General features: G+C 63.9%; 69 protein-coding genes and 1 pseudogene (2 of these 70 cut by a window edge). 35 read left to right on the forward strand and 35 right to left on the reverse strand.

The genetic code is table 11. The annotated features are described in order from the left end of the window. On the forward strand, positions 1-99 hold the 3' portion of the coding sequence (locus tag AB0O58_RS04805) for a DUF3297 family protein (RefSeq protein ID WP_032367678.1). The gene continues 159 nt to the left of window position 1, outside the view; only the last 99 of its 258 coding nucleotides appear in the window; its start codon lies beyond the left edge, outside the window; its stop codon occupies positions 97-99. Between the two features lie 46 nt (positions 100-145). Here the strand turns inward: AB0O58_RS04805 and AB0O58_RS04810 are convergent, their stop codons facing one another. From AB0O58_RS04810 to AB0O58_RS04835, 6 genes are all read right to left on the reverse strand, one after another. Beyond that, complete coding sequence (locus tag AB0O58_RS04810) at positions 146-2,326, reverse strand: cation-translocating P-type ATPase (RefSeq protein ID WP_366237958.1); 2,181 nt, start codon at positions 2,324-2,326, stop codon at positions 146-148. A gap of 18 nt (positions 2,327-2,344) precedes the next feature. Beyond that, entirely contained in the window at positions 2,345-2,629 is a 285-nt protein-coding gene (locus AB0O58_RS04815; protein WP_027495086.1) for a DUF1490 family protein, read from the reverse strand. Between the two features lie 107 nt (positions 2,630-2,736). Then, positions 2,737-3,210, reverse strand: a complete 474-nt coding sequence (locus tag AB0O58_RS04820; protein WP_366237959.1) for a GNAT family N-acetyltransferase — start codon at positions 3,208-3,210, stop codon at positions 2,737-2,739. A 14-nt stretch (positions 3,211-3,224) separates the two neighbouring features. Then, the gene (locus AB0O58_RS04825; RefSeq protein ID WP_032407926.1) at positions 3,225-3,566 is read right to left on the reverse strand and encodes a hypothetical protein; all 342 of its coding nucleotides are present in this window, start codon (positions 3,564-3,566) and stop codon (positions 3,225-3,227) included. Further along, positions 3,563-3,985, reverse strand: a complete 423-nt coding sequence (locus AB0O58_RS04830) for a VOC family protein (RefSeq protein WP_366237960.1) — start codon at positions 3,983-3,985, stop codon at positions 3,563-3,565. Before AB0O58_RS04830 ends, AB0O58_RS04825 begins: the two co-directional genes overlap by 4 nt. Before the next feature lie 29 nt (positions 3,986-4,014). Then, on the reverse strand, positions 4,015-4,947 hold the full coding sequence (locus AB0O58_RS04835; protein WP_366237961.1) for a YafY family protein: 933 nt from the start codon (positions 4,945-4,947) through the stop codon (positions 4,015-4,017). Positions 4,948-5,050: 103 nt separating this feature from the next. On the opposite strand from AB0O58_RS04835, the gene AB0O58_RS04840 reads away from it, so the two are divergent. From AB0O58_RS04840 to AB0O58_RS04850, 3 genes are read left to right on the forward strand one after another with little or no spacing between them, the layout of a single operon-like run. Further along, on the forward strand, positions 5,051-5,644 hold the full coding sequence (locus tag AB0O58_RS04840; RefSeq protein ID WP_366237962.1) for a TIGR03086 family metal-binding protein: 594 nt from the start codon (positions 5,051-5,053) through the stop codon (positions 5,642-5,644). A gap of 47 nt (positions 5,645-5,691) precedes the next feature. Further along, entirely contained in the window at positions 5,692-6,372 is a 681-nt protein-coding gene (locus AB0O58_RS04845; RefSeq protein ID WP_222097430.1) for a thiamine pyrophosphate-dependent enzyme, read from the forward strand. Then, positions 6,373-7,284 carry a transketolase gene (locus AB0O58_RS04850; RefSeq protein ID WP_363796966.1) on the forward strand — a complete coding sequence of 304 codons (912 nt, stop codon included), beginning with the start codon at positions 6,373-6,375 and terminating at the stop codon, positions 7,282-7,284. Here AB0O58_RS04850 and AB0O58_RS04855 read toward each other — a convergent pair whose 3' ends face one another. Both AB0O58_RS04855 and AB0O58_RS04860 read right to left on the reverse strand, forming a co-directional pair. Next, on the reverse strand, positions 7,285-7,746 hold the full coding sequence (locus AB0O58_RS04855; protein ID WP_222097429.1) for a DUF6194 family protein: 462 nt from the start codon (positions 7,744-7,746) through the stop codon (positions 7,285-7,287). A 39-nt stretch (positions 7,747-7,785) separates the two neighbouring features. Beyond that, on the reverse strand, positions 7,786-8,145 hold the full coding sequence (locus tag AB0O58_RS04860; protein WP_363796968.1) for a PaaI family thioesterase: 360 nt from the start codon (positions 8,143-8,145) through the stop codon (positions 7,786-7,788). A 130-nt stretch (positions 8,146-8,275) separates the two neighbouring features. Here AB0O58_RS04860 and AB0O58_RS04865 point away from each other — a divergent pair, with 130 nt between their 5' ends. Beyond that, positions 8,276-8,896 carry a TetR/AcrR family transcriptional regulator gene (locus tag AB0O58_RS04865; protein WP_363796970.1) on the forward strand — a complete coding sequence of 207 codons (621 nt, stop codon included), beginning with the start codon at positions 8,276-8,278 and terminating at the stop codon, positions 8,894-8,896. 139 nt (positions 8,897-9,035) lie between these two features. Continuing rightward, a complete protein-coding gene (locus AB0O58_RS04870) occupies positions 9,036-9,551 on the forward strand; it encodes an HD domain-containing protein (protein WP_283541979.1) in 516 nt (171 codons plus the stop codon). On the opposite strand, the gene AB0O58_RS04875 is transcribed toward AB0O58_RS04870, so the two are convergent. After that, positions 9,535-10,158, reverse strand: coding sequence for a hypothetical protein (locus AB0O58_RS04875; RefSeq protein WP_363796972.1), 624 nt, complete (start codon positions 10,156-10,158; stop codon positions 9,535-9,537). The two genes, AB0O58_RS04870 and AB0O58_RS04875, sit on opposite strands and share 17 nt — an antisense overlap. Positions 10,159-10,339: 181 nt before the next feature. Between AB0O58_RS04875 and AB0O58_RS04880 the strand changes: the two genes are divergently transcribed. Then, the gene (locus tag AB0O58_RS04880; protein WP_027495096.1) at positions 10,340-10,615 is read left to right on the forward strand and encodes a PLD nuclease N-terminal domain-containing protein; all 276 of its coding nucleotides are present in this window, start codon (positions 10,340-10,342) and stop codon (positions 10,613-10,615) included. Here the strand turns inward: AB0O58_RS04880 and AB0O58_RS04885 are convergent. After that, a complete protein-coding gene (locus tag AB0O58_RS04885) occupies positions 10,608-12,002 on the reverse strand; it encodes a PLP-dependent aminotransferase family protein (protein ID WP_366237963.1) in 1,395 nt (464 codons plus the stop codon). The two genes, AB0O58_RS04880 and AB0O58_RS04885, sit on opposite strands and share 8 nt — an antisense overlap. On the opposite strand from AB0O58_RS04885, the gene AB0O58_RS04890 reads away from it, so the two are divergent. The 6 genes from AB0O58_RS04890 (at position 12,001) to AB0O58_RS04915 (ending at position 17,891) form a co-directional block, all read left to right on the forward strand. Beyond that, positions 12,001-12,942 carry a DMT family transporter gene (locus AB0O58_RS04890; protein WP_366237964.1) on the forward strand — a complete coding sequence of 314 codons (942 nt, stop codon included), beginning with the start codon at positions 12,001-12,003 and terminating at the stop codon, positions 12,940-12,942. The two genes, AB0O58_RS04885 and AB0O58_RS04890, sit on opposite strands and share 2 nt — an antisense overlap. Next, entirely contained in the window at positions 12,939-14,159 is a 1,221-nt protein-coding gene (locus AB0O58_RS04895; protein ID WP_032392587.1) for a pyridoxal phosphate-dependent aminotransferase, read from the forward strand. Before AB0O58_RS04890 ends, AB0O58_RS04895 begins: the two co-directional genes overlap by 4 nt. 177 nt (positions 14,160-14,336) lie before the next feature. Further along, positions 14,337-14,981 carry an ABC transporter permease gene (locus AB0O58_RS04900; RefSeq protein WP_206498475.1) on the forward strand — a complete coding sequence of 215 codons (645 nt, stop codon included), beginning with the start codon at positions 14,337-14,339 and terminating at the stop codon, positions 14,979-14,981. Further along, positions 14,978-16,186 carry an ATP-binding cassette domain-containing protein gene (locus AB0O58_RS04905; RefSeq protein ID WP_206498476.1) on the forward strand — a complete coding sequence of 403 codons (1,209 nt, stop codon included), beginning with the start codon at positions 14,978-14,980 and terminating at the stop codon, positions 16,184-16,186. Before AB0O58_RS04900 ends, AB0O58_RS04905 begins: the two co-directional genes overlap by 4 nt. Beyond that, positions 16,183-16,920, forward strand: coding sequence for an ABC transporter permease (locus AB0O58_RS04910; protein WP_179274294.1), 738 nt, complete (start codon positions 16,183-16,185; stop codon positions 16,918-16,920). The genes AB0O58_RS04905 and AB0O58_RS04910 overlap by 4 nt, the downstream gene beginning before the upstream one ends. Beyond that, positions 16,917-17,891 (forward strand): glycine betaine ABC transporter substrate-binding protein, encoded by a 975-nt coding sequence (locus AB0O58_RS04915; RefSeq protein WP_032373453.1) that lies wholly within the window; start codon positions 16,917-16,919, stop codon positions 17,889-17,891. The genes AB0O58_RS04910 and AB0O58_RS04915 overlap by 4 nt, the downstream gene beginning before the upstream one ends. Positions 17,892-17,898: 7 nt before the next feature. Here AB0O58_RS04915 and AB0O58_RS04920 read toward each other — a convergent pair whose 3' ends face one another. The 3 genes from AB0O58_RS04920 to AB0O58_RS04930 form a co-directional block, all read right to left on the reverse strand. Then, on the reverse strand, positions 17,899-18,096 hold the full coding sequence (locus AB0O58_RS04920; protein WP_032373454.1) for a helix-turn-helix transcriptional regulator: 198 nt from the start codon (positions 18,094-18,096) through the stop codon (positions 17,899-17,901). Further along, complete coding sequence (locus AB0O58_RS04925) at positions 18,093-18,500, reverse strand: hypothetical protein (RefSeq protein WP_230593518.1); 408 nt, start codon at positions 18,498-18,500, stop codon at positions 18,093-18,095. The genes AB0O58_RS04920 and AB0O58_RS04925 overlap by 4 nt, the downstream gene beginning before the upstream one ends. 71 nt (positions 18,501-18,571) lie before the next feature. Continuing rightward, positions 18,572-19,654 carry a Gfo/Idh/MocA family oxidoreductase gene (locus AB0O58_RS04930; RefSeq protein ID WP_196251043.1) on the reverse strand — a complete coding sequence of 361 codons (1,083 nt, stop codon included), beginning with the start codon at positions 19,652-19,654 and terminating at the stop codon, positions 18,572-18,574. Positions 19,655-19,748: 94 nt separating this feature from the next. On the opposite strand from AB0O58_RS04930, the gene AB0O58_RS04935 reads away from it, so the two are divergent. The 3 genes from AB0O58_RS04935 to AB0O58_RS04945 all read left to right on the forward strand — a co-directional run bounded on the left by AB0O58_RS04935 (position 19,749) and on the right by AB0O58_RS04945 (position 21,592). Next, positions 19,749-20,048: a helix-turn-helix transcriptional regulator gene (locus AB0O58_RS04935; RefSeq protein WP_052061623.1), complete on the forward strand. Its 300-nt coding sequence runs from the start codon at positions 19,749-19,751 to the stop codon at positions 20,046-20,048. A gap of 117 nt (positions 20,049-20,165) precedes the next feature. Next, positions 20,166-21,107 (forward strand): DUF808 domain-containing protein, encoded by a 942-nt coding sequence (locus AB0O58_RS04940; protein WP_206498477.1) that lies wholly within the window; start codon positions 20,166-20,168, stop codon positions 21,105-21,107. Beyond that, entirely contained in the window at positions 21,107-21,592 is a 486-nt protein-coding gene (locus tag AB0O58_RS04945) for a GNAT family N-acetyltransferase (RefSeq protein ID WP_206498478.1), read from the forward strand. Before AB0O58_RS04940 ends, AB0O58_RS04945 begins: the two co-directional genes overlap by 1 nt. Positions 21,593-21,602: 10 nt before the next feature. On the opposite strand, the gene AB0O58_RS04950 is transcribed toward AB0O58_RS04945, so the two are convergent. The 4 genes from AB0O58_RS04950 to AB0O58_RS04965 form a co-directional block, all read right to left on the reverse strand. Beyond that, positions 21,603-21,815 (reverse strand): hypothetical protein, encoded by a 213-nt coding sequence (locus AB0O58_RS04950; protein WP_027495104.1) that lies wholly within the window; start codon positions 21,813-21,815, stop codon positions 21,603-21,605. 8 nt (positions 21,816-21,823) lie between these two features. After that, the gene (locus AB0O58_RS04955; RefSeq protein ID WP_241258204.1) at positions 21,824-22,411 is read right to left on the reverse strand and encodes a helix-turn-helix domain-containing protein; all 588 of its coding nucleotides are present in this window, start codon (positions 22,409-22,411) and stop codon (positions 21,824-21,826) included. A gap of 62 nt (positions 22,412-22,473) precedes the next feature. Further along, on the reverse strand, positions 22,474-22,980 hold the full coding sequence (locus tag AB0O58_RS04960) for a DUF1109 domain-containing protein (RefSeq protein ID WP_241258205.1): 507 nt from the start codon (positions 22,978-22,980) through the stop codon (positions 22,474-22,476). Between the two features lie 185 nt (positions 22,981-23,165). After that, positions 23,166-23,537 (reverse strand): VOC family protein, encoded by a 372-nt coding sequence (locus tag AB0O58_RS04965; protein ID WP_032367695.1) that lies wholly within the window; start codon positions 23,535-23,537, stop codon positions 23,166-23,168. Between the two features lie 62 nt (positions 23,538-23,599). Between AB0O58_RS04965 and AB0O58_RS04970 the strand changes: the two genes are divergently transcribed. Then, the gene (locus AB0O58_RS04970) at positions 23,600-24,034 is read left to right on the forward strand and encodes a MarR family transcriptional regulator (RefSeq protein ID WP_366237965.1); all 435 of its coding nucleotides are present in this window, start codon (positions 23,600-23,602) and stop codon (positions 24,032-24,034) included. A gap of 2 nt (positions 24,035-24,036) precedes the next feature. On the opposite strand, the gene AB0O58_RS04975 is transcribed toward AB0O58_RS04970, so the two are convergent. Genes AB0O58_RS04975 through AB0O58_RS04985 form a run of 3 tightly spaced genes read right to left on the reverse strand, consistent with a single transcriptional unit; the run spans position 24,037 to position 26,048 of the window. Continuing rightward, the gene (locus AB0O58_RS04975) at positions 24,037-24,846 is read right to left on the reverse strand and encodes an alpha/beta hydrolase (RefSeq protein WP_032373457.1); all 810 of its coding nucleotides are present in this window, start codon (positions 24,844-24,846) and stop codon (positions 24,037-24,039) included. 30 nt (positions 24,847-24,876) lie between these two features. Next, entirely contained in the window at positions 24,877-25,599 is a 723-nt protein-coding gene (locus AB0O58_RS04980; protein ID WP_032373458.1) for a pirin family protein, read from the reverse strand. After that, positions 25,596-26,048 carry a MarR family transcriptional regulator gene (locus AB0O58_RS04985; protein ID WP_032373459.1) on the reverse strand — a complete coding sequence of 151 codons (453 nt, stop codon included), beginning with the start codon at positions 26,046-26,048 and terminating at the stop codon, positions 25,596-25,598. Before AB0O58_RS04985 ends, AB0O58_RS04980 begins: the two co-directional genes overlap by 4 nt. Before the next feature lie 85 nt (positions 26,049-26,133). Here AB0O58_RS04985 and AB0O58_RS04990 point away from each other — a divergent pair, with 85 nt between their 5' ends. Both AB0O58_RS04990 and AB0O58_RS04995 read left to right on the forward strand, forming a co-directional pair. Continuing rightward, a complete protein-coding gene (locus AB0O58_RS04990; RefSeq protein ID WP_032373460.1) occupies positions 26,134-26,625 on the forward strand; it encodes a VOC family protein in 492 nt (163 codons plus the stop codon). A gap of 34 nt (positions 26,626-26,659) precedes the next feature. Continuing rightward, positions 26,660-27,433, forward strand: a complete 774-nt coding sequence (locus tag AB0O58_RS04995; RefSeq protein WP_032373461.1) for a pirin-like bicupin family protein — start codon at positions 26,660-26,662, stop codon at positions 27,431-27,433. Here AB0O58_RS04995 and AB0O58_RS05000 read toward each other — a convergent pair. Both AB0O58_RS05000 and AB0O58_RS05005 read right to left on the reverse strand, forming a co-directional pair. Continuing rightward, positions 27,430-28,995 (reverse strand): Na+/H+ antiporter, encoded by a 1,566-nt coding sequence (locus AB0O58_RS05000; RefSeq protein WP_052061639.1) that lies wholly within the window; start codon positions 28,993-28,995, stop codon positions 27,430-27,432. The two genes, AB0O58_RS04995 and AB0O58_RS05000, sit on opposite strands and share 4 nt — an antisense overlap. Before the next feature lie 32 nt (positions 28,996-29,027). Then, positions 29,028-29,831, reverse strand: a complete 804-nt coding sequence (locus AB0O58_RS05005; RefSeq protein ID WP_027495114.1) for an SDR family oxidoreductase — start codon at positions 29,829-29,831, stop codon at positions 29,028-29,030. Positions 29,832-29,902: 71 nt separating this feature from the next. On the opposite strand from AB0O58_RS05005, the gene AB0O58_RS05010 reads away from it, so the two are divergent. Genes AB0O58_RS05010 through AB0O58_RS05020 form a run of 3 tightly spaced genes read left to right on the forward strand, consistent with a single transcriptional unit; the run spans position 29,903 to position 32,246 of the window. After that, positions 29,903-30,667, forward strand: coding sequence for an ABC transporter ATP-binding protein (locus AB0O58_RS05010; protein WP_032373463.1), 765 nt, complete (start codon positions 29,903-29,905; stop codon positions 30,665-30,667). Positions 30,668-30,693: 26 nt separating this feature from the next. Beyond that, positions 30,694-30,855 carry a hypothetical protein gene (locus AB0O58_RS05015; protein WP_230593520.1) on the forward strand — a complete coding sequence of 54 codons (162 nt, stop codon included), beginning with the start codon at positions 30,694-30,696 and terminating at the stop codon, positions 30,853-30,855. Between the two features lie 20 nt (positions 30,856-30,875). Then, the gene (locus AB0O58_RS05020; protein ID WP_230593521.1) at positions 30,876-32,246 is read left to right on the forward strand and encodes an ABC transporter permease; all 1,371 of its coding nucleotides are present in this window, start codon (positions 30,876-30,878) and stop codon (positions 32,244-32,246) included. Here AB0O58_RS05020 and AB0O58_RS05025 read toward each other — a convergent pair. Beyond that, complete coding sequence (locus tag AB0O58_RS05025) at positions 32,238-32,798, reverse strand: sugar O-acetyltransferase (protein WP_032373464.1); 561 nt, start codon at positions 32,796-32,798, stop codon at positions 32,238-32,240. The two genes, AB0O58_RS05020 and AB0O58_RS05025, sit on opposite strands and share 9 nt — an antisense overlap. Positions 32,799-32,808: 10 nt before the next feature. Beyond that, positions 32,809-33,315, reverse strand: a complete 507-nt coding sequence (locus AB0O58_RS05030; RefSeq protein WP_032373465.1) for a GNAT family N-acetyltransferase — start codon at positions 33,313-33,315, stop codon at positions 32,809-32,811. A gap of 17 nt (positions 33,316-33,332) precedes the next feature. Between AB0O58_RS05030 and AB0O58_RS05035 the strand changes: the two genes are divergently transcribed. From AB0O58_RS05035 to AB0O58_RS05045, 3 genes and pseudogenes are all read left to right on the forward strand, one after another. Then, positions 33,333-34,298 carry a D-2-hydroxyacid dehydrogenase gene (locus tag AB0O58_RS05035; RefSeq protein WP_206498486.1) on the forward strand — a complete coding sequence of 322 codons (966 nt, stop codon included), beginning with the start codon at positions 33,333-33,335 and terminating at the stop codon, positions 34,296-34,298. 54 nt (positions 34,299-34,352) lie between these two features. Then, positions 34,353-34,790 (forward strand): annotated as a pseudogene (locus AB0O58_RS05040) (SRPBCC family protein); the annotation flags it as partial. A gap of 39 nt (positions 34,791-34,829) precedes the next feature. After that, the gene (locus AB0O58_RS05045) at positions 34,830-35,591 is read left to right on the forward strand and encodes a class I SAM-dependent methyltransferase (protein WP_052061624.1); all 762 of its coding nucleotides are present in this window, start codon (positions 34,830-34,832) and stop codon (positions 35,589-35,591) included. On the opposite strand, the gene AB0O58_RS05050 is transcribed toward AB0O58_RS05045, so the two are convergent. From AB0O58_RS05050 to AB0O58_RS05065, 4 genes are all read right to left on the reverse strand, one after another. Then, positions 35,588-36,187, reverse strand: a complete 600-nt coding sequence (locus AB0O58_RS05050) for a hypothetical protein (protein ID WP_032373468.1) — start codon at positions 36,185-36,187, stop codon at positions 35,588-35,590. The two genes, AB0O58_RS05045 and AB0O58_RS05050, sit on opposite strands and share 4 nt — an antisense overlap. A gap of 106 nt (positions 36,188-36,293) precedes the next feature. Continuing rightward, positions 36,294-37,523 (reverse strand): molybdopterin-dependent oxidoreductase, encoded by a 1,230-nt coding sequence (locus tag AB0O58_RS05055; protein WP_052061640.1) that lies wholly within the window; start codon positions 37,521-37,523, stop codon positions 36,294-36,296. A gap of 311 nt (positions 37,524-37,834) precedes the next feature. After that, positions 37,835-38,674, reverse strand: coding sequence for a DUF692 domain-containing protein (locus AB0O58_RS05060; protein ID WP_230593522.1), 840 nt, complete (start codon positions 38,672-38,674; stop codon positions 37,835-37,837). Continuing rightward, positions 38,671-39,573 (reverse strand): TIGR04222 domain-containing membrane protein, encoded by a 903-nt coding sequence (locus AB0O58_RS05065; RefSeq protein ID WP_366237966.1) that lies wholly within the window; start codon positions 39,571-39,573, stop codon positions 38,671-38,673. Before AB0O58_RS05065 ends, AB0O58_RS05060 begins: the two co-directional genes overlap by 4 nt. Positions 39,574-39,733: 160 nt before the next feature. Here AB0O58_RS05065 and AB0O58_RS05070 point away from each other — a divergent pair, with 160 nt between their 5' ends. The 3 genes from AB0O58_RS05070 to AB0O58_RS05080 are packed head-to-tail and all read left to right on the forward strand — an operon-like array spanning position 39,734 to position 43,347. Then, positions 39,734-40,993 carry an HNH endonuclease signature motif containing protein gene (locus AB0O58_RS05070; RefSeq protein WP_366237967.1) on the forward strand — a complete coding sequence of 420 codons (1,260 nt, stop codon included), beginning with the start codon at positions 39,734-39,736 and terminating at the stop codon, positions 40,991-40,993. A gap of 60 nt (positions 40,994-41,053) precedes the next feature. Continuing rightward, positions 41,054-42,352: a lipase family protein gene (locus AB0O58_RS05075; RefSeq protein ID WP_032389391.1), complete on the forward strand. Its 1,299-nt coding sequence runs from the start codon at positions 41,054-41,056 to the stop codon at positions 42,350-42,352. 14 nt (positions 42,353-42,366) lie between these two features. After that, a complete protein-coding gene (locus AB0O58_RS05080) occupies positions 42,367-43,347 on the forward strand; it encodes an endonuclease/exonuclease/phosphatase family protein (RefSeq protein ID WP_052060811.1) in 981 nt (326 codons plus the stop codon). On the opposite strand, the gene AB0O58_RS05085 is transcribed toward AB0O58_RS05080, so the two are convergent. The 7 genes from AB0O58_RS05085 to AB0O58_RS05115 are packed head-to-tail and all read right to left on the reverse strand — an operon-like array spanning position 43,340 to position 46,211. Then, a complete protein-coding gene (locus tag AB0O58_RS05085) occupies positions 43,340-43,939 on the reverse strand; it encodes a hypothetical protein (RefSeq protein ID WP_052061626.1) in 600 nt (199 codons plus the stop codon). The two genes, AB0O58_RS05080 and AB0O58_RS05085, sit on opposite strands and share 8 nt — an antisense overlap. Positions 43,940-43,952: 13 nt before the next feature. Further along, a complete protein-coding gene (locus AB0O58_RS05090; RefSeq protein WP_045841588.1) occupies positions 43,953-44,495 on the reverse strand; it encodes a DUF6286 domain-containing protein in 543 nt (180 codons plus the stop codon). After that, positions 44,492-44,905, reverse strand: coding sequence for an Asp23/Gls24 family envelope stress response protein (locus tag AB0O58_RS05095; protein ID WP_032370065.1), 414 nt, complete (start codon positions 44,903-44,905; stop codon positions 44,492-44,494). The genes AB0O58_RS05090 and AB0O58_RS05095 overlap by 4 nt, the downstream gene beginning before the upstream one ends. Continuing rightward, positions 44,898-45,077, reverse strand: coding sequence for a hypothetical protein (locus tag AB0O58_RS05100; protein ID WP_027495126.1), 180 nt, complete (start codon positions 45,075-45,077; stop codon positions 44,898-44,900). Before AB0O58_RS05100 ends, AB0O58_RS05095 begins: the two co-directional genes overlap by 8 nt. A 54-nt stretch (positions 45,078-45,131) precedes the next feature. Further along, the gene (locus AB0O58_RS05105) at positions 45,132-45,416 is read right to left on the reverse strand and encodes a hypothetical protein (protein ID WP_162182897.1); all 285 of its coding nucleotides are present in this window, start codon (positions 45,414-45,416) and stop codon (positions 45,132-45,134) included. Positions 45,417-45,435: 19 nt separating this feature from the next. Further along, positions 45,436-45,726 carry an Asp23/Gls24 family envelope stress response protein gene (locus tag AB0O58_RS05110; RefSeq protein WP_366237968.1) on the reverse strand — a complete coding sequence of 97 codons (291 nt, stop codon included), beginning with the start codon at positions 45,724-45,726 and terminating at the stop codon, positions 45,436-45,438. Then, positions 45,723-46,211 carry an Asp23/Gls24 family envelope stress response protein gene (locus AB0O58_RS05115; protein WP_027495128.1) on the reverse strand — a complete coding sequence of 163 codons (489 nt, stop codon included), beginning with the start codon at positions 46,209-46,211 and terminating at the stop codon, positions 45,723-45,725. Before AB0O58_RS05115 ends, AB0O58_RS05110 begins: the two co-directional genes overlap by 4 nt. 120 nt (positions 46,212-46,331) lie before the next feature. Here AB0O58_RS05115 and AB0O58_RS05120 point away from each other — a divergent pair, with 120 nt between their 5' ends. The 7 genes from AB0O58_RS05120 to AB0O58_RS05150 all read left to right on the forward strand — a co-directional run. Next, positions 46,332-46,889 (forward strand): sigma-70 family RNA polymerase sigma factor, encoded by a 558-nt coding sequence (locus tag AB0O58_RS05120; protein ID WP_366237969.1) that lies wholly within the window; start codon positions 46,332-46,334, stop codon positions 46,887-46,889. Continuing rightward, positions 46,874-47,332: a hypothetical protein gene (locus AB0O58_RS05125; RefSeq protein WP_027495130.1), complete on the forward strand. Its 459-nt coding sequence runs from the start codon at positions 46,874-46,876 to the stop codon at positions 47,330-47,332. The genes AB0O58_RS05120 and AB0O58_RS05125 overlap by 16 nt, the downstream gene beginning before the upstream one ends. A gap of 117 nt (positions 47,333-47,449) precedes the next feature. After that, positions 47,450-47,533 (forward strand): potassium-transporting ATPase subunit F, encoded by an 84-nt coding sequence (locus tag AB0O58_RS05130; protein ID WP_072691966.1) that lies wholly within the window; start codon positions 47,450-47,452, stop codon positions 47,531-47,533. A 7-nt stretch (positions 47,534-47,540) separates the two neighbouring features. After that, complete coding sequence (gene kdpA / locus AB0O58_RS05135) at positions 47,541-49,205, forward strand: potassium-transporting ATPase subunit KdpA (RefSeq protein ID WP_032373472.1); 1,665 nt, start codon at positions 47,541-47,543, stop codon at positions 49,203-49,205. Next, positions 49,202-51,214, forward strand: coding sequence for a potassium-transporting ATPase subunit KdpB (kdpB, locus tag AB0O58_RS05140; RefSeq protein ID WP_222075581.1), 2,013 nt, complete (start codon positions 49,202-49,204; stop codon positions 51,212-51,214). Before kdpA ends, kdpB begins: the two co-directional genes overlap by 4 nt. A 2-nt stretch (positions 51,215-51,216) precedes the next feature. Continuing rightward, positions 51,217-51,873 (forward strand): potassium-transporting ATPase subunit C, encoded by a 657-nt coding sequence (locus tag AB0O58_RS05145; RefSeq protein WP_032373474.1) that lies wholly within the window; start codon positions 51,217-51,219, stop codon positions 51,871-51,873. Beyond that, a protein-coding gene (locus AB0O58_RS05150; RefSeq protein ID WP_283541985.1) for a sensor histidine kinase KdpD crosses the window boundary here: on the forward strand, positions 51,857-52,897 show its 5' portion. The gene runs 1,413 nt beyond the window's last position; the window shows 1,041 of its 2,454 coding nt (coding positions 1-1,041); its start codon is at positions 51,857-51,859; the stop codon falls past the right edge of the window. Before AB0O58_RS05145 ends, AB0O58_RS05150 begins: the two co-directional genes overlap by 17 nt.

Raw genomic sequence — 52,897 nt, forward strand, 5'->3', positions numbered from 1 at the left:
GTGCGTGTCGAGGTCCCGACCGCGAAGGATCGCTACGGAAACCCCATGCTCGTCAAGCTCAAGGGCACGGTCGAACCGTACTTCCGCGACGCAAAATAGCGAAGTAGGTACCGGACACCTCGCCCTGGCGTTCGGTACCTACTGATCAGAGTCGGTATCGGATCAATCGCGAACTGTTGCCGACCACCGCGACCGACGAGGCGTTGTGCAAGATTGCCGCCAGCACTGGGGACAGCGCACCACCGGCGCTGACCGCCAAGCCGAGAGCGTTGACGGCGATGGACATTCCGTAGTTCTGACGGATGACCGACACCGAGTGCCGGCCGAGGTCACGTACGTCGAGCAGACGCGACAAGTCGTCGCTTGCCAGTGCCACGTCCGCGGTCTCGACGGCAACGTCGGTGCCCGCCAATCCCATTGCGATTCCGATATCGGCGACGGCCAAAGCAGGGGCATCGTTGGTGCCGTCACCGACCATCGCCACGACGTAGCCTGCGTCCTGCAGTTCTCGGACGGCTTCGAGCTTTTCGTCGGGCATCACTTCGGCACGCCACTCGGTGATGCCGAGTTCCGCGGCGACCGCCGCCGCTGTCTTCGGGTGGTCGCCGGTGAGCATGATGATGCGTTCGACACCGTCGGCTCGAAGCGCGTTCAGAACGGCGGATGCGTTGGTACGGACTTCGTCGCGGAGACTGATCAAGCCGACGAGTACGCCGTCGACGGCGAGCAGCAGCGGAGTCTCGGCCTCGTCCTGCAGCCGCGAAACCCATTGCTGCGCATCCTCGGACACCGCGACGTTCTCGCTGCGCAGGAGGGATGGACTGCCCAGGAGCAGCGTCCGTCCGTCTGCGACCGTCCGCATGCCGAGTCCGACGATCACCTCGCATTCCTCGTGCGGCGGGATGACGATGTGCCGTTCCTCGGTACTCCGAATGACAGCCTCTGCCAGAGGATGTCGCGAGTGGATCTCGGAGCTCGCCGCGTAGGCCAGCACCTGCTCCGGTTCCCAATCGTCCTGGAACGAGACGACATTGGTCACTACGGGGCGTCCCACCGTGAGGGTTCCGGTCTTGTCGAACACGAAGGCGTCGACCCTGCCGGCCTGTTCGAGGTGCGATCCTCCCTTGATGAGAATGCCTCTGCGAGCACCGTTTCCGATGGCTGCGCTGATGGCGGTCGGCGTGGACAACCCCACCGCGCACGGGCACGCCACGAGCAGCATCGTCATGGCACGTCGAACATCCCGGGTGACGACGAGAGTCAGCGCCGACAGGATGAAGGACGCAGGGACGAAGCGTCGTGAAAAGTTCTCTCCCACAGTCTGAATCGGTGCACGATCTTCCTGCGCCTCCTCGACGCGAGAGATGATGCGGCCGATCGTGGTGTCGCGGCCGACGGCGGAGGCACGCACGACGAGGCGGCCACGGACGACGACGGATCCCGCATGAATACGGTCTCCGGCGACGATCGATACCGGCAAGGTCTCGCCGGTGATCGCGGACTGATCCACCACTGCGTCACCGTCGACCACGGTGCCGTCGACGGGAACGCCCACGTGGTCGTGGACGACGACCTCGTCGCCGATCTCGAGTCGATCGACGTCGACGGAGATCTCGGAGCCGTTGGGCAGCCTGATCCAGGCGGTGTCCTGTGTGCCGGTCAACAGATCGGAGATCGCGCGTCGAGTTCGCTTCAGGGTCAACTCCTGCAGGTACTCGCCGATGTTCAGGAGCCACAGCACGGTGAGGGCGACGACGTTCTCGCGAAGCACGAGGCTGGCCACGGTTGCGGCGCTGACGAGTGCGTCGGTTCCTGCCGTCCTGTTGCCGGCCAGCGAGCGCACGGCTCCCTTGAGGAACGGGTAGCCGGTGAAGATCGTTGCGCCGGTGGCAACGAGACGGCTGGTGGGGCCGAGGATGGGCGGCCGACGGAACGCGTAGCGGCGAAGACCGAGAAGGACCAGTGCCGCGCCGCCGATGGTCATCCGCAGCACGTCGCCGCTGGTGACGTCAGCTGAGCGCGGACTACGGACCGGTACCAGGGCCCAATTCGTCGAGCGCCCGGCATTCACCGCGTCGAAGAGTTCGGCCCTGTCGATTCGTGTGCGGGAGTACCAGATGACGACCGACGCCGTCCGCGGGTACGCATGAACGGCGCGCACTCCGCGGATCTTGTCCACATGGTCCTCGACCGCAACTGCACGGCCCGGGCTTGAGCGGAGCCAGTCGACGCGCAGTCGCATACGTCCGGCAGCGTCGGAGAGGATCTCGATGCCGTCTGCCTGCGTCGCGTCGATGTCGAGGGGGCGTTGGGCGAGGGTCGTCATAATCGGAAGCAGTCCCGGTCAGTGCGCGTGGCCGTGGCCTGCATCGGAGGCCGTGGGCGGCTGAACCTCTTCACCGATCCGGTCCCGGGCCTCGGCGACGACGTCGGACACGGCCAGTCGGGCCGATTCCGCGTGAACCTCGGCCTTGCGCGCTGCGCGCAGACCGAGTTCGGTGGCCGATACCGCAGCCTTGCGGACGGGGGCCTTCTCGTACAGCTTCTTGGCACCGTTGTATGCGGCGACGCCGACTGCACCCGTCACGACCGTCGATACTGCCTTCGCGACGATGATCGGAAACGCCATGATTGAACTCCTCGGGATCGATCCGGACCGCTGTTATTGGCAATCGTATTCGTTTTCTCGGGCTGTGGCGATTCCTGGACGTTTCGGACTTCTTCTACGACAACCGATCATTCGAGTTCGAGTTCGTAGTACAGGGCCTTGGGGCCGCTTCCGCGTCCCTCGTGGCAGTCGAATCCGCGTTTCTCGTACACGTGTCGAGCTGCCTCGTCGTCCTCCGAGGTGTTCAGATCGAGGTAGGTCGCGCCACGGCTGCGGACGTGCTCGATGACGTCGTCGAGAAACGTCGTGCCGTAGCCCTTTCCGCGCTGGCTGGGCTGAACGTAGAACTCGGCCAGGTAAGCCTCGATGTTCGAGCTCCACGTTCCGATGCGAAATCGAAGGACCGCCACCCCGATCGCGGGAGACCCGAACGTCAGCACGCTGGTATCACCGGACTGCACCAGTCGATCGAGATGCATTGCAAGCCAATTCGGTTCGGGTGCAGGGTCGTCGTATTCGCGATTGAAGTCGACCAGCAGTGTTGCGGCCTCGTCGAAGCCGTCCCGGTCACGAACTACGTGTGTACCGTCCATGTCCATCATCGCCCGTTCCTTCGTCAGAGTTCAGGTCGAACCAGGTTCTTCGCGTCACCCAAGCCGAGGCCGGGATGTAGTTCACGCAGCGAGCGAATGGCCTTGACGGTGCGCCCGTGTTCGTCGACAACGGCGTCGACGTCCTCGGCGGGTACGGACTCGGGGCCGATCTTTTGTACGGTGCAGACAGGCGCGGGACGCCAATACCGGTACAGGAACCAGGGCACGGCCATGGCCAGTAGAGCCAACTTGATCCAGGTCCAGATGGACGGCTCGGTCAACACGTCGGAAATGACCAGGAAGGAGATGCACGTCAGCCAGATGACCAACAGATATCGAGTCCACGGTCGCTGACGGGCGTTCATCGGTCCATCGTGTCATCGCAGCCCTGTTCGGACAATGCGTCAGCGTCTCCGTCGTCCCAGACCTCCGTGGTGATGCAGAAGGGATGACCGGCCGGGTCCAGCAGCACCCTCCATCGGAGATCGGGCTGGTCGAGCGCTTCCGTCGCGCCGCAGTCCAGTGCGTATGCGACGGCTTCGGAGAGACGTCCGCCGGCGTCCAAGTCGAGGTGCACGATCGCCGCCGAGGGCCAGACGGGTGGTCGATAATTCTCGACTTTCTGCGCGACGATGCGAACACCGGACATCGTTTGTACTGCGGCACTGTCGTCGTTGTCCCACAGCACCTCGCCTCCAAGGAGCGCCAGGTAGAACTGTGCGAGTTCTCTTGGGTCTGCGCAGTCGACGGATGTCCCTGCGACAGCGAGATGTGAAATCGGCATGTCAGGAGAATACGGACGTGCTGGAATCCTCACCTGTACAGCTCGTAGGTCTCGAATGCCCGAGCAGCTAGTTCCTCCCGGATTGCTGTGGGCTGCAGAACTTCTACGCCGGGTCCGCAGTTCCACAGTGCACCGAGGGCGTGATTGTGTCCGGAGAACACGATCACTACCAGTCGCTTTCCGTCGTGATGGATCCTCTCGTCAATGACTCGTACTACGTTCTTGGACAACGAAAGCCACGCTGATTCCTCGACTGTGCAGGTGATTTCGGTCTCGACCAAACTCGCACGGAACGACTTCCAGTGTGCGGTGAAGGCGGCCTCCAGGTCCACGGTGGAAGCGCGGTGAGCCTGCTCGTCGAGCACGGTCAGTTCGTCGATCCGCGATACCCGGTAGACACGTTCGGTGCCGTCACGCCCGGCGAGTAGGTACCAGTGATCGCCGGCGTAGACGAGCCCGATGGGGTCCAGGATTCGATCGTTCACCGAGCCGCTGCGATCGCGATACGTGATTCTTATCCGCACACCGTCTATGACGACCCGTTGGAGTTCCACCAGATGTTCTTCCGGTTCGTGGGGATACGCGAAACCGTCGGGCCGGACCAGGATTCGTTGTGAGGCAGTGCTTGCCGCTGCTCGGTGAGCGTCGGGTATCGCGGCGATCACCTTGCGCATGGCGCTTGCGAACGCCGGGGTGGCGACGCGTCCCGCGCCGGAAGTGAGCAATGCCGTCGCCTCGGCGGCCGTCAGACCGGTCAGCTCGGTGCGATAGCCCTGCAGCAGACTGATGCCACCACCGCGACCGCGATCGGTGTAGACCGGAATGCCCGCCGAAGACAACGCTTCGATGTCACGCAACACGGTGCGCGTGGATACTTCGAGCTGGGCGGCAATGTCGGCAGCGTTCAGTCTGCCCCGATGTTGGAGCAGCATGACGATGGACAACAACCGGTCTGCGCGCACCCGAAAAGTCTCTCACCAATACATGACAGAAGATGTCATGTTCACCCGATCTACTTCTACCCAGCAGGCCACACCCGGTGGCCGCGAAACGGAAGGATCGACAATGAACACCATCGAGACCACGCAGCAGACGGATCCGCGCGAGGTGTACTTCACGTCCGCCGCATGGGTGAGCGGTCTGCTCACCGGCGTGCGCGCAGACCAACTGGACCTTCCCACTCCGTGCGACGAGTTCGATGTCCGGACGCTCGCAGGGCATCTCGTTGCCACGGTCCGAAGGCTGATTGCGATCGCCGAACTCGGGAGTCCGGACTCTGTGTCGCCCTTGTGCTCCGATCATGACGCCGCATCCTTCGACACGTCGGTGACGCAAGCCCGTGCCGCGTGGGCCGACGATGAATTGCTCGATGCCCCGGTCGCGGTCCCGTGGGGTGAAGTACCGGGGCGATCGGCTGTGTGGGGATACACGCGCGAGCTACTACTGCACGGCTGGGACCTCGCGGTGGCGACTGGCCAGCCCGCAGAAGTGGACGACACTCTCGTCGAGCCGGTAGCAGTGGAATTCCATGCAATGCTTCCCGCGGATGCGCGGGTTCCGGGAGTGCCGTTCGGCCCCGTTGTGGAACCGAGGGCGGGAGCGGGTTCACTCGAACGCCTGGCGAATTTCTCCGGTCGGTCGTCGGACGGCTGGGTGTAGTACGTCGCTCTTGACCTCGAGTGCACTCGAGGTTGCAGGGTGGTCCCATGCAGATGACTTTCGAAGAGTTGCCTCAACTCATGACGCTGATGACCGGCGACGAAAAGCACGGTGCCAGCGCCACATCCACGCTCGACGTGCTGTGGGTGCTGTACTCCGACATTCTTCGTCTCGACGCGGCGCAGCCCGACGATCCCGATCGCGACAGGTTCTACCTCTCCAAGGGGCACGGCCCGATGGCGTACTACGCAGTGCTCGCTGCACGGGGCTTTCTGACGCCGAACGAGCTTGCTTCGTTCGGCAGCTACCACTCACCGCTGGGCAATCATCCGGACCGCACGCTGATTCCCGGGGTCGACATCGGTTCGGGATCACTCGGCCATGGTGTGGCGTTGGCGGCCGGAACTGCTGTGGCGCTTCAGATTCAGCGAAGCCCGGCTCAGGTGTTCGTACTGATCGGTGACGCCGAGCTCGACGAGGGCAGCAACATGGAAGCCATCCAATTCGCCGGCCGATCGCAGCTGGGCAACTTGACCACCGTGGTGATCGACAACGATTCGGCTGGTCTGGGTTGGCCCGGCGGCATCGCGTCGCGCTTCGCCGTCGAGGGGTGGTCGACCTCCGACGTCGACGGGAGGGACCACAGTGCGCTCCGGCAGGCGTTTCGCATCGATCGCGGCGACCGGCCGCATGTGGTGGTCGCCCACGTGGAGAAGAAGGAGAACTGAGTGACGTCGACGATGAACAGGACTGCGGATCAACGCGAATTCTTTTACCGGCTGGTGCCGGAGCTGTTGGCGCAGGACCAGCGAATTGTGCTGGTATTGGCCGAGATCGGCGCTGCCTATCTCGAACCGAACCTCACTCCTGACATCCGATCGCGTGTGGTCAACGTGGGTATTCGAGAGCAGGCGATGATCGGTGTCGCAGGCGGTATGTCGCTCGCCGGAATGCGTCCGATCGTGCACACCTTTCCACCGTTTCTGATCGAGCGACCCTTCGAGCAGGTGAAACTCGATCTGGGACATCAGGATGTCGGCGCGATCCTGGTCAGCTCGGGCGGCTCCTACGGGTGGCCGCAAGGCGGTGAGACGCACTTCGGCCAACGCGATGTCGCACTGCTGGACACCCTGGACGGGTGGACGGTGCACGTGCCCGGGCACGTCGACGAGGTCGAATGGATGCTGCGCGGTGCCGCTGCATCCGACGACCGCGTTTACATCAGGTTTGACGGCGTCTCGAACGATCACTCGTACGGTCGACCCGGAGGTTCGATGACCGTTCTGCAACAGGGTAATTCGGGCACTGTGATCTCGGTCGGTCCGATGACGGACCGGGTCCTGGCCGCGGCCAGTGGACGTGACGTCACCGTGATGCACGCGTCGACGATCAGGCCCTTCGACGGTACGACTCTTCGAGAAACGCTGACTGCGCCGGACATCATGATCGTCGAGCCCTATCTCGCGGGAACCTCTGTGCCGCAGATCGATCGAGCGATGGCAGACATACGGCATCGCGTACTGGGGATCGGGGTGGAGCCTGGAGAGCGTAGGAAGTACGGAACGGTGGCCCAACACGACCGAGCCAACGGCCTCGACATCGAAGGACTATCCCGATCGATGGACGACTTCTTCGAGTGATCAGTGTCGGCGGCGCTCGTACCTGTCCTTGGTGACGCTGTACGCAGATTCGAGGAGTTCCCCGATCTGCGATTCGGTCTGCGAAGACGGGTTGACCACCGACAACCAGCCCGCAGTGCCGTACTGAGGGTGGGCGGCAAGGGTGTCGTCGGTATCGGCCTGGGGTGCGTGGGCTGCTTCGCGTGGGGGCACTCCCAATAGCCGCTCGAACTCCTGCTTTCCTGCAATGACATTGACACGGAACGCGTCGGGCCGGTCCAGCCGGGACAACTCGTCTCCCGGATAGTTCTTCGTCACGATGGTCGCGAACGGCTGGGTGGACGACGGAACAGTTCCGTCCGGCGAGTAGTAGAAGAACACATCGCCCCATGCGAGTTCCGGAGTCCCATCACCCTCCCGAGGCCGCTGCGCCAACGTGCCGTCGAAGCTGCCGACCAGATTCACGATGTCATCGAGTGTCATTCATCGATCGTCACATGTCCTGCGGTCTCTGCCCAGAGTTCAGCCGACTTTGTAGGTTCCCGTGCCGGTTGCGACGAGGCGGCCGGATTCGGTCCCGACGATGTCGACTCGACACGTCTTCAGGCTCCGACCCGCGTGCATCCGAGTACCGACGATGTCGACACCCTCGGCATATACCGGTTCCATGAACTGCACAGACATGGAGACCGTGACGCCCCGAAGCTTCTCGGGCACTTCGGATCCGGCCCATGCTGCGGTCATGATCCCGATATCGATACAGCCGGCGATCACGCCGCCGTGCAGCATCCGGCCGACGGTGGACAGCTCGTCGCGGTACGGCAGCCGCAGTCGAGCTGTGCCCTCGTCGATGTCGACCAGCTCGATGCCCAGTTGCTGCACGAACGGTGATTGCGGGAGAACATGGTCATCGCCGCGCTGCCGCTGTCCGGTGCCAGTACTTCGTTGGCTGTCATCGCTACCCCTCTATCGTAATTGGCTTCCGATATCGGAATCAGAGTACGATAAAGTTATGGTCTTGGATACCCCCACCGACAAGCGGAAGCGTCGAACACACACTGCGGTGCTCGACGGCGCTCGTTCGCTCTTCCTACGCCACGGATATCGGGCAACGACGATCGAGATGCTGTCCACTGCAGCCGATGTGGCGGTGAGTTCGATCTACGCAAACTTCCCCGCCGGCAAGGTGGACATCTACGCCGCTCTCGCGTGGCGAACCGCCCAGAGCCACGCTGAGCAAATGACTGCCCCCACCGCTGCGGTCGAATCTGCGCACGTCGTTGCCGAGTTCCTCGATCGCTACATCGCGTTCCACCGCGACGATCCATTGGCGCTGCGACTGCTGGCGCTGACGGATGTGGACAAGTCCGAGTCCGCATCGGTCGGCGAGGCGAAGAACAGGATCGACACAGCACTCGGAGAACTCATCGATTCGGTGACGCGAGCGGTGGAGGACGCCGGTACCGACGTCGTCCCCCGTGCATTGGTTCTGAATGCCTGGGCGGCGATGAACGGTGCTGTGTCACTGCATCAACGACGCATCGTCGATCGATCCATGCTCGACGCCATGCTCGCGATCACGCGGGCGGATATGCTCCGCCACCTGAAGGGAACACCCGATGAAACCCGGTGAGCTGAGCGCAGGTCATCGTGCGCGAATAGTGGCAGCTGCTGTGCGAGAACAACTCGCGATGTTGCCCGCTACTGTGCTCGGTCCCCGGCGACGTTCGGCGGGTTCCGCATGGCACACAGTCGATGCTCCGGATTCACGGTTGTGCCGGGAAGCACTGGAGGAGGCCAGAGGGTGCCTCAGCGAGCCTATGTTGATGCACAGCGTGCGGTGCTGGCAGTACGCCTCGGCGTTTGCGGTCATCGACGGTCTACGGCCGGATCGGGAGGCGCTGTACGTCGCGTGCCTGTTGCACGACATAGCTCTCGGCGCAGAACAGAACCCGGTGGCTGGATGTTTTGCGGTGATCGGAGCCGGGAGAGCCGAAGAGTTCGTCCGCCGACACGAAGGCGACGACCGAACGGCGCAGATCGTCCACGAGACTATAGCCAGGCACATGGACGTCAGTGGCCGTCGGATTCGAGACCTCGATCCGCACTGCGTGGATGTCATCGAATCCAGCTATACGCGAGAAGGTTTCGCCGCAGACTTCGCATCCAGGATGAAGATCGAATCGAGAAGGAGACCGCAGTCGACGGCTGCGACCTTGTGGCGCTCAGGAATGTACCCGGCGATGAAGGCGAACCCCCTGGAGCGCAGGGTCATATCGTCGAAGTAGCTGTTGCGCGATGGATGATCTGTTCGATTCGATCCGCGTCGTCGGAATCTCTCGGTGCGTAGAGGAAGACGTAGGTTTCGGGAAGTCCGAGGCCAGGGCGTCCGGCGAGGGGGTGTAGCTCACCCCAGCCCGCGGAGATGACGGTCTGAGCATCGTCGGGCTGCATGACGACGTGCATCGATCCTTCGGTCTCGTGGACGTGGAGTATCTCGCCGTTGGTTCGCGAAATCCACGGTGCAGCAGCGGTAACATCCGTCAGATACAGCGCGTCCCCTCGCCTCTCGAAGTGGCTGCGCGCCAGGTGGTATCGATTGTTCGTGCGCGCTTCGGTAGTAACTGCGCCGGTGATCCTGTCTGTCAGTACGGGCGTAGCACGGTCGGTGAGCTGGCGATGTGGAATCGGGTACGGGGCGATCGTCGGCCGTGGTCCTCGGCGCGGTTCGAGGTGCCAGTGCCGGCCTGCGGGCGACGCGCCGGCGACGGTCATAAGGTCACGTCTGGACAACGGTCGTAGCGCGGTGGCGATCAACCACCCACCGACGTTGGCCGGTAAGCCGCCCGGCCCCAGGGCCCTCCACGTCGTGTAGTCGTTCTTGACGGTCTGCACAAGTCCCCCCCAGGTCGTATACGTCCGCACCACGGTAACTGCGCGAAGACTCCGGCGGTAGGCCTACATCGTCCGATGTACGACGAGATACACGTGCAGACCGATGTGCAGGAACGTTCGGGTCCATAGCGTTGTGGTCGTCAACGAAACAGCGAAGAACAAGCACAGCAGAGGAACCGTCATGCACGCCGCAGTACTACTTTCACAACAACACTCGACCACCGAGCAGGTACTCGGGTTCGGGCTGGGAACCATCGTCTTGGTGGCGGTGCTCGGCGCGGTCGTTCTGTTCGTCGCCGCGCTCGTCAGCATCCTTCGCTCACCCAATTACAGTGTCGCAGGCCGTGCGGTGTGGATCTTCGTCGTGCTCGCGTTTCCGTTTCTCGGGCCTCTGGTCTGGTTCGTATGGGGCCGCACCTCGACGTTCGCCGTCGAAGCGTCGAACAGTCTCAGATGACCGATCCGATCGTGCGTGCCGCATCCGGGAACTCACCGGCGTTCGAGCCCGCGTAGTTCAACCGCAGGAACTTGCCGGTGGGTTCGGCCGGGAAGTAATCGTCTCCCGCACCGACGATGACACCCGCCAATTTGCATTTGTGCACAACGTCTTCCAGGTCGATGTCGTTACGCAGGCGCATCCACAGATTGAGTCCGCCCCGGGGGATCCGGTCGAGATGCCCGCGAGGAGCGAACTCGATCAGGCTGTGGGCCAATAGGTCTCGACGAGCTTCGAGTTGCGTGCGTAGGCGTCGTAGGTGTGTGCGCCAGGCGGGTTGGGTGACGACATCGAGAGCGACGGTTTGCAGGATGCCGCTGACGTACATCGATTCGGCTCCCGTGTCGGCGAGGATACGTTCGTGGGCCGGGCCACGAGCGATCAAGCCTGCCAATCGAATCGACGGTGATACGACCTTGGTCAGCGAACGCAGGTACACCACATGTCCGCCGTCGTCTCTTGCGGCCAATGGGCTGGGTTCGGCGGTGATCCCGAAATCGTGGGCGGAGTCGTCCTCGATCAGGAACGCGCCGTGTCGTCGAACGATGTCGAGCACACGTTCGGACAGGTCCGGAGACCACTGCGCTCCAGTGGGGCTGGCGAAGGTCGGTTGAGCGTAGAACGCCCGCGCGCCGGACTCGGCGAATGCCTGCTCCAGCGCGTCCGGGTCGGGTCCGTCGACCCCGGTGGGGACCGGGACCACGCGAACGCCTGCCTGCGTTGCCGCCAGAATCGCTCCCCAGTACGTCGGTGATTCCATGAGAAGTGGGCGTCCCGCACCGACGAGCGCCCGAAAGGCCGTGCTCAGGCCGGTCTGGCTGCCCGGGATGATGACCACGTCGCTGGCCGAGGGCGGCGTGACGCCCAGCGGGGTGGAAGCGCCGAGTTCCGCGGCGAACCAAGCTCGAAGCTCGGGCAGACCTGCGGTCGGTGGCCGGGCAACCACTGCGTCGGTGCGTGAAGCTCGGGTGAAAGCAGCGTGAACGAGTCGCTCCGGCAACAGCTCTCGGGCCGGGTAACCGGAATGCAGAGCGATCACGTCACTCGACGTGGACTGCAGTGCGGCGGGGAGTTGCAATCTGTTTCCGGGTGCACCGAGCGCGGCAGTCTGCCACCCGTAGTCGTTCGGGCGGGCCGTGTGCACGGTCTTGACGAATGTTCCGACGCCAGGCCGTGTTTCGATGACACCCTGCGAAATGAGCGTGCGCAGTGCTTTCTGCACCGTCACGGGGCTGGCCGAATGCTGGGCCACCAGCGCACGAGTGGATGGCAGCTTCGCCTCGGGCGGGGCGGTTGCGATCCAGGTTCGCAGTGCAGACACGATCCGGGAACTGCTATCGTCGGACATGACACAGCATAGTAGCGCTACCCAGCTCGCGCCGGGACTGCTATCCCGAGCCGGCCTCGTGTGGGGACTGGCGGGTGTCACGGCGTTCTCGTTCACCGTGCCGCTGACTCGGATTGCCGTGACCGGTGGCCTGTCGCCGCTGTTCGTCGGGTCCGGACGCGCCGTCGTCGCCGCGGCCCTCGCTGCTGCCGCCCTGGCCCTGACCTCGCAACGGTTGCCACGCGGACGGCAATGGGTTCGACTGGGTGTCATCGCGGCCGGGGTCGTCATCGGTTTCCCCGTGCTCACGTCGTTCGCTCTGACCACCGCCTCCGCCGGCCACAGTGCCGTCGTCATCGCGCTTCTGCCGGCTGCGACCGCGGCCTTCGCCGTCGTCCGCGAGCGGCAACGCGTCCGGCCGATGTTCTGGTTGGTTGCGGCCATTGGTGCTGCGGTCGCTGTCGGATTCGCGGCCGTGCAGGGCGGCGAGGTCGCCGGACTGGGGTGGTCGGATCTGCTTCTCCTCGGAGCCGTCGTGGCGGCCGCGGTGGGATACGCGGAGGGCGGGCTGCTTGCGCGTGAACTGGGAGCGTGGCAGACGGTCTCGTGGGCGCTCGTCGTCTCTGTTCCGGTGACCGGAGCGATGACGGCGTTCGCGTGGTGGCATCAACCCACGAGCGGAGGTGTCGCAGAGTGGGCTGCGTTCGCCTATCTGGCCGTCGTGAGCATGTACCTGGGGTTCTTCGCCTGGTATCGGGGGTTGGCTATCGGTCCGATGTCGAGCGTGAGCCAGGTGCAGCTCGTTCAGCCGGTGCTGACGATCTGCTGGGCCGCGATCCTGCTCCACGAGGGACTGACGTGGCCGGTGGTCGTGGGTGGAGCAGCGGTCATCGTATGTGCAACAGTGGCGGTCCGAACTCGGATGTCGCCGTCCGTTCGACAGGAGGAACTTTCGTCATGACGCGATCGATCGATCAGGCACGCAAGCTCGAGAATGTTCGCTACGACATTCGTGGCCGCATCCTGGACAAGACCGAGGAACTCGAGGAGCAGGGGCACAAGATCCTGCGCCTCAACGTGGGTAACCCGGCCCCGTTCGGTTTCGAGGCACCCGACGAGATCATGATGGCGATGATTCGCAATCTGCCTACCGCGCAGGGATATTCCGACTCGCGGGGCCTGTTCTCGGCGCGCACCGCGGTGGTGCAGTACTACCAGACAAAGGGCCTGAGCGACCTCGACGTCGGCGACGTCTACCTGGGCAACGGGGTCTCCGAGCTGATCACCATGACGATGCAGGCGCTGTGCAACCCCGAGGACGAGGTGCTGATCCCCTCCCCCGACTACCCGCTGTGGACGGGTTCGGTTGCTCTCGCCGGAGGCACTCCGGTCCACTACTTGGCAGACGAGACTCAGGACTGGGCTCCGGACTTCGAGGATCTGGAATCGAAGATCACCACCCGTACCCGGGCCATCGTCGTGATCAATCCCAACAACCCCACTGGTGCGGTGTACTCACGCGACGTTCTGCAGCGTTTCGTCGACCTCGCGCGCGAGCACGATCTGATTCTGCTCGCCGACGAGATCTACGAGAAGATCGTGTACGACGGTTCCGAGATGACCAATCTCGCAACTCTCACCGGCAAAGATGTGCTGTGCCTGACCTATTCGGGGTTGTCGAAGGCCTACCGAGTGTGTGGATTCCGTGCCGGATGGCTGGCGATCACCGGTCCACGACGCCGTGCGGCGAGCTTCATCGAGGGCATCACGTTGCTGTCCAACATGCGCATGTGCGCGAATGTGCCTGCGCAACATGCAATACAGACGGCGCTCGGCGGCCGTCAATCGATCGAGGACCTTCTGCTGCCGACGGGTCGGTTGACCGCGCAGCGGGATCTGGCGCATCGAATGCTGAACTCCATCGACGGGATCAGCTGTGTGCAGGCTGCGGGCGCGCTGTACATGTTCCCCAAGCTCGACACCGACCGTTTCGGCATCGTCGACGACGAGAAGTTCGTCCTCGACCTGCTCGAATCCGAGAAAATCCTGGTCAGTCACGGTCGAGCGTTCAATTGGGATGTGCCCGACCACTTCCGGCTCGTCACCCTGCCCAACGTGGACGATCTCTCGACTGCACTCGAGCGGCTCGGCAACTTCATGAGTTCGTACACGCAGTAGAACCGATTCTGCTCGAGCTGATTTTAAGTCCGTGCGGGCGCTCGGCAAGGGCGTATTCGCGCAGATGAACCCGCGTATCGCTCTGCTGCAAGGCCTTTGGCGAACCCGCATTTCCCCGACGCCCCGGGGAAATGCGGGTTACGCTCGTCGTCCGATCTGCCGGGCGAGAGGGAATTCGTGGATCTATGGGGCTATTTGCAGGGGCGGGGTGAATCCCTCGCGTTTCTGACCTATCAACATGCGTCGCTGGCGTTTCAGACGGTTCTGGTGGGCACGGTCGTGGCCGTGCTCATCGCGATCGCAGTCCATCGTCTGCCTCTCTTCTCGGCACTGACGCTGACGACCAGTCGAGTAGCGCTGACGATTCCGTCTCTGGCGTTGCTCGCGCTGCTCATCGTCCCGTTCGGCTTGGGTGTGGTGCCCTCGTTCATCATGCTCGCGTTATTCGCCGCCATGCCCGTGATCGGCAACGCCATCGTCGGACTGCGTGGAGTTCCCGACACCGTGATCGAGTCGGCGAAAGGAATCGGGTTCTCGCGCAGCCGCATCCTCGTCTCCGTCTCGCTGCCCATGGCATGGCCGGTCATTCTCACCGGAATCCGCGTCTCGACTCAGATGGTTGTCGGCGTCGCGGCCATCGTCGCGTACGTACTCGGGCCGGGCCTCGGGTCGCTCATCTTCAATGGCCTGTCGAGACTGGGCGGGACCAATTCCGTCGAGATGGCAGTGACCGGCACAGTGCTCATCGTCGTCATCGCCCTGGTGTTCGACGGCCTGCTCGTCCTTCTCGGGCGCCTCACCATCTCGAAGGGATTGTCATGACGGACAACACAACCGGCGAGCGAACGGTCACCGGCGCCTCGATTCGCCTCGACGGTGTGGTCAAGCAGTACAAGGGCCAGAACAAGGCGGCGGTGCAGAAGATCGATCTCGATATCGAGGCCGGCCACATCGTCGCGTTTGTCGGTCCGTCGGGTTGCGGTAAGACGACCACTCTCAAGATGATCAACCGTCTGATCGAACCGACAGAGGGCCGAATCTTCATTGGAGACCGCGACGTCACCGGCGAGGATCCGGACAAGCTCCGGCAGTCGATCGGCTACGTCATCCAGTCCGGTGGCCTGTTTCCACACTGGTCGGTCGCCAAGAACATCGGAGCCATTCCCCGGGTACTGGGCTGGGAGGCAAAGAAGATCGACGAGCGAACCGATTACCTGCTGGATCTGGTGGGACTCGACGTCGCCGACTTCCGCGATCGTCTCCCCAAGGACATGTCGGGAGGACAGCAACAGCGAGTGGGTGTGGCGCGAGCGCTCGCCGCCGATCCACCGGTGTTGCTGATGGACGAACCGTTCGGTGCCGTCGACCCGATCACCAGGGTTCGGCTGCAGGACAGCCTCATCGCCATCCAGCACGAGCTGGCGAAGACCATCGTCATCGTCACCCACGATTTCGAGGAAGCGACGAAGCTCGGCGACAAGGTATTGATTCTGTCCGAGGGCGGCCACATCGAGCAGTACGCGACGCCGGAAGAGATCTTGGCCAAGCCTGCGAGCCCGTTCGTCGAGGAGTTCATCGGATCCGGTGCCACGCTGGCACATTTGACGCTGTCCCGCGTCAAGGACGTCGACCACGACCCAGTCGTCACCGCCGAGGTGGGCGATGCGTCGCAGGAGGTCATCGCTCGTGCGCGGGCTCAGGGTGCCACCTGGATCGTCGTCATCAACGAACACGGTCGGCCTCGCGCCTGGCCGTCGCTCGACGAAGTCGCCACCAAGGAACGCATCACCGATTACGTCGACGACCGATTGCCCACCGTCGCACCGTCATCCACGCTCAACGACGCACTGGACACGATGCTTGCCGCCAGTCAGGGCGGCGTACTCGTCACCGACGGCCGCGGTGCCGTTACTGGCGCACTGACGATCGCGACCGTGATGGCCGTGATTCGTGGTCAACTCTCGGATGCTCGCTCCGGTGACGGTCACGTCTCGTATTCGGCCCATACCGAGGGCGCAGCAACATGAATCGACTTCGTCGCGCACCGTTGGACGTGTGGTTCGAGCCGCTCCTCATCGTCGTGCTCGGGGTCGGTTACATCCTGTGGTACCGCTCCACGACGCTGACGACTACCGAGCAGGCATCACTGGGCTGGGACAATTTGAAGACGACGATCGTCGACCACATCGTGTTGACGTTGACCGCGACCGTGATCGTCGTCGCCATCGCAATTCCGTTGGGCATCCTGCTCACTCGCGACAGGGCGAAGAATTTCCGACCGGTGGCCGTCAACTTCGCCAACATCGGCCAGGCCGCTCCGGCGGTGGGTCTGATCGTGTTGCTGACGATGTGGCTCGGAACCGGGTTCCGCACCGCCGTCATCGGATTGGTGGTCTACGCGATACTGCCGATTCTGCAGAATACGATCGTCGGAATCCAACAGGTCGATCAGCGGACCATCGAAGCGGCCCGGGGAATCGGGTTCTCCGGCCTCCGCACGCTGGTGCAGGTGGAGTTGCCGCTCGCGGTGCCTGTGATCCTGAACGGCGTACGTACCGCGTTGGTCATTCTCGTCGGCACCGCGACACTGAGCACCTTCATCGGGGCGTCCAGCCTCGGCACGCTCATCACCACGGGTACCACGCTGTTCCTACCGAAGTTACTCATCTCCGGTGCCGTTCTCGTCGCGCTGCTCGCACTGATCATCGACTGGCTCGGCCGTGTGGTCGAACTGATCGCGACCCCACGAGGAGTGGCATGATTCGCCGACTGTCCACGGCAGCAACCGCTCTCGCGCTGACGGCAGCACTCGCCGGTTGCGGGTTGGTCAGCTCGTCGGGAACGTTCGAGAGCACGTCACTTCCGGACGGTGCGACCCCGTTGGACGGCGCATCGCTGGTGGTGACGAGCAAGAGCTTCACCGAGGGCGTATTGCTCGGAAAGATCACGGCCACATACCTTGCCGCTGCCGGCGCGAAAGTCACCGACCTGACCGGAGCACCGGGGTCGGCGTCGTCGAGACAGGCACAGCTCAACGGTGACGCAGACATCCTCTGGGAATACACCGGTACCGGGTGGGTCAACTACCACAGCCAGACCGAGACGATCAGTGATCCGCAGGAGCTGTGGGAGCGCGTCCGCGACATCGAGAAGAGTGAGCACAACCTCGATTGGCTACCGCCCGCGAATTTCAACGACACGTATGCGTTCGCCGCCTCGGCCGAGACGGCACAGCGTCTGGGTGTCGCATCTTTGTCGGATGTAGCGAAGCTCCCCGTGGCCGACAGGACGTTCTGCGTCGACGACGAGTTCTTCTCTCGCTCGGACGGTTTCGGCCCGATGCTCGACACCTACGGCATCGGACTGAACGCACCCGACGGCGTACCGTCGGGCAACGTCACGCGGATGGATGCGGGTGTCGTCTACACCTCGACCGCCGACAGCTCACCGTGCAACTTCGGCATGGTCTACACCACCGACGGCAGAATCAAGAACTTGAATCTGACTGTGTTGCAGGATGACAGGGCCTTCTTCCTGCCTTACAGCGGGACCGCGGTGGTGCGCGACGCGGTGCTCGAACAGCATCCCGAGATCGCCGATCTTTTGGCCGTCGTATCCGAGCGATTGACCGACGACCTGATGCAGGAGTTGAACGGGCGGGTCGATATCGAGGGCGAAGACCCATCCGATGTCGCCTACGAGTGGTTGAAGAGCGAAGACCTGGTGACGTGAGGTCCGGTCAATTCGTATCCGGCTCGAACAACTCCTCGATCGTGCAGTCGAATGCTGCGGCAAGGCGGAAGGCGACAGGCAGGCTCGGGTCGAACCGCTCCTTCTCGATGGAGATGATCGTCAGTCGGGTGACGTCGATTCGCTCGGCCAATTCGCTCTGAGACCACCGCTTCTCGGTGCGGCGCCGTCGAACATCGTTCTTCACTCGGACAGGGCCCGGTAGCGCGCGAACGCGTACCGCGCGGTGAACGATGCGAATGCCGCCAGCAGCAAGCCCGTCAGCAGCAGCGTGGCCGGGGGATCGACGCGGGCGATGGACACCACCGCAAGAGTCAGACCCAGCACGGTCACCAGATCGGTGGCCGTACCGCTGGACGCGGATGTCGTCCAATGGCTTTCGACGCTGTCGCCCGAGGTGTAGGTCTGGTCGGCGGTGACCGGTGCGACGAACAGTATCCAGCCCAGCATTGCACCGAACGGGAGTGCGGTGAACCCGAACACCACCGCCGCGACCCCTGGGGCGACGGGTGAGACCAGCCAGGCCAGCAATGCCGTCGCCGAGGCGGTAGCGAGACCGACGGCGCCGACCGACAACCATCTGAGTGTCATGAGCAACTCCCGTTCTACGTATAGTTCACTGTACGTATAGGAGACCATACATCAAGCTGGGTCGTCAGAAGTCAGATCCCGGGCTCCTCGCTGATGTGCTCGATGTACCCATGAATGCGATGTGCGTCGGCAAATGTTGCAGTCCGACTTCCCCCGTCTGCCAGGTCGTCGATGATCGCCAGATATTGCGATGCGATATTGGTTGCTGCTGGATTGCCGGGAAGATGGATTGTGGGCATGGAGGACGGCAACGTGAGGGGTTCGGGTTGTCCGTTCGGGTGGAATGTCGCCGCGAGCGGTGCCATCTGGACCTGACGCATGATCGGCGTCGGTACTGGAAGGGTGAACAGGGAAGCCCGACCGCGTGATCCCTGTATGTCGATGACTGTCTGCGCGTTGTCGTCCCCGTCCCAAATCAGTGCGGAACCGAGCGCTCCACCCGCGTCGAATTGGACCCGGACGGTATCCGGCGCAGTCGCAGCCACAGGCAGGGCTTGTCCCGCCACGCGATAGTCGCGCCTGTGAATTCTCGACGTTCCACCGGTAACGGCGATCCCGCCGAGTACCTGATCGAGGAGGTCGAGTACGTGGCCAGTGTGTACCTCCCTCGTGCCGGCGGCGCTGGTGCGATCGAGCGTGTACGCGGACTGCGCAGATATGGTCTCGGCTCCTTTGGCTCGTGACGATCGCGCGTTCACGGCCTGAATGTCACCCAGTTCTCCGGCCGCGATCATCTCGCGAAGCGCGATCGCAGAGGGGTCGAACCGTGATTGAAGGCCGACGAAGCCACGGTGCTGTGAAGTCGCTCGAACACTCATCGAATGGGCCTCGGCCGCGTCGAGGCCGAGTGGCCATTCGCAGAGCACGTGTTTTCCGGCAGCCTGCGCTGCGCTGACCAACTCGGAGTGTGCCTGCACTTTGACTGTCACTACGACAAGGTCGACAGCCTCGAACCTGGCCAATGCGCTGGCCGAGGTAAATGGTTCGGCTCCGGTGGCGGCCGCGGCTGCATGCGCAGATTCGGTGCGTGACGTACTCACCGCACTGATCGAAATATCCGTGCCGAGAACAGTGCGCAGAAATTCTATTGCGGGAACGTGCGCACGGAACGCCCACCCGTGTTCGATATTTGCTCCGACCAGTCCTATGCGCATCGGCAGTCCCCTTCGGATCGGCAGGTTCGAATTATTCGAACCAGTACGCGTGACGGTATCATCGAGTTCGGAAAGTTCGAACCCGGAGGTCTGGATGAGCGACATGTCCGTGTCGGCGATACTTCATGCGCTGTCCGACGAGACTCGGCTCGACATGGTGCGTCGATTGGCAGACTCGAAAGTCGATATGGCGTGTGGGCAGCTATACGAAGACCTGGCAAAGTCTTCGGCGTCATACCATTTCTCGATACTCAGAAACTCGGGAATCATCGAGCAGTACGAGCAGTCGGGACGCAAGTTCAACAAACTCCGATCGGCTCACATCGAGGCCGCGGCACCTGGGGTACTGAAACTGGTGCTCGAAGCGTTCCGCCGCGAACATGCCGGCCGTTGACCGACGCTTTACTCCGAGCTTCACGCTGACGGCCGGGGCGGTAGGGTTCACCTGATCCGACGTCGGTTCGTAGCCTAGGAGTCTCACAGTGCAATCGTCTTCACTCGGAGGTCTGTGATGGCAGGCGGACTCGTAGCTCTGCTCGACGACGTGGCAGCGCTGGCTCGTTTGGCCGCGGCATCCATCGACGATGTCGGTGCGGCTACCGGCAAAGCGACGGCCAAGGCCGCCGGTGTCGTGATCGACGACGCAGCGGTGACCCCGCAGTACGTTCGCGGTCTCGCGGCCGAACGTGAATTGCCCATCATCAAGCGCATCGCCGTCGGCTCGCTTCGGAACAAGCTGCTGATCATTCTGCCGATCGCCCTGCTGCTCAGTCAGTTCCTCCCATGGCTTCTGACGCCCATTCTGATGCTCGGTGGCTGCTACCTCAGCTACGAGGCAGCGCACAAGATCTGGGGAGCGCTGTTCGGCCACGGCGATCATCACGCCGAGGCAGAGGACGAGCCGCGGGACGAGGACAGCGTGGTGTCGGGTGCCGTTCGGACCGACCTGATTCTCTCCGCCGAGATCATGGTCATCGCTCTCGACACCATTGCGAGCGAGGGCTTCTGGAGTCGCCTCATCATCTTGGCGGTAGTCGCGGTGGTCATCACCATCGTCGTCTACGGCGTCGTCGCACTCATCGTCAAAATGGACGACATCGGTCTGAAGCTGGCCGAGGGCTCGTCCGGGTTCGTCGAGAAGTTCGGCCGCGGACTGGTCAAGGGCATGCCGAAGGTGATGGCAGTGCTATCGGTCGTCGGCACCGCAGCCATGCTGTGGGTCGGTGGGCACATCCTTCTCGTGGGCATCGACGAGCTCGGTTTCCACCCCATCTACGAGCTGGTGCACCACGGTGAGGATGCGGTGCGTGGGGTCGCGGGTGTCGGCGGAGTGCTGGCGTGGATCGTCAACACTCTCGCGTCGGCAGTCATCGGTGCGATCGTCGGCTGCATCATCGTTGTTGCGCAGCTCGGGATCTCGAAGGTGCTCGCCAGACGGGCCGCCGCGAAGTAGTGCCTGTATCGGCGACGTTCGCTGTCGTTCATCCCTCCTCGGAGCCGGCGCTCGACATCCTGTTTCGCTACAACGTCGATATCGTCGGACGCCTCTACGGCCGCGAGGCGTCGGACGAGGAAGTACGACGAGTCATGGTCGACGAGCCGAGTGACGATCTCGTGGGTGATTCGGGCCTGTTCGTTGTCGCATACCTGGGCTCGACGCTGGTCGGTTGCGGTGGTGCTCGTTTCGTCTCCGACGACATCGCAGAACTGACTCGGGTCTTCGTCGACGCGCGCGCCCGTGGAAACGGCGTCGGGTCGTCGGTCGTCGAGTTCGTCGAAGGTTCGGTCCGCCAATCGCGCCGTACGACAATGCGATTGGATACGCGAGCGGACCTCGTCGAGGCCCGGGGCCTGTACTCCAAGCTCGGCTATCGGGAGGTGCCGGCATTCAACGCCGAGCCGTACGCCGAGGTGTGGTTGGAAAAGCGACTGCTTTGAACAGCTTTCGTCACCGACGAGCCAGCTCGAGGACCCGTCGCTCGGAAAGGGAGACATCGGCGAGCGATGCGGTCAACTCGTCCCACGCCTTCTGAACGCGGAGTTCATCTCGGCGGAGGCGCTTCTGCGCAGCAGCGAGTCTGCGCCGCTCAGCCAGAAGCACATGCCGATCGCGATCTTGCTCGGCCAAGAAGAGGTACGTGTGCGGATCGAACGGATACATGCCAACTCCTAAGGTGTAGTGGGGAATCCATGCATCAGCACCATCACGTGTTCACGCTCCCCCGAGGTCGCGTTCTCGCCGCGTCGACGCCATTTGTCGATGACGGCGCGCATCTCCGTGCCCATCTCCTTCGTCTCCTCGGCGGTGAGCCGCAGGACGTCGTCGGAGCTGAAGGCCGCCGATACCCACTCATGCCCCCACGACTCGGAAGTCCGGTCGAAATCACGCAGCCGAGACCACTGGTGCGCCAACCAGGAGTCCTTGGACGCCTTGGCAACCGACAGTGACTCGGGCGAGTCGGAGAAGTCGTTCTCGGACCAGCTGAAGCCCTCCTCATTGGCCTCCGACCACCAACGTTGGCGCTTGTCCGAGCCGTTCTCTACCTCCTTTACGAACCCGTGCTCGGCGAGTTTGCGCAGGTGATAGCTCACCGAGGCGGGTGACTCGTCCACGAGATCGCCGAGCTGGGTCGCCGTCATCGACTTGTTGGCGCGGAGTGCATAGAGCAGACGTAACCGGATGGGATGCGTCAGCGCTTTCAGCTCGGACATGTCTGTCAGCTTGCGCGGCGTCCTACCGGGAGGTGGTGGGCTCATGCAACAACCATAACCCGAAAGAAATATTTCGCAATAGTTCTTTCGGATCCGCGGTTGGGGTATCAGTCCCGCCAGATGGCCGAGAATTCGTACCAGGGACCGTCCAGGTGCGTGGCGGTGAAGTCGTCGAATCCCGCGGGCGGCCCACCTGGTGCATACGCCCAGCCCGAGGCGCTCATGAGGGAGAAGCCGCTGTCTTCGGCGAAGTAGACCTCGCCACCAGATGTGGCGCGTGCCGAGCTGATGTCGAACGGGCCGATCTCGATGTGTTCGCGGCTATTCGAGGGCTGTGCACTCAATTCTCGCGCAACGGCCTCGAATTCGTCGCGATGGTCCAGCATATTGTCCGGTGGCAGCAGTACCAGAACAGCCGCTGCCAAGCCCACCACCACCGGAGCCGGCGCTATCCACCACGACCATCTTCGATCCTGGCCGACGACGTGGAGGGTGCGAATTGCCCAGATGAGCCCGACGATCAGCAGCACCAGGATCGATGACGCGCCGGCGAGGAGCGGATCGAACCAGGCGAACTGTCCGTAGGGCGAGGCCACCAGTTCCTGGACACGCATGCCCACGTGACGGCGGCGATCGTGGTAAATACCAGCAGGATTGGCCCGGGCGGTTTCGCGGCTTTTCGAGGTGCGTTCGCCGACTCGATGAGGCGGTTCTTCAGGCGCTCGATGATGGTCGTGTTCCCTACGCGTCGGAGGTGGCATCCGCGCTCAGGGTCCCACATTTGTCGATGACTTCGGGGCTAACTGCTGTGCACGGTGACGGCGTATCCGTCGGGGTCACGTAGGACGAAGGTCTTTCCGAAGGGGCCGTCGAAGGGGGCGGTCACGATCGTGACGCCGGCGGCGACGAGATTTTCGTGGAGCGCTTCGGCGTCGTCGCACACCAGCCAGAGGGCAACTCCGAGTCCTGGCTGACCACTGTCGAGATCCGTTTCGGGAGCGGGGTTTCGGACAGCGAACGGTATCGGTGAGGTGGTGAACACCACTGCGCCGGGTGGTGCCTGGGGTGCCCGGACGAGGCCCAGCTGCGATTCGTAGAAGTCTGCACTGACGGCGAGGTCGCGTACCTGGAGGGAGAGGAAGCTCGGTCCGGAAACGGTTGCAACGGTCATGTCGTGTCCTTTCGGTAGTTCGTCAAGTTCTTGACGAGATGAATGTATGTCAAGATGTTGACATGAGTCAAGTGGATGTCGACACCTCGATCGGTTACGCCCTCAAGCGGGCCACGTCCGCCCTGCGTTCGGCGATGGACGAGTGCCTACGCGATCTCGGTATCACCGTCTCGCAGTACTCGAGCCTCGAACTCCTCGCGCACAAACCGGGACTGTCCAACGCCGAACTCGCGCGCGCGGTATTCGTCAGCAGGCAGGCAACCCATCAACTGCTGGCCGGGCTCACACGCGGCGGTCTGGTGGAGATCGAGGGGGTAGGTCGAGACCAGCGTCTGTACGTGACGACCCTGGGCAGGGAGCGCCTGCGGCAAGCGTCGGCCGCTGTCGCTGCGGTGGAACACGCCATGATTGCGTCGCTGTCCAAGAGTGAGCGAGAAGTGTTGCACCGCAGCCTTGTTACGTGTGCTGAGGCTCTGGACGGGCGCGAGCAGTCGTAACCTCAGTCGATCGAGTCGAGGAATTCCAGCATCGCTGCATTGAACTCCTTCGGCCGGTCCATGTTGGCAGCGTGACCGCAGTTCTCCAAGACCACAGATCGACCACCCGAATTGAGCTTCGCGGACTCGGAAGCATGTGCAGCAGGCCAGAACTGGCTGTCGCGTCCGGCGATCATGAGGTACGGCCTATCGGTACCGGACATGGTTGCGCGCCAGTCCTGCGCCGCATGATCGGCCAGTAGCGCCTTCATCGGGGCCGTGTCGGGTGATGCCATCTTCGGCATCGCGCGCAATGCAAACGCGAGTTTCAGTAGTGCAGGCACCGACTTCCACTGCGGTCGGCCGTGGCCCGTGTCGGGTATTCCGCTGTCGAAGAACGACGTTCGATTGCTGTCGGTCAGACCGTAGAAGCCGTTCGACCAATCGTCGCTGTTCGCCATCTTCGGTGTCTGATCCACCGACACGATGGCTCGAACGCGGTCGGTGCCGAACTGCGAGACGTACGACCAAATGGTGTTGGCCCCCATGGAACCTCCGATCAAGACGGCTTCGTCGACGCCCACCTCCGAGAGGAAATTCGCGATATCGCGTCCGTGCCGCTCCATCGACGCTCCGTGTGTCGGTGCATCGGAGGTGCCGTGACCCCGTCGATCGAGGGCCAGAACACGGTATCCGGCTCGCACCAACGCTTTCTGCTGCAACATCCAGGTGGTCGCCGGTGCGCAGAAGCCGGCGACGAGAACCACGGCCGGGCCGGTGCCCTCGTCGAGATAGTTCAGGGAGACGGCATCGTCGGTGACAACGGTTGGCATGGTGAATCTCCCTGTGTCAGAAGAACTCGGTCAGGCGAAGCCGGCGTGCATTTCCCAAATCAAAATCTCGCTCGCCGTCGATGCTGTCACACGGTGACCTCCGGTGGCGGTGAGTCGGACCGCGTCGCCCTGGGCAACGTCTCCGACGGTCTCGAACTCGGCGGAACCGTCGGCGACGAAGACGTGACCGTACGGCGCGTCAGGGACGGTGACGGACTCCCCCGGTGCGAGTCGGGCGGCATGCAGCGTCGCGTAGCGGTTGCCGATCCGAACGCCGCCGCGGCCCGGCATGCCGGACGCCACCGGAACCAGCTCGCCGTTCGCCAGCTGGTCCTGCACGTCCAGCTCTTCGTACGAGGGGTCGGTTCCATCGGTGTCGGGTGGGATCCACATCTGCACCACGCGCAGCTTTTCTCGGCTGGTCCGGCTCGACGCATTGGTCTCGGTGTGGCGAATTCCGGTTCCGGCACTCATGCGTTGAACGAGACCGGGGTAGACCATTCCCGAATTGCCCTCGGAATCAGTATGTTTCAGCGTCCCCTCCAACACCCACGTGACGATCTCCATGTTCTCGTGCTGATGGGAGTCGAACCCCTCGCCCGGGAACACCGTGTCCTCGTTGTGCACCATCAGTAGCCCGTGCGCATTGGCCGCGAGGTCGTAATTGCCGGTGGCGGGAAACGACTGCTTCGAGTCGAGCCACTCGTTCCACCAGTGATGGCGTTGTGCACCGCGTATGTGAGTCACGGTCACGATGCGTGGTTCCGCATCGCCGTGAAAGTCCGGGTCAGAGCCGCGAGATCGTTCGGGTCCACCAGATCGAACATTTTCCCTCGCACTGCTTCGACGTGTCCCGGGCTGGCGGCGGCGAGGGTGTTCATGCCCGCTTCGGTGAGTTCGGCGGACATTCCTCGCTTGTCGTCGTCGCATTTGACGCGCGTGACCCAGCCGTTGTCGACCAGTCGGCTGATGGCCCTGGTGACGCCGCTGCGAGTCGTGGTGACGGCGTCGGCCAGTTCGCTCATTCGTCGGCGACGGTCGGGCGCTTCGGACAGCACGACCAATAGCTCGAAGTCGGTGAAGGAGATCCCGGAGTCGCGTGTGAGTTGATTGTCGAGGTCGCGAAGCAGCAGCCGCGTCGCATCGAGGTATGCGCGCCAGGCCTGCTGTTCGTCGGCACCGAGCCACCGTGGTGAGTCCATGCCCCCATGCTAGTTGACAACGCAACTAACGGGTGTACTCTTCTCGGTAGTTGACGAAGCAACTACTTGACCGGAGGCTGAAGCGATGACCGAGACAGATCCACACACCACAGAGCGGGACCGCATCCGTCAGCAGTACATGAAGCCTGCTGGCGAGCGTCCGGCATCGTCTGCCCGCGGACTTCATCACACGGCATTGGTCAGCAGCGATGTCGAGGCGACCGTGCGGTTCTATCAAGACCTGCTCGAGTTCCCTCTGACCGAGCTCATCGAGAACCGTGACTACCCGGGTTCGTCGCACTTCTTCTTCGACATCGGCAACAGCAACCTGCTGGCCTTCTTCGACTTCCCCGGACTGGACGTCGGCCCGTACGCGGAGGTGCTGGGCGGCCTGCACCACGTCGCCATCAGTGTCGAGCCCACCCGCTGGGAGCACCTGCGCACCAAGCTGATCGACGCGGGAATCGAATTGATCGAGCACAGCGAGGTCTCGCTCTACTTCCGCGATCCCGACGGCGCACGGCTCGAACTCATCGCCGATCCGCTCGGTGAGATGTACGGCTCGCACGTTCTCTGAGAACACACCTACTTTCGAGATTCGAGGCAATGACATGACCTCTGCAGCAACCACACTCGACCTCCGCCGCGCCGACGACCGATTCAAGACCAAGATCGGCTGGCTGGACTCCAAGCATTCCTTCTCGTTCGGCAACCACTTCGATCGCAGTAACACCCACCACGGCGTCCTCATGGTCAACAACGACGACATCGTCACCCCGGGCATGGGATTCGATACCCACCCGCACCGCGACATGGAGATCATCACCTGGGTTCTGCAGGGATCGCTGGTGCACCAGGATTCGATGGGCCACTCCGGAGTCATCTACCCCGGCCTCGCGCAACGCATGAGTGCGGGCACCGGAATTCTGCACTCGGAGAAGAACGATTCATGGCGACTCGGCGATACTGCCGGCTCGTACTCGGGCAAGCACGGTGATCCTGTTCGCTTCGTCCAGATGTGGGTCGTGCCCGACGAGCAGGGCATCACCCCGGGCTACGAACAGCTCGAGATCGACAACGAATTGCTCAGCGGTGGACTGGTTCCCGTCGCATCCGGCATGCCCGATCATGCCGCCATTCGCATCAAGAACAAGTACGCCGCCATGCACGTGGCGCGCCTACAGCCCGGGCAGGCTCCGGTGGAGATCCCCGACGCACCGTTCGTGCACATCTTCGTGGCCGAGGGTGAGGCGATGCTCGAGGGCGTCGGACCCCTCGCGCAGGGTGACGCCGTGCGCGTCACCGGAGGTGGCGGCCAGAAACTGAGTACCGCGAGCGGTGCGGAAGTGATCGTCTGGGAGATGCACGCAGCGATTGCCGGTTAATCGGTCTCTCGGTGTGGCCGGAACGAGTGCTCCTCGTGATCGAGTTCGTGTTCGAGACTGCGCATGCTGTTGTCCGGTAGCCGGCCGGCATCGCGCCAGCACAGCAACTCTTCTCGCTCCACATCGAGGATTCGGCGGCGCGTACTCATCGCGGCAACCTGTTCCGGTGAGATGACCGCGTCGCCGACGTCTGTCTCGTCGAGATGATCGAGTCGGCGGTGGTACCGGTCGATGCGATGCTCGAGCTCGTTCCGAAGGATCTCCCGGCCCTCGTCGTCGAGGTTCTCTTCGTCGGCGATGCGATCGAGCTGTGACAGTGCGGCTTTGGTCGATCCCTCACGTGCTTCGTTTCGCAGACGCGCCTCTGCGGCGGGGTCAGCGACGACGTTCAACGCGCGCACCAATGGCGCGAAGGTAAGCCCCTGGCCCACCACGGTGACCAGTACCACCAGAAAAGCGCAGAACAGCAACAGGTCTCGGCTCTCGAACGGCTCGCCCGAGTCGATCGTCAGAGGAAGCGTGAACACCGCAGCGACGGTGATGACGCCGCGGGTGCCGGCCCAACTCATCACCACCGCCTCGCGTACGGACAGCCCGGTCGTGAGCAACCACAGCGGACGCAGCAGGAGCACGCCGGCCAGAGTGACCGTGACCGCGAGGGCGATGGTCGTTCCGGAGTATGCCGAGAGGCCGCCGACCACAGTGGGCAACTGCTCTCCGATGAGCAGAAACACGAATCCCTCGAGCAGTAGATCGATCAGTCGCCACACGGCACTGGTCTGCAGTCGGCTGGCTCCGGAGATGGCGTGACGAGTGTGGTGGCCGATCACCAGGGCCGCGACGACCACGGCGAGAACACCCGACGCGTGAACTTCCTCTGCCGCCAGGTACGCCACGAACGGGGTCGCCAGCGACACGATGTTGAGCAGCAGCGAATCGTGAACGTAGCGCTGTACCAGGCGGATCAGCAGCGCGATCACCAATCCGACGATGATGCCGCCGGCCGCCGCCAGCACGAACAACCCGCCCGCGTGGACGAAGGTCATGTCCTGACTGGATATCGCCGTGATCGCGACGGTGAGCATCGTCAGCGCCGTCGCGTCGTTCAGCAGTCCCTCACCTTCGATGAGGGTGACGAGTTTCGGTGGGATGCCGGCGCGACGACCCACGGCAAGGGCAGCGACCGGGTCCGGCGGCGCAACAGCGGCACCGAGCGCCATACCGGCGGCCAGGGTGATGCCCGGAACGAGCAACCACATGCCGACGCCCACGAGGGCAGCGGTCGCCACCACGAGGGCGACCGACAGACTCAGGATCGTCCAGACGTTGCGGCGGATCGCGATCAGCGAGGAGTTAAGCGCGGCGCTGTAGAGCAGCGGCGGAATCACCAGAGTAAGCACGACTTCGGGGTCGAGAACGATGTCGGGCAACGCCGACGCCGAGACGGCCAGGCCGGCCAAGGTCAACAACGCTGCCGCGGGCAGCGCCGTCTTCTTCGAGATCACCTGGGCGGCGACGATCAGACCCGTCGCCGCCAGGACCAGGCCCAGAGTTTCTATCACCCGGCTGTATTCCACCAGGTCAGGGGTTCAAACTATCTCTTCAACCCGAACATCTTCGCAATCGTCTTCTCCATGAATGTCGCCGGCAGCAACCGTCGCGCCAGAAACACGACCGGTGCGTTGCTTCCTCTGGCGTACAAGGGTTTCGGCTTGTCGGCCTCGATGGCCTTCAGTACTACTTCGGCGACGTCCTCGGCGGAGATTCCGGTTCCCTCCTTACGATCCAGTGACGAGATCGCTGTGTGGAAGTCGTCACGGTGGACCGAATCCGCTGCGATGTACTTGGTGCGGCGTTCGCTGATTCCGGTGTTGATCGATCCCGGCTCCACGGTGGTCATCCACACGCCGAACGGAGAGAGTTCCAGTCGCGCGGCGTCGGAGAAGCCCTTGATGGCTGCTTTCGTCGACGCGTACGAGGAGCGGTAGGCGAGCGGAAAGCTCGCAAGCATCGACCCGACCATGACGATGCGGCCGTACCCGCGCTCACGCATGCCGGGAATGACGTTCTGCGACAGCGTCACTGCGCCGAACACGTTCAATTGGAACAATCGCTCGATGGCGTCGGTCGGCAGTTCCTCGAAGGGCCCGGACTGGCTCTCTCCGGCATTGTTGACCAGAACATCGACGGCGCCGAGTTCGGTCACGAATGCGGTGATCGACGCGGAATCGGTGAGATCGAGAGCGCGATACTCGACGCCTGCTGCCCGTTGATCGGAGGTCATCGAATCCGGATTCCGAGAAGTGCCGATAACTCGGTAGCCGCGGGCGACCAGCGCCGACGCGACGGCCCTTCCGATGCCCGACGAAGCTCCGGTGACCACTGCGGTGCGATTCATGCCCAGATGGTACCGGTGCAGTCGGTTCGTAGCGCATGACGAAACCGCCCATACCGGCTAGTCTGTTACCCATGCAAACGAATCCTCCCGCTTTGCTACTCGAGCACATGTGCATGGCCTTCGGCCCCAAGATTGCGGTCGACGACCTCTCGTTGATGGTTCCGCCCGGGTCGATGTTCGGGTTGGTCGGCCCCAACGGTGCTGGTAAGACGACATGTCTGTCCATGGCGGTCGGGCTGCTCAGACCGCAGTACGGCCGAAGCCTCGTTTTCGGGCGTGACGTCTGGGCCGATCCGATCGCGGCGAAGGAGCTGCTCGGCGTGCTGCCCGACGGACTGACCTTGCCCTCCCAGTTCACCGGCCACGAACTCCTGACGTACATCGGTCGACTGCGCGCGATGCCGGAGGACGTCATCGCGCAGCGTCGAGACGAGCTGCTGAACGCGTTGGGTCTCGCCGATGCCGGCGGAACCGTCATTGCCGACTATTCCGCCGGAATGACCAAGAAGATCGGACTGGCCTCGGCGCTGTTGCACGGACCTCGCCTCTTGGTGTTGGACGAGCCCTTCGAGGCCGTCGATCCCATCTCGTCCACGACGATCCGCAACATCCTGATTCAGTTCGTTCGCTCCGGCGGCTCGGTGATCCTGTCCAGTCACGTCATGGCCCTCGTGGAACGGCTGTGCTCCCACGTCGGTGTCATCACCGGTGGTCGAGTCGTGGCGGCGGGAACGGTCGACGACGTGCGCGCCGGCGGCACCCTCGACGACGCCTTCGTGCGCCTTGTCGGTTCCCGAGATCAGAACCCGGACGGCTTGTCCTGGATGCGCTCGTGATGTCGGTCGGTCGCACCGTCCTGCAGATGCGAATCACGCTTTACCGCAGACAGTTCAAGGGCGGACAGGCGGTAATCAAGACCGTGTTCGGATTGCTGGGGCTGGCCTTCGCGGTTCTCGCGTGCGTGATGGCGGCTCGAACCGACGCGTCGCAGGTATTGGTGGGCGGCACCGCAAGCTCCCACTGACCCTGACGGGCCTGAGTTGGGTGCTCTTCCCGGTGCTGTCGGGTATCTCCGACGACAACATTCAGCCCCGCCACTTCCAATTGCTGTCCGTCGATCCCGCGCGCCTGGCCCGTGCACTGTTGACCACGTCGGTGATCGGCATGGTGGTTCCGCTGACAATCGTTGCGACAGCGTCCATTCCGGTCTACGCTCTGTCCCGGTCGGTTGCCGCAGTGCCTCTGGCGCTCGTGGCCTGGCCCGCGACGGTGGTGTTCTTCGTGACGCTGTCGAGGGTGGTAACGCTGGCCATGTCGCAACTACTCAAGAGTCGCCGCAGCCGCGAGTTCGCGTTGCTGGCGTTCGGTGCCGTCTTCGGAGGCCTGTACTTCCTGCAGTTCCCCATCACACAAAATCTCGATCGTGTGCTGTCGGGTGAAGTGACGTGGCCGCTGACACTGGCCCATTCGATTCCCTTCGGCTGGGGCATCACGGGCGTCGATGCTGCGCTGGAGGGCAATTGGCTGTTGGCGATCGGCGCGGTGCTGGGATTGCTGCTTCTCGACGTCGCACTTGTATGGGCCTGGCAGCGCCTGGTTCTACGCCACTTCGAGGGACGGGTCTCGACGTCGTCGGGATCGACCCGTAAGCAGACGGCAGAGCAGGGGCGTGACGGCGCGACGGGGTGGCGAGCGACGCGGGTCGGCGCGGTAGTGACCCGAGAGCTGTCCCTGTGGCGCGGTGACATGCGTCGTCGGAGTCAGCTGCTGTCGGTGCTGATCTTCGCAGTGCTGGCCGGCATCGGCCCGCTGGTGACCGACTCGATTCCGTTCAGCGCAGCCTGGGGTGCGTGGATCGCGATCTTCATGGCGATGGGTGCGGGATCGAATTCGTACGGTCTCGACGGTGGTTCGATGTGGCACCTGGTGATGATTCCGCAGGCTCTCCCCGACGACATCCGTGGTCGGCAGATCGCCTGGTTGCTGGTTGCTACCCCCTTCGCGATCGTGCCGGTCCTGGTGGTTCGAGTGTTCGGAGATCTAGGGCTCGACCGATGGGAGATCCCTGTCGCCGTGACGATCTCGATGCTCGGAGTCAGCGCCGGTCTGACCGCCGTGAACTCCGTACGCGGTGCTTACCCGGTGCCCGAAGCTACGAAGTCGTTCTCGATGAACACACGGGGGTCGTTCACCGGAAGTGCATTCGTATTCCTCGTACTCGGAATAATGGTCCTGGCCGTCTCGGTCGTGCCAGCGCTGCTTCTCGCGCTGCTACTTCCGGGAGCGTGGGCGTATCTGTCGATCCCGATGGCCGTAGCGATCGGCTGGCTGGGAATGTGGTGGGGCGCGCGGATGGCAGTCGGCACGCTGGTTCGTGACTCCGACAGAATCCTGAACTCGGTGATCTCACGGTAGTGCGCGGATAGCCCGGCACGGGTTCCCTGCAGCGAACGTATGCGGCGGTACGTCGCGGGTGACGACACTTCCGGCTCCGATGACCGAGTTCTCGCCGATCGTGACTCCGGGACAGACGATAACGCCTCCGCCGAGCCAGACATTGTCTCCAATAGTGATGGGAAGGGCGCTCTCCCAACGAGATCGACGAGCCTCGTGGTCTTCCATGGGATGCAGCGCCGTCAGTAGCTGGGCCCGTGGACCGATCGAGACGTCGTTCCCGATCGTGATGGGCGCGCAGTCCAACAGAATGGCGTCGTAGTTCAGAAAGCTGTTGGACCCGATGGAAATGTATGTGCCGTAGTCGCATTGGAATCGTGGCATGATCCACGAGTCCGCTCCGATGGAACCGAGTAGCTCGCCGAGCAGTTCACGTCTTGCTTCGTCCTGGTCTGCCTCGGTCGCGTTGAATCTGTCGAGCAACTTTCCACACGACACCCGAGAGGCCACCAGGTCAGGATCGCCGTCTCGGTAGAGTTCGCCGCGCAGCATCCGATCTCGGTTCTCGCCCATGGGGGACACGCTACAAGCAGGTCGGCTTCTCGAACAGCGCCACGCTGAACCACGAACTGCCACCGTCGAAGTCGCGACGGCCGACGTACTGGAAACCCTGCCGAAGGTAGTAGTTGCGAAGAGCGGTGTTGGTTTCGGCGCAGTCCAGCCGTAGCAGCCCTCGCCCTTCCTGTCGGGTCCGCTGCGTCGCCCACTCGAGCAACGAGGTGCCCAGTCCCGTTCCGGCTTCGCTTCTGTCGATCACCAATCCGTGCACATAGCCTGCGTCGTCGTCTGGCTCCGGCCAGACGGCAGGATCGGCCCAAATCAGTCGCAGGGCTCCGACGATCGGGCCACCGGCGTGACGTCGAGCGATGTAGAACTCCCCTGCGTCTATCTGGGCCGCAACAGTCGACAGAGGTACCTCGCGCGGTGCCCACTGATCGATGCTGCGGGCGGCCAACCAGTCCTCGGCGGCGTGCCGGAGGTCGAGTATCGTTGCTGTGTCGGCGGCAGACGCGAGTTCTACGGTGAGCACCCTGCCATCGTACGGAGGTGACGAGTCCTGTGGTGAACGTGCTTGTGGTCGAGAGTGATTCGGACCGAAAAGCCTTCCCATCGATCGATGGAGTTCAGCTCCGGAGCTGCGCGATCACCGAACTCGTCGACGCTGTGTCGTGGGCGGAGGTTCTGCTGTTTCGCACGTTCGAGACGGTCGACCTGCGCAACGTGTGGCCGCACGCCGACAAGCTCCGATGGATTCATGTGTCGAGCGCTGGGGTCGATCGGGTTCTGGATCCGGTTCTGCGGGAAACTCCCTGGGTGCTGACCAACTCCGGCGGCATTCTCGACCGTGCAATTGCCGAATACGTCGCTGCGGGCGTTCTGGCGTCGATGAAGAAGCTGCCCGAAGCGCTTCGGCGACAACGTGAACGGGTCTGGGAGCATCGCCTCACCAGTGGAATCCACAATCGGAGAGTGCTGGTCGTCGGTCCGGGTTCGATCGGCCGCGCCATCGGTCGCGTTCTCGGGGCACTCGGTATGCGTGTCGACGCGGCCGGCACATCCGAGCGGCCGGGAGACGCGGAGTTCGGGAGAATTCGTTCGGTGGACGAGTTACCCGCCTACGCAGGTGAATACGACGTGGTGGTGCTGTCCGCGCCGCTGACCGAGAAGACCCGGGGGCTCGTGAATGCAGAGGTCCTCGGGGCGATGCGTCACGACGCGGGGCTGGTCAACATCGCCCGTGGGCCCGTTGTCGACGAACAGGCCTTGTGTGAGGCGTTGGATTCCGGGGCGATCGGATGGGCCGTGTTGGATGTCTTCGAGGTCGAGCCACTTCCGGCGTCGAGTCCGCTGTGGGAGATGGACAACGTGATTCTGACGGCGCATCTGGCCGGTGACGCCGACGACTTCGCCGATCGGCTGTGGACGCTGTTCGAGGACAATCTCGATAGGTATCGGCGGAACGAGTCCCTGGTCAATGTGGTGGACAAGCAGGCGGGCTACGTCCGCCGGTAGAGGCCGACGCCAATCTATGTGTAACACGCCGTCGCGTGTATTAGTGTCGGTGGAATGCGTGAGATAAACCATTCGGCGGTCGCGTCGACACCCCGCGATGTGGCGTTCGCCTACCTCGACGACTATCGAAACGTCCCGCGGTGGATGTTCGGGATCACGCGGTTCGAGCCGAGGAGTGAGACCACCTCCGGTCTCGGGGCGACGTACGACGCAACCATGCAGATTGGCCCCAAGTCGTTGAATTCGATCGTGCGCGTCACCGAATGGGTCGAGAACGAGCGACTCACGCTCGAATCGGTCGAAGGCCTGTCCAACTCCTCGACCTGGTCGTTCACGGACCTGGATGAGGGCCGGACCCGTCTCGACGTCATCTTCCGTTACAGCCTGCCCGGGGGCATCGCCGGAAAGGTTCTCGGGGCCGTCGTGGAGCCCGTCGTCGGGCAGGCAATTCGGCACACCGAGTCCACTCTCCGATCGCAGCTGGAAGCGGCCGAACATCGGTGGTCCCGAATAATCGGTACTCTGGCTAACGTGACGGACGAGCCGGAACGACCCCGCGGTTTGACCTTCGGCCGAGTCGCCGAGGAGTACGACCGCGCTCGTCCTGGATACCCGGCGGCGCTGTACACGGATGTTCTTGCCGGCGGTGCGACCCGCGTGTTGGAAGCGGGAGCCGGCACCGGCAAAGCCACCGTTGCGTTGGCTGAACGCGGCGCTTCTGTGGTTGCGGTCGAGCCGGATTCAGCTATGGCCGAGGTGATCCGACACCGAACCGAGAACATGGACGTCGATGTTCAGGTCACCCGGTTCGAGGACTACGTCGGCGCGCGCTCATCGTTCGATGTCGTCGTGGCCGCTCAGGCGTGGCACTGGGTCGATCCCGATCGAGGAGCCGCGGTGGCGGCTCGTGCATTGGTCCCCGGGGGATCACTTCGGCTGTGGTGGAACATGCCCGGTCAGCTTGACGGGCCGGTGTGGGAGTCGGTGCGGGCTGCGTACATCGCCACCGAGCCGGAAGCCGCACCGCTGTTGGCGCACTCTCTCGGCGTGCAATCCGAGACCGCGGTACCCCGCGCGGCCGGCTTCGGCCCATGGTCCACGTCGACCTACGAGTGGGTTCAGCGTTACACCGCGGACGAATTCTGCGCCATGGCCGCGACGTACTCGAGTCACCAGATTCTCACCGACACACGTCGGCAGGAAGTGCTCCGAGCGGTCCATGCGGCTATCGACAGCCACGGCCACCTGGACTATCACTACGTCACGCAGATGATGACGGCGAATCCAGGCTAGGACATCGTTGTGGTGCAGACGACGAATTGCCGTGCTTCGTAGGCGAATCCGCCTTCGGGGCAGTCGTTGGGGTCGGCGGTTCCGGTCTTGATCTCGGTGACCTTCTCCACGCTCGTCGCGCTGGGGTCTGCGCAATCGACTCGGGCGGGCTCGTCCATTCCGGTACTCGGCACGCTCATGCAGCCGTCGATCACCCAGTCGACGTCGAGGCACAATGCACCCTGCTCGACACCGTTCAGAGTCTCGTAATACGTCTGGTTGACGTCGGTGGGGCACTGCTCGTTCTCTTCGGCTTTGGCGATGACCTTGTAGTTGGACTCCATGCTGCCGCACTCGGCGTTGTCGATCTCGGCGGCAGTCATCGTGCCACCGAGCTTGACGCACTGGCCGATCTCGACGTCGATGTCGGTGGAGCCACCGGCGTCGATGCCTTCCTGGCCGGACACGTTGTCGGTGGTGGTGGGGGCTGCGGAACTGCTGGAGGCGGTGGTGTCTGCGGCAACGGCAGTGCCGGCGTCGGACGACGAACAGCCCGCGGCGAGCATCAGCGTGAGGGCTGCACCCGCGGCGAGAAGGCCTCGAGATAGTGCGTGCATCGTGGCATGACCTTTTGGACTCGTCCAGACGAAGGAGTAATCCTTCGTCGGCAGCCCCGCGGGCCACCGATGAAAGATTCTCGACTATCCGGGTGGTTTTGCAAAGTCACGAACGGAACACGATGCGCGCCACCCACTTGGTGTTGTGCACACCGGGAAGCGCGGGAACGATGACACGTGCCGGGTAGCCGTGATCGAGCGAGAGATCGACGCCGTTGACTTTCAATGCCAACAGCGAATCGGGATGGAGCGCTTGATTGCCCTGCAGCACAGCACGACCGAATGGGCCACCCTGTTCTATCGAGATGATTTCCGCGGACCTGGGTGCGGGTACCCCTGCCAATGCTGCGAGTTCGGCCAACGGAACTCCCGTCCAACTCTGCGTGGTCGACCATCCTTCGACACAGGCGATGGGAAGTTCGGCGGTGTGCTGAGTCATGGACAGCAGCCTGCCGCGGGAGAGAACCACGGGTTCCGAGTTCTCCGAAGCGCTCTCGACGGACAGAGTCCAGTCTGCGCCCGTCTGTTCTTCGGTGACACCGGCCGCCTCGGCGGTGCGGTTGATTTGAAAGTCGTTGGGCCCGTCGCCGTACGAACGCCCCCGCGGAAGCAGAATTGCTGCCTTGCGTAGGACGCCTCCGACGGTTTGCCCCACCGTCAACACGGCTACGAATCCCATTCCGGCGGCGACCAATCCGATCGCACCTCGTCGGCTCATGGTTTCGTGTGGCCGGCTCGGCGCTTCGTTGCGGGCGCGCAGGACGTCCATCAACGATTCCGATCGAAGGGTCCGCCACATCAGCGGCACTTTGAGACCGAGGTGCACCAGGAATCCGGAGATGAAAACCCAGGCACCGAAGTAGTGAGCGGCGTAGAAATCGAAGCCGAACACGTAGTCGTACTGGATGTTCAGCACGCCGGTGACGATCTCGAACAGCAGGCCACCGACGAGTGCCAGCAGCGACAGTCGTTCGAGTGCATGTGCGGGCGACCGGACCGGTGGCAGTTCGACGAGCTTGGGCATCACCGACCAGAGCTTGGCGATGACGAGCGGGACGATGATCAGGCCCAACCCGACGTGCAGGCCCTGCGTCAGCTGGTACAGCCAGGCCGGGTTCGTCGGCCAGTCGAAGAACGGTAAACGCAACCACCCGACGGCACCTGGTCTGGCTTGGCCGAATTGCGGCCCGTAGGCACTGTAGGACAGCAGGCCCGTCAGAATCACGATCGGCAGCGCAACGAGCAGCACCGCGCCGAACACCGACGTCAACCACGTGCTGCGCAGCGGACTGCGAAAGCGCGCGAGCGGGTTGGGTGCGTCGGCCATGTATGGCATTCGCTGCCCGACCCGTCCCGGATGTGTGGCGGCGAGTTCCCCTTCCTGTTCCATGGCTCGGTAGAAGGCCTCGGCATCCTCGGCCGTCGACACCTTGGGGCGGCTCGACGCCCATCGGCGGAACAGCATTTCGTATCGGTCGCCCAACGCCGAGGGCAGTGCCGGATAGCGTGCCGCGATCTCGGCCGCTCGCTTGTTCAGCAAAGCCGCTCGGACAGTGTCCACTGTCGCAGAATCGAATTCGGCGGGCAGTGGCCCACCTGCCACGAGAGCGCGCACCAACTCTTCTTGACGGCGAGCCAGGTCGTCGTTCACCTCGTGTACCCGGACGTCCGTACCCCGGTGATGCGATCGAGTCCCGCGGCATCCGCGATCGAATCCAGTTCTGCGAGAAGCTCGGCCTCGGGTGGATAGTGACCGTCGCGTTCGAGCATCAGGGGCGTGCGATGCCCAGCCGTCGCAAAGGTTCGTAGTAGTTCGAGGACTTCGTCGGGCACCGGCTCAGTGTGGGTGTCGTGATAGATGCCGCCGCGGACCGTGCCACCGGCGATGTGGCAGTAAGCAATTCGATCCAGCGGCAGGCGTTCGAGTTCGGTCCACGGGTCGCGGCCCCGATTGAGTGCGTTCGCGTACACGTTGGCGATGTCGAGCACCAGGCTCACGCCGGTCCGCTCGACGAGTTCTGCCAGGAACTCACTCTCGGTCAACTGGTCTTCCGGCCAATCGAACAGGGCTGCAATGTTTTCCACCGCCAGCGGAACCGGCACACCATCCTGCGTTCGTGCGATGTTTCGCGCGAGCGCCGTCAGGGCTTCGTGGGTGCGCGGCACCGGAAGCAGATGACCGGCCTCGATGCCGTCGGCGCGGACGAAGGCGATGTGCTCGCTCACCAGTGGGGATCCGAGCATCGAGGCGACTCGTGCCAGTCGGTCGATACGGTGCTGCTCCACCGGCTCCGCACCGCCCAACGACAACGAGATTCCGTGCGCGACGACGGGAACTCCCAATGCGACGAGGCGATCGGGTGCCTGCTCACCGATCGATTCGGCGATGACCTCGCAGAACGCCAGCCCCGGCAGTTCCGAGACGATGCCGGATATCTCCGAGCGCCAACCGATTCCGAGCCCCACGGGCACTGCGTCGACGTTCAACCTCCACAACCTCCGCCGCCGCATCCCCCACCGCCGCCACCGCAACTGCTGCTGCCGCCGTCGCCTCCGCTGCCACCGCTGTCGCCGCCGAAGCCGAACGACGCGGCCCCACCGGCCTGAGCGGTGCCGTAGCTGAGCGCACCGGCCATCGCTGGATCGAGCATCAGCAGGGCGCCTGCTCCGAAGATGGCTGCCGACATTCCAGCGCGAGTCGGCCCGTATGCGGTGAAGGACGGTCGCGCGCGGGGTGAGAGGTAATCGTTCTCGGCGCGGAGCCGGCGTAGTTCGGTATCTCCCGCGGCTGTCCGACGGCGTCGACGAAGCAGAACCGGCACGGCCGCGAACAGGACGAACACGATCGCGACGAGAAACCAGACGGGCTTGCCGTTCGCGGTGCCGGCGACGATGCGGGCAATCCCGACAGCGATGACGAAGAGCACCGGGAATGCCCGTGTGACAGCGGAGCCGCGAGCGCCGTGCAGCAGACCCTCGTCGACGAGAGTGCTCCGCAGTTGCGCGCAAGTGCCGGACATGTTCGCCACCAGCCGGGAGCGAACCAGTGGGGCCTTACCGCTACCGAGGCGTTCGAGGACGGTGCGGGTGAACCAATCCAGTTGGGAGCGCTCGGTGCCGCTCAGATCGCGGCGTTTCCGCCCCTGCGAGTCGATGATCTCGGCACCGCGAAGTATCGCCAACGACGCCATCACCGCCTGGGAGTCGCTGGTGAGCACACCTACTTCGGGGGGTGTGAGCACGCGGCCTGCCGACGTCACCGGGGTCGATCGGTGAGCGGCTATCCAGTTCCCCGCCATCGTCAGGAGTATCGCGAGAACGGCCGCGAGCAGGTACCAGCGGAGAAAATCTGTGCTGGGGATGCCCCAGGTGTCCGAACCGCTCATGGCCACACCCACTTTCCGTCGGATCCAGCATCTGCTGCTCAGTATCGGGCCCGTGGGCGAGAAAGCAACCCCGACGACGTCCCCGCGGGGACGGGTGCACCGGTTTCCCGCCGTTCTTGTCGGCGCCTCGTCGTACTGTCGTCGAACATACATTCGACGAGTGGGGGCATTCATGGTCGAGATTGCAGACATCGAGACGGAGATATGCGCGCTGGTGGGCCAGATCGCGGCTGCATCTGCGCAGTATCTGATCCTGGTCGGTGAGTTCGATGCTCGACGTGGGTGGGCCGCGTGGGAGACGAGGTCCTGTGCGCACTGGTTGTCCTGGCGCGCGGGAGTCGATCTGCACACTGCCCGTGAGCAGGTGCGGGTGGCCAAGGCGATGCGCGAGCTGCCCCTGATCACCTCTGCGTACCTGAGCGGCACGGTGTCGTATTCCAAGGTGCGCGCGATGACCCGTGTCGCAACAGCCGACAACGAAGCGTCACTGTTGCAGAAGGCGCTCGATGCACCCGCCGCGCACATAGAACGTCTCTGCCGTGGTCTGAAGAAGGCGATGCGGCCGACCAGAGGCAACGGTGTCGATCTCGATCCGTGTGTGGGACGGTGGCGCTGGGACGACGAGGACGGCTCGCTCGTGGTGACGGCGCGCTTTCGGCCCGAGGACGGCAAGCGATTTCTGGCTGCGGTGACCAGGGCCGAGTACGAGCGCACTCGCACGGAGGTGGAATCCGAGGGTGACCGGTCGGCCCCGGCACCGCCGAACCCCGTCCCTGCGCTCGTCGCAATGGCGGAGATGGTGTGTGACGCCATCGATTCGCCGGTCGTCTCACCTGCCGCGGAGGTGTTGGTCCACCTCGGCGACAGCACCGAAGCAGGGTGCGATCATGCTCATTTCGACGACGGACCTGGTCTGGACGACGAAACTCTCGCCCAGGTGTTGTGTTCGTCGGTCATGCGAGTGGTCGGTCACGGCCGGCTGGGAAAAACTGTGCGGTGGAGTACCACGGCCAAAGCTCCGAGTCGAACCCAGTTGCGTCAGTTGATCATTCGCGATCGATGCTGCTCGGTGCCCGGGTGCGGGCGCACCCGGTTTCTGCATGCTCACCACGTCACTTACCGCTCGCGGGGAGGCGCGACCTCGCTCGACAACTTGGTCCTGCTGTGCGGCGAACACCATCGAGCACTGCACGACGGCTACTTCCTCATCGAATCCCTCGGCCACCAACGATTCACGTTCCGGCACCCATCGGGAGCAGAGATGGTTCATGCGCCGGCGCTGTCCGGAGACGCGGAGGTCCTCCGGCGGCAATATCAGCACATCGAACCCGACGCCATTGTCCCGAACTGGGGCGGGGAGGGCCTCGACCTGAGCTACGCGACCGACGTTCTGATCACCAACTGGCAGCAGGCTGCATGAAAAGGGGCCGTTCAGGGCAAGTTAGTGTGACGAAGAGACTCGGACAAGAAGCGGTGGGATATGAGCGTCGACAGATCGATGGCGGACGAACAGTCCTGGCCGGTGGAACAATGGCCGAGCTGTGAGGATGCGACCAGGCCGGAAAACGACCCGTTCTACGCCGCGCCCGAGGGCTACGAAGCGGCTCTACCGGGGACGATTCTCAAGGTGAGGCCGGTCGAGGTCGCGATGTTCGGCCACGTGCGACAGCGAGTCGACGCATGGCAGCTGCTGTACCGCACCGCCGATCTGGGCGGTGTACCGCAGGCCAGTGTGACGACGGTGCTGCGGCCGCAGAATGCCGAACCGGTGTTGCTCTCGTACCAGTGCGCCATCGACGGCGTCGCGTCCTCGTGTTTTCCGTCCTACGCGCTTCGACGCGGCTCGAAGGCCCTCGGCGCAGTTCCTCAGTTCGAGTTTCTGCTGGTTCTGCATGCCCTGCGCCGCGGATGGACCATCTCGATCCCCGACCACGAGGGACCGGACGGACATTGGGGGTCGCCACAGGAACCAGGATTCTGCACACTCGACGCGATCCGCGCGGCGCTGTCGTTCGAGTCGTTGGAGCTGCACGAGAGCACACCCGTCGCATTGTGGGGATATTCGGGCGGCGGGCTGGCGACGTCGTGGGCCGCGGAGATGGCCCCCGAATACGCGCCGGAGCTCGAGCTCGTCGGTGCCGCCCTCGGCTCCCCCGTCGGCGATCCGGGTTCTGCGTTCACCAGGCTCAACGCGACGCTGCACGCGGCTCTGCCGACGCTTGTTGTCGCGGGACTGCGACGCACCTACCCCGATCTCGATCGCGTGGTGCGTCAGTACGTCAGCGAGGACGGAATGCGCATTCTCGATTCCGTCGAATCGATGACGACGGTTCGTGCCGTCAGGCGGCTGGCTCGGCACGATCTCGACAACTACATCGACATTCCGCTTGCCGACCTGCTCGCCCTACCCGAGATCGTGCAGGTGTTCCAGGACATCCAGCCCGGTCGCACTGCGCCGTCGGTGCCGCTGCTGGTCGTGCAGGCCGTGCACGACCAGATCATTGCCGTCGACGACGTCGACGGCCAGGTCGATCGGTATCTCGAAGCCGGCGCACACGTCACCTACCTGCGAGATCGGCTGAGCGAGCACCTGTCGCTGCATCCGCTCAGTGCGCCCCTGACCCTCGACTGGCTGGCCGATCGCTTTGCCGGCCTTCCTGTTGCCGAACCGGCGACCAGAACGGTGTGGTCGACGGCGTTCTCGTTCGCGGCTGTACGGGGCTTGATGTCTCTGACCTGGACAACCGTCCGAGCATTGACCGTCGGCGTCAGGGCGTAGCTACTCTCGGTGCGATGCAGCGAACCTGGGTACGGATTCTCACCGGAACGATCGCGACGCTGGGCATCGTCACCGGACTCGTCGCGATGGGGGCGTACTACACCGACACCCGCATCAACGTTCTGATCGCGCTGGCATCGTTCGTTCCCCTGATGCTCGTCGCTGTCGTGGTCGGTGCCGTCGTCGCGCTGATCGGTAGGCAATGGATTCTGGCGGCGGTGTCCGCGGTCGTGTTGGCAGCAGCCGCAGTGGCGTACGCACCTCTGTACGTGGCCGACGCGGCATCCCAGGACGAGGCGAGCGGCGATGCCGTCCGGCTGCGGGTGATGCAGGCCAACCTGATGGTGGGCAGCGCCGATCCGTCGGTCGTCGTCGGATCGGCACGCGACAACGCCGTCGACGTCGTGACGATCCAAGAGCTGACCGATGCGTCGGTGCTCGGGCTACGGGATGCCGGCATGGAGCAACTCTTTCCGTACAGCTACCTGCGAGCGTTGCCGACGGGTGGCGGAGGTGCCGGAATCTACAGTCGCACACCGCTGTCCGACAACCGCGAACTCGCCGGCTACGGGCCCGTGAACCTGGCCACCTCCGTCGACGTTCCCGGATCCGAGCCAGTGACGCTGCTGGCCGTCCATCCCGGCCCGGCATACGTCACCCCGGCCGATATCTGGACCGCCGAATTGGACACGCTCCGTAGCGATCTCGAGGCGGTGTCGGCAAGCGGTCCCGTCATCGTCAGTGGTGATTTCAACACCACGTATTCGCACAAGAAGTTCAGGAACCTACTCGATGCCGGATATACCGACGCCGCAGCACAATTGGGGATGGGGCTGATCCCGACCTATCCCACGGACAAGGGCACTCCGGCCGTTGTCGGCATCGACCACATTCTCACCAATTCCGGGCACGCCCGATCACTGGAAAGAATCGACCTCCCGGGATCGGACCACCACGGTCTGATCGGGGAGATCGAGTTCTCCGGAGTCAGCTGACGCGCGCCGACTGCTTGCGAGACTTGCCGCACTGCAACAGAATTCGCACCTTGGCTGGAGTTCCGTCGAGTGAGGTCACGATGTCGTCACGGGTCCGTGCTGCGGCGTCGGAGACCTGCTCGAGGGACGTTACGGCTGGGTCGAGCGTCGCGACGATCTCGACCACGCGCTGCCCCCTGTCCGAGACAGAGCGACCGGAGGCCGAGACGATTCCATCGTGACCTGCCAGCGACTTGGCTGCACTACGGGCGGCGGTGCCGAGGTCGACGCTGAGCCTGCCGTCGACCTGCTCTCCGTCCACGTTCGTGACGTCGGCCGACGTGGATCCGAAGGCCACGGTCCCGACCGATCGGCGCGGCAGGTGCGCGAGCAACCACCACAGACCCAGCAGGATCAACACGACAGCGGCTACGCCGAGAGCCCAGGGCCACCAACCGGCGTCGACGGCGGTGTCGACGAACGCGGCGTCCAGCCGCTCGCGGCCGGGAAGCTCGCCACGTTCCCACGCGATGGCTCCGCCGCCGAGAGCGATCAGAGCCAGCCCGACGACGGCTGTGCCGGTGCGGTCGAGCGATGCGGTTGCACGTTTCACAGCTGCTGTCCTTTCATGAGGCCTGTCCTGTCGTTCGCACTCGGGTGCGCACCTTGGGTGCCGACGCGAGTGGGCGGAGGGCGTCGTCCACGGACGTCACGACCTCGGATTTCAGAGCCGAGGTGTCGGTACCGGCCACGGTGGATACGGCGACGGTGACCTTCTTGTTGCCCGCCTTGGCGGACGCGGTGTCGACGCCGACACTGTCCAGGGCGGCAGATCGCGCGACGGCAGCGACGTCGTCCTTACGAAGCCAGACGCCCTGCTCGTTGAGAGCACGGTGGGTGCGACGACGTGGGCGAATTGCCACGAACACGAGAACGAATCCGATGACGACGGCGGCGATACCTGCGGGCAGCATCCACTGCTGAGCTGTGAGCCCGTCGAGGTTCGATGCGGCCGGGCCGACCCACTCGGAGCCGTCGAGAGCGCCCAGCTTCAGCAGCGCCTCGCGGCCGAGTACGACTCCGGCGGCGATGAGAACGAGAGCGAACAGGACGGCCGGAACAGCTGCGGTGGGGTTGGCCACCGGCTTCTTGCTTGCTTGCTCTGTCACTGCACTCTCCCTTCTTCGCTGGTGGGCTCGGCCGGTATGCATTCGACCGTCACGTCGACCCGGTCGACGGTGTAGATACCGAGTTCGGACAGGTCTCTGGCCACGGCGGCGCGAACGTTCGCAGCCACTTTCGCCAACGGCGAGGGCCAGGTGACTCCGACGGAGACCTTCGCTCGCACGCGCTCGCCGGTGATCGTCACATCGGCCTTCGGCAGATCACGCCCACCGAGGAGGTGCAGTCCGGGCTGGCGGTCGGTGACGGAGTCGGTGCCGCGGGCCGCAAGAACGGCCAGGCGTTCGACTGCCTTGTGCTTGATCTCCAGGGAACCGCGATCGCCGGGGTCCGCGAGTGACCCCGGGGTTGCTGCCGGTGTCCCGGGGGTCGTGGGGGCTGCTGCTGTGTCAGTCACGACCGCGACCACGCATGATCGAGTTCAGATCCAGTTCACCGTCGATGTAGCGGCCGACGAAGAAACCGAGTCCGCCGAGGACGATGGCGATGAGGAAGCCGGTGAAGCCGCCGGCTGCTGCGGCGATGGCCAGCAGAAGTCCCACGAACAAACCGATGGTTGCAGTGGTCATGGTCTTGATCTCCAGTCAGAGTGTTCGGAATCCGAGGTGTCGGATGTCGAGGTGTCAGATGTCGAAGTAGTTGCGTCGAGTGACGCGTTTGCGGAGCCGGGCGATGCGTTTCGGCAGTGTGCGCAGTGGCGTCGGTACCGAGGACGAGCGGAACGCTGTCGGTGCGCTGGCAGTGTTGATCGGAGTCGACGGAAGTACGGCGAACCGGCGGTCGACTTCCGCGAGCTCTGCCATGTACCGGGCGGGATCACCACCGATGTCGGGGTGGTGTTCTCGGGCCACAGCGCGCCGGGCCGCCTTGTACGCGGCGGCCCGGTCGCGCGCTGAATGCTCGTTCACCTGGTCAGACTCGCACAATTCAGACCCGGACGACATCCTCGACTGTGACGTGCACGGGCCCGTCGACCATTGCCGCGACGGTGTTACGCACTGCCTCGGCGGTCTCCCGTACGGCGTAGCCGAACTGGAGAGTGACGTGTACCTCGGTGCCGTCGTCTGCGATCCGGATGCCGGCGACGCGGCGTCCGGGTAGATAGGTCGCAGCCTCGCCGAACATGCCGCCGTGCAGCCCGACGACACCGTCGATCGCCTGTACGGCGTCGGCGATGTCTTCGGACTTGTCACGGTCCGTCGGGTTCGGGTCGGTCACTGCACTCGGGTGGAGGCGGTCTCGGTGGTCTCCTCTTCGTCCGAGCCGTCGTCCAGGTAGATGTCGTGAACGACGATGTTGACCTCGGTGACCTCGAGGCCCGTCATGCGCTCGACGGCGTTGATGACGTTGCGACGAATGCCTGCTGCGAGGTCTGCGATCGAGACGCCGTAATCGGCGACGATGTCGATGTCGACCGCTGCCTGACGCTCGCCGACCTCGACCGAGACGCCCTGCGACTGGTTGACGCGGGCACCCGGGATACGCTCGCGCAGGGCACCGATCGCGCGGCTCGCTCCGCCGCCGACGGCATGTACGCCCTGGACCTCACGGGTGGCGATGCCGGCGATCTTCGAGACGACGGTATCGGCAATGGTGGTGCGGCCCTGCGAGCTGACGAGCACGGAATCCGACTTCGTGGTGATGTCGGTCTTGCCTTCGCCTGCTGCGGATACGGTTGCCTTGGTGTCCGTCGTGGAGCTCATGACTGCCTCTCTTCGCTGAGTAGTGGTGCACAGTGTGTGTCAGGAGTTGGTCGTAGCTCGATCACCGAAACGCACGTACAAATAAAGTGACCTACGTCATAGATTACGTCTGGGGGCCCGATGGAGTGGAGAGATGCGTCGGACCGCGTACTCGTCGGCGCAGCCGCGCTCGGCGAGACGGATGCGTTCGAGGAGATCGTGGGCCGATACGGACCGGAGATGTTTCGGTACGCCCGAAACATGCTGTCCGATCAGGGTGCAGCAGAGGAGGTAGTGCAGGACGCGTTCGTCGCAGCGTGGAAGGGGCTCGACAACTTCCGGGGCGAATCGGCTCTGCGCACCTGGCTGTTCTCGTTGGTCTCGCACAAAGTGATAGATCATCGCCGGCGTCGCAGCGTTCCTCCTGCGGAAGACTGGGTATTCGAGAGCAAGAGCACGGGCGCGGGCAGTGATCCCGAGGCGGACGTCGAAGCAGACAGCTTCATGGCCGAATTGGGTGTGGCACTGGCGGAGTTGCCCTATCGGCAGCGGGCCTGCTGGTTGCTTCGGGAGGTCGAGGGCCTGACCCATCCGGAGATCGGCGCGATCATGACGTTGTCCGCAGGAGCAGTACGAGGTCAATTGACCAGAGCACGAGCAACATTGAGCGAAAGGTTGGCGACATGGCGAACCCGGTAGAACCGAATGCGGTTCTCGCGCGTGCTGCCACCGAGCTTCGGGAGGCACCGCAGGAACCGAACTGGGTGGACATCAGCTCGTCCATCCTCGCGAAAGTGCGCAATACGACGCGCCGCACCTGGCCGATCGACAGCGTCTTCCCGGCGGGTTCAGCGGCTGATCCACGGGACTCACTGCGGATCAGCGATCACATCGTCAAGACGACGTTGCGCCGTGCTCTCGCGGGCGTACACGGTGCACAGCCCACCGAGATCGACCTCGATCTCGACGATCACGCCTGCACAGGCCTGTTCGTCGCGGTGATCGGCGTGTACGGCGACGATCTGCAGGCGGCAGGCGAAGAACTGGCATCGATCGCCATCGACGTGGTCGCGGACCTGCTCGGCGTCACCCTCGGCAGGGATGCGGTCGAAATCCGCGTCGACGACATCGAGGAGCGCTAGCGGATCGCGATTGCCCGAGGAGCGCTAGCGTAAAAACTCCGTCATGACCGCAGGTCGTGAGCGTAGGAAAGCGTAAGGAACGCGTTTTCGTTCGCTGGTGGGATTCAAGATCGAGCAATGACCGAATTGCTCTGTCTCACGGTGGCCGCGTTCGTCGCGGTCTACCTGTTCGTCGCTCTTCTCGATCCGGAGAGGTTCTGACGGCGCCATGAATCCTGCTCTGCTTGCCGGTCTTCAGATCGGCATCGTGATAGTCGTGTTGGCGGCGGCGTACGTGCCGCTCGGTGACTACATGGCCCGGGTGTTCGGTTCTACCCACGACACTCGCGTCGAGAGTCTGCTCTATCGGGTGGCCCGGGTGAACTCGTCGTCGGAACAGACCTGGGTCGGCTATTCCACCAGCCTGCTCGGGTTCTCGTTCGCCGGGGTCGTATTCCTGTTCGTACTGCAGCGAATTCAAGGTGTGCTCCCGCTGAACGGTGGCCTGTCGGGGGTGAGTCCGGCGATGGCGTTCAACACTGCGGCGTCGTTCGTCACCAACACCAACTGGCAGTCGTACGTTCCCGAGACCACGCTGTCGAATCTGACGCAGCCGCTGGGGCTGGCGGTACAGAACTTCGTCTCTGCTGCAGTCGGTCTCGCGGTGGCGATCGCCGTCGTGCGCGGCTTCGTTCGGGTGTCGACGGGCGGTGAGCTCGGCAATTTCTGGGTCGACCTCACGCGCGGGACGCTCCGTATTCTGCTGCCGCTCTCCGTGCTCGTCGCGGTGATCATGCTGACTCAGGGCACCGTGATGTCGTTCTCGTCAGGCTTCACCTCCACCGGTCTCGATGGGCAGACGGTCACCAATGCGCTTGCGCCCGTTGCCTCGCAGGAGGCTATCAAGGAGATCGGCACCAACGGTGGTGGCATTCTGGCGGCCAACTCGGCGCACCCGTTCGAGAACCCGACACCACTGACCAACATCGTGCAGATCATCTCGTTGCTGCTGATCCCGGTGGCCCTCACTCGTACGTTCGGCACGATGATCGGCAACCGCAAGCAGGGTCTGACGCTGCTGGCGGTGATGGCGACGCTGTGGGCGACGCTGTTGGCGGTGACGTTGTTCGCCGAATCCGGTACCCGTGGAGTGGCAGCAACGGCCGCGGGCGCGATGATGGAAGGCAAGGAAGTTCGCTTCGGCATCCCGGCTTCTGCGCTGTTCGCGGTGTCGACGACCGGAACATCCACCGGCGCAGTCAATTCGGCCCACGACAGTATGTCTGCGCTGGGCGGCGGAGCGGTGTTGCTGAACATGCTGTTCGGCGAGATCGCGCCGGGTGGCGTCGGCACCGGTCTGTACGGATTGCTGGTTCTCGCGGTCATCGCCGTCTTCGTCGGTGGTCTGCTCGTCGGCCGAACTCCGGAATTCCTCGGCAAGAAGCTGGGTCGACGGGCCATCACGATGGCCGCGCTCTCGGTTCTCGTGATGCCGATCCTCGTGCTCGTCGGCACGTCGATCACGGTGATACTCGAATCGACGACGAGCTATCAGGGCAACCCCGGCATTCACGGATTCACCGAGTTGCTCTACGCCTATGCATCGGCATCGAACAACAACGGCAGTGCTTTCGGCGGCCTGACGGTGACGAGCGACTGGTTCCAGATCTCCCTCGGTATCGCGATGCTGCTCGGCCGCTTTCTGCCGATCGTCTTCGTATTGGCCCTGGCCGGTTCGCTCGCGACGACCAAACGCAGCGCGCCCAACGCGGGCACCCTGCCCACCGATGGACCGTTGTTCGGCACGCTGCTGATCGGTACCTCCATCCTGGTCGCGGCCCTCACCTTCTTCCCCGCACTTGCTCTCGGACCCATAGCAGAGGCCATGCAATGAACCTGTCACTGAACACCGCTCTACCCGGCGCGTTCCGCAAACTCGATCCGCGCCACCTGGCCCGCAACCCGGTCATGTTCGTCGTCTTCCTCGGCTCGATCGTCACGACGATCCTGTCGATCGCTCAGCCGTCGGTATTCGCCTGGTTCGTCACCGGCTGGCTGTGGTTCACGGTGCTGTTCGCGAACCTCGCCGAATCCGTCGCCGAAGGCCGCGGCAAGGCGCAGGCAGCCAGCCTGCGAAAGGTGAAGCAGGACACTACTGCTCGACGACGCACGGCGTCGGGTGCCGAGTTCGTGATCACCGAGGTGGCCGGTGCCGAATTGAAGGTCGGCGACGAGGTCGTCGTCTCGGCCGGTGAGGTCATTCCCGGCGACGGCGATGTCATCGAGGGCATTGCAACCGTCGACGAATCCGCCATCACCGGTGAGTCGGCTCCCGTGGTCCGTGAATCCGGCGGCGATCGGTCGGCCGTCACCGGCGGCACCATCGTGCTCTCCGACGAGATCGTCGTGAAAATCACTGCAGCGCAGGGCGAGACGTTCGTGGATCGGATGATCGCCCTCGTCGAGGGCGCGGCGCGGCAGAAGACGCCGAACGAGATCGCCCTGAACATCCTGCTCGCGTCGCTGACCATCGTGTTTCTCTTCGCTGTCGTCGCCATCGGTCCGATGTCGAATTACTCTGGACAGCAACAGGATCCAATCCAGCTGATTGCCCTGCTCGTCTGCCTGATCCCCACGACCATCGGGGCACTGCTCTCGGCCATCGGTATCGCGGGCATGGACCGGTTGGTGCAGCGCAACGTACTGGCAATGTCCGGCCGGGCAGTGGAGGCGGCAGGCGACATCGACACCCTGCTGATGGACAAGACCGGGACCATCACTTTCGGTAACCGCCGCGCCACCGGCCTGCATCCGGCGACGGGCATCGACGCCGCCGAATTGGCTCGCGCCGCTCGGCTGTCGTCGCTGGCCGACGGCACCCCCGAGGGGCGCAGCATCGTCGAACTGGTCGAGCGAGACTTCGAATCCGTCACGGCAGAAGGTGAATCCGAGCGCGGGGAGTTCGTGGCGTTCACGGCGCAAACTCGGATGAGCGGGTTGGATCTACCGGGCATGGAGATCCGCAAGGGTGCAGCGGATTCGGTCTACAGTTGGATTCGCGACGGCGGCGGGACGGCCGATCTGGACGGCACCGTGCACGACATCGCGCAGAACGGCGGCACTCCGCTGGTGGTCGCGGTACGCGAAACCGGTTCTGCTGCTCGCGCTCTCGGTGTCGTCGAACTCTCGGACGTCGTCAAACCCGGCATTGCCGAACGGTTCGCTCAGCTGCGGGCCATGGGCATCCGAACCGTGATGGTCACCGGTGACAATCCGCTGACCGCCAAAGCCATTGCTGCCGAGGCAGGTGTCGACGACTACCTGGCCGAGGCCACTCCCGAGGACAAGCTCACGCTCATCCGGCAGGAGCAGGAAGGCGGCAGGCTCGTTGCGATGACCGGCGACGGTACCAACGATGCCCCGGCTCTCGCCCAGGCCGACGTCGGCGTCGCGATGAACACCGGCACCTCGGCCGCCAAGGAAGCCGGCAACATGGTCGACCTCGATTCCGATCCGACCAAACTCATCGAGATCGTCGAGATCGGCAAGCAGTTGCTCATCACGCGCGGAGCTCTGACGACGTTCTCGTTGGCCAACGACCTGGCGAAGTACTTCGCGATTCTGCCGGCGATGTTCTCCACCGTCTATCCCCAGCTGGGCGGGCTGAACATCATGCACCTGGCGACCCCGGAATCGGCGATCCTGTCCGCGGTGATCTTCAATGCGCTTGTCATCGTGGCGCTGATTCCGTTGGCACTCAAAGGGGTTCGATACACCCCGGCGTCCGCGGCTGCGTTGCTGCGGCGGAACCTACTGGTCTACGGCGTCGGCGGCGTCATCAGTCCGTTCGTCGGTATCTGGCTCATCGACCTGCTCGTTCGACTCATTCCAGGGATTGGCTGACCATGCGTTTCGTACAGGGATTTCTCCGTCAGGTCGTTGCAGGCTTCGCAGTGCTGCTGGCGCTCACCGTGATCCTCGGCATCGCGTATCCGGCTGTGGTCTGGGGCATCAGCCGCATCGGCACCGACTCCGCCGAGGGGTCGCCGCTGCGTGACGCACAGGGCTGCGTCGTCGGCAGCTCGCTGATCGGCGTCGATCCGCAGGTGGCTCCGGGAGAGCCGGATCCGTTCTTCCACACCCGCGTCACGGGCTCGGTATCGGACGACGACGCGTTCGCGCCCGGTGATCCTGCTGCGGCACTACCGACCAATCAGGGCCCGTCGAGCGAGGTACTCGCGTCGTTCGTCGAACAGCGTCGAGCCGCCATCGCCGCCCGGGAGAACGTCGACCCGTCGGCGATTCCGGCCGACGCCGTCACCGGCTCCGGATCCGGTATCGATCCCGACATCAGTCCCGCCTACGCGGCCCTCCAGGTCGCCCGGGTGGCCCAGGTCAACGGAGCGCCGGTGAACGAGGTGGAGGCTCTGGTCGACCAGTACACCCGCGGCCCGCAGTACGGTGTACTCGGTGCCGAAGCGGTGAATGTCCCGGAGTTGAACCTGGCACTGCGGGACGCATACCGGCCGGGTGAGGAGACAGGCTGTGGCGGACAGGGGTGAGCTGCGGATCTACCTCGGTGCCGCGCCCGGCGTCGGCAAGACCTTCGCCATGCTCGGCGAAGCTCGTCGGCTGCAGGATCGCGGGCGTGACGTGGTCGCGGCCGTCGTGGAAACGCACGGGCGGGCGCGAACCATCGAGGCGCTGGAGGGCATCGAAGTCCTGCCGATGGCCACCGTCCGTTATCGCGGATCCTCGGCGCAGGAACTCGATCTCGACGTGGTCCTGACTCGTCGCCCCGAGGTGGTACTCGTCGACGAGCTGGCGCACACCAACACTCCGGGCAGCGTCCACGACAAGCGGTGGCAGGACGTCGAAGTGCTGCTCGACGCGGGCATCGATGTCATCTCCACCCTCAATGTGCAGCACCTCGAATCTCTGAACGACGTGGTGCAGCAGATCACCGGTGTTCCGCAGCGAGAGACGGTTCCCGACAGCGTGGTTCGGGCCGCCGACGAAGTCGAGCTGGTCGACATCACACCCGAGGCGCTGCGGAGCAGGCTGCGGCACGGCAACGTCTACGCCGCCGACAAGGTGGACGCCGCGCTGAGCAACTACTTCCGCGGCGGCAACCTGACGGCTCTGCGTGAGCTCGCACTGCTGTGGATCGCCGACCAGGTCGACGCCGCATTGGTGAAGTACCGCAAGGACAATCGCATCACCGACACCTGGGAGGCTCGCGAGCGGGTGGTGGTCGCGGTGACGGGCGGCCCCGAGTCGGAAACCCTGCTGCGGCGGGCGAGTCGGATCGCCTCGAAGTCCAGTGCCGAACTGATGGTGCTGCACATCGTTCGCGGAGACGGCCTCATGGGCGTGTCCGCACCGCAGATGGGTTCCGTGCGCAAGCTCGCCGCCGGCCTCGGTGCGAGTGTGCACAGCGTCGTCGGGGACGACGTGCCCACCACTCTGCTCGATTTCGCGCGCGGAGTGAACGCCACGCAGTTGGTGATCGGTACCTCGAGAAGGTCACGCGCCGCCCGCATTCTCGACGAGGGTATCGGCGCGGCCGTGGTGCAGAACTCGGGA

It is taken from the genome of Rhodococcus sp. NPDC080181, from assembly GCF_040702225.1.
GTDB classification, from domain to species: Bacteria; Actinomycetota; Actinomycetes; order Mycobacteriales; family Mycobacteriaceae; genus Rhodococcoides; species Rhodococcoides fascians.

Coding starts and splice junctions, on each gene's coding strand:
- AB0O58_RS04830 (WP_366237960.1), bottom strand. CDS start 3,985: ATGCCGATTTCACATCTCGCTGTCGCAGGGACATCCGTCGACTGCGCA.
- kdpB (WP_222075581.1), top strand. CDS start 49,202: ATGAACCTGTCACTGAACACCGCTCTACCCGGCGCGTTCCGCAAACTC.
- AB0O58_RS04990 (WP_032373460.1), top strand. CDS start 26,134: ATGACCGAGACAGATCCACACACCACAGAGCGGGACCGCATCCGTCAG.
- AB0O58_RS04965 (WP_032367695.1), bottom strand. CDS start 23,537: ATGACCGTTGCAACCGTTTCCGGACCGAGCTTCCTCTCCCTCCAGGTA.
- AB0O58_RS05075 (WP_032389391.1), top strand. CDS start 41,054: ATGAGCGTCGACAGATCGATGGCGGACGAACAGTCCTGGCCGGTGGAA.
- AB0O58_RS05010 (WP_032373463.1), top strand. CDS start 29,903: ATGCAAACGAATCCTCCCGCTTTGCTACTCGAGCACATGTGCATGGCC.
- AB0O58_RS04995 (WP_032373461.1), top strand. CDS start 26,660: ATGACCTCTGCAGCAACCACACTCGACCTCCGCCGCGCCGACGACCGA.
- AB0O58_RS04855 (WP_222097429.1), bottom strand. CDS start 7,746: ATGACACTCGATGACATCGTGAATCTGGTCGGCAGCTTCGACGGCACG.
- AB0O58_RS04970 (WP_366237965.1), top strand. CDS start 23,600: ATGAGTCAAGTGGATGTCGACACCTCGATCGGTTACGCCCTCAAGCGG.
- AB0O58_RS05005 (WP_027495114.1), bottom strand. CDS start 29,831: ATGAATCGCACCGCAGTGGTCACCGGAGCTTCGTCGGGCATCGGAAGG.
- AB0O58_RS04845 (WP_222097430.1), top strand. CDS start 5,692: ATGCAGATGACTTTCGAAGAGTTGCCTCAACTCATGACGCTGATGACC.
- AB0O58_RS05050 (WP_032373468.1), bottom strand. CDS start 36,187: ATGCACGCACTATCTCGAGGCCTTCTCGCCGCGGGTGCAGCCCTCACG.
- AB0O58_RS05115 (WP_027495128.1), bottom strand. CDS start 46,211: ATGAGCTCCACGACGGACACCAAGGCAACCGTATCCGCAGCAGGCGAA.
- AB0O58_RS05080 (WP_052060811.1), top strand. CDS start 42,367: ATGCAGCGAACCTGGGTACGGATTCTCACCGGAACGATCGCGACGCTG.
- AB0O58_RS04910 (WP_179274294.1), top strand. CDS start 16,183: ATGAATCGACTTCGTCGCGCACCGTTGGACGTGTGGTTCGAGCCGCTC.
- AB0O58_RS04985 (WP_032373459.1), bottom strand. CDS start 26,048: ATGGACTCACCACGGTGGCTCGGTGCCGACGAACAGCAGGCCTGGCGC.
- AB0O58_RS05065 (WP_366237966.1), bottom strand. CDS start 39,573: ATGAGCGGTTCGGACACCTGGGGCATCCCCAGCACAGATTTTCTCCGC.
- AB0O58_RS04895 (WP_032392587.1), top strand. CDS start 12,939: ATGACGCGATCGATCGATCAGGCACGCAAGCTCGAGAATGTTCGCTAC.
- AB0O58_RS04820 (WP_366237959.1), bottom strand. CDS start 3,210: ATGATGGACATGGACGGTACACACGTAGTTCGTGACCGGGACGGCTTC.
- AB0O58_RS04975 (WP_032373457.1), bottom strand. CDS start 24,846: ATGCCAACCGTTGTCACCGACGATGCCGTCTCCCTGAACTATCTCGAC.
- AB0O58_RS05125 (WP_027495130.1), top strand. CDS start 46,874: ATGGCGAACCCGGTAGAACCGAATGCGGTTCTCGCGCGTGCTGCCACC.
- AB0O58_RS05015 (WP_230593520.1), top strand. CDS start 30,694: ATGCGAATCACGCTTTACCGCAGACAGTTCAAGGGCGGACAGGCGGTA.
- AB0O58_RS05100 (WP_027495126.1), bottom strand. CDS start 45,077: ATGACCACTGCAACCATCGGTTTGTTCGTGGGACTTCTGCTGGCCATC.
- AB0O58_RS04810 (WP_366237958.1), bottom strand. CDS start 2,326: ATGACGACCCTCGCCCAACGCCCCCTCGACATCGACGCGACGCAGGCA.
- AB0O58_RS04940 (WP_206498477.1), top strand. CDS start 20,166: ATGGCAGGCGGACTCGTAGCTCTGCTCGACGACGTGGCAGCGCTGGCT.
- AB0O58_RS05120 (WP_366237969.1), top strand. CDS start 46,332: ATGGAGTGGAGAGATGCGTCGGACCGCGTACTCGTCGGCGCAGCCGCG.
- AB0O58_RS04925 (WP_230593518.1), bottom strand. CDS start 18,500: ATGACACTCAGATGGTTGTCGGTCGGCGCCGTCGGTCTCGCTACCGCC.
- AB0O58_RS04880 (WP_027495096.1), top strand. CDS start 10,340: ATGCACGCCGCAGTACTACTTTCACAACAACACTCGACCACCGAGCAG.
- AB0O58_RS04825 (WP_032407926.1), bottom strand. CDS start 3,566: ATGAACGCCCGTCAGCGACCGTGGACTCGATATCTGTTGGTCATCTGG.
- kdpA (WP_032373472.1), top strand. CDS start 47,541: ATGAATCCTGCTCTGCTTGCCGGTCTTCAGATCGGCATCGTGATAGTC.
- AB0O58_RS04915 (WP_032373453.1), top strand. CDS start 16,917: ATGATTCGCCGACTGTCCACGGCAGCAACCGCTCTCGCGCTGACGGCA.
- AB0O58_RS04935 (WP_052061623.1), top strand. CDS start 19,749: ATGAGCGACATGTCCGTGTCGGCGATACTTCATGCGCTGTCCGACGAG.
- AB0O58_RS04905 (WP_206498476.1), top strand. CDS start 14,978: ATGACGGACAACACAACCGGCGAGCGAACGGTCACCGGCGCCTCGATT.
- AB0O58_RS04890 (WP_366237964.1), top strand. CDS start 12,001: ATGACACAGCATAGTAGCGCTACCCAGCTCGCGCCGGGACTGCTATCC.
- AB0O58_RS04930 (WP_196251043.1), bottom strand. CDS start 19,654: ATGCGCATAGGACTGGTCGGAGCAAATATCGAACACGGGTGGGCGTTC.
- AB0O58_RS04840 (WP_366237962.1), top strand. CDS start 5,051: ATGAACACCATCGAGACCACGCAGCAGACGGATCCGCGCGAGGTGTAC.
- AB0O58_RS05130 (WP_072691966.1), top strand. CDS start 47,450: ATGACCGAATTGCTCTGTCTCACGGTGGCCGCGTTCGTCGCGGTCTAC.
- AB0O58_RS04885 (WP_366237963.1), bottom strand. CDS start 12,002: ATGTCCGACGATAGCAGTTCCCGGATCGTGTCTGCACTGCGAACCTGG.
- AB0O58_RS04960 (WP_241258205.1), bottom strand. CDS start 22,980: ATGCGTGTCCAGGAACTGGTGGCCTCGCCCTACGGACAGTTCGCCTGG.
- AB0O58_RS04955 (WP_241258204.1), bottom strand. CDS start 22,411: ATGAGCCCACCACCTCCCGGTAGGACGCCGCGCAAGCTGACAGACATG.
- AB0O58_RS05145 (WP_032373474.1), top strand. CDS start 51,217: ATGCGTTTCGTACAGGGATTTCTCCGTCAGGTCGTTGCAGGCTTCGCA.
- AB0O58_RS05025 (WP_032373464.1), bottom strand. CDS start 32,798: ATGGGCGAGAACCGAGATCGGATGCTGCGCGGCGAACTCTACCGAGAC.
- AB0O58_RS04815 (WP_027495086.1), bottom strand. CDS start 2,629: ATGGCGTTTCCGATCATCGTCGCGAAGGCAGTATCGACGGTCGTGACG.
- AB0O58_RS04950 (WP_027495104.1), bottom strand. CDS start 21,815: ATGTATCCGTTCGATCCGCACACGTACCTCTTCTTGGCCGAGCAAGAT.
- AB0O58_RS04865 (WP_363796970.1), top strand. CDS start 8,276: ATGGTCTTGGATACCCCCACCGACAAGCGGAAGCGTCGAACACACACT.
- AB0O58_RS05055 (WP_052061640.1), bottom strand. CDS start 37,523: ATGCCATACATGGCCGACGCACCCAACCCGCTCGCGCGCTTTCGCAGT.